The 55,743-nt window shown below is 59.2% G+C and carries 64 protein-coding genes and 4 tRNA genes (1 of these 68 only partly in view); 2 read left to right on the top strand and 66 right to left on the bottom strand.

The window, feature by feature from the left end:
* The 13 genes from fdhE to AC25ND_RS19495 all read right to left on the bottom strand — a co-directional run.
* A protein-coding gene (gene fdhE, locus AC25ND_RS19555) for a formate dehydrogenase accessory protein FdhE (protein WP_028690255.1) crosses the window boundary here: on the bottom strand, positions 1-906 show its 5' portion. 15 nt of this gene lie to the left of the window's left edge; the window shows 906 of its 921 coding nt (coding positions 1-906); the start codon lies at positions 904-906; its stop codon lies beyond the left edge, outside the window.
* A 4-nt stretch (positions 907-910) separates the two neighbouring features.
* Positions 911-1,567, bottom strand: a complete 657-nt coding sequence (locus AC25ND_RS19550) for a formate dehydrogenase subunit gamma (RefSeq protein ID WP_028690254.1) — start codon at positions 1,565-1,567, stop codon at positions 911-913.
* Positions 1,564-2,514, bottom strand: coding sequence for a formate dehydrogenase subunit beta (gene fdxH / locus AC25ND_RS19545; protein ID WP_028690253.1), 951 nt, complete (start codon positions 2,512-2,514; stop codon positions 1,564-1,566). Before fdxH ends, AC25ND_RS19550 begins: the two co-directional genes overlap by 4 nt.
* Positions 2,514-5,582 carry a formate dehydrogenase-N subunit alpha gene (gene fdnG, locus AC25ND_RS19540; RefSeq protein ID WP_186596822.1) on the bottom strand — a complete coding sequence of 1,023 codons (3,069 nt, stop codon included), beginning with the start codon at positions 5,580-5,582 and terminating at the stop codon, positions 2,514-2,516. Before fdnG ends, fdxH begins: the two co-directional genes overlap by 1 nt.
* A gap of 129 nt (positions 5,583-5,711) precedes the next feature.
* Positions 5,712-5,900, bottom strand: a complete 189-nt coding sequence (locus AC25ND_RS19535) for a rubredoxin (protein WP_186596824.1) — start codon at positions 5,898-5,900, stop codon at positions 5,712-5,714.
* Positions 5,901-5,951: 51 nt separating this feature from the next.
* Positions 5,952-6,890, bottom strand: coding sequence for a LysR family transcriptional regulator (locus tag AC25ND_RS19530; RefSeq protein ID WP_186596826.1), 939 nt, complete (start codon positions 6,888-6,890; stop codon positions 5,952-5,954).
* Positions 6,891-6,993: 103 nt separating this feature from the next.
* Entirely contained in the window at positions 6,994-7,863 is an 870-nt protein-coding gene (locus tag AC25ND_RS19525; protein WP_186596828.1) for a DMT family transporter, read from the bottom strand.
* Between the two features lie 66 nt (positions 7,864-7,929).
* Positions 7,930-9,177: a cation:proton antiporter gene (locus AC25ND_RS19520; protein ID WP_186596830.1), complete on the bottom strand. Its 1,248-nt coding sequence runs from the start codon at positions 9,175-9,177 to the stop codon at positions 7,930-7,932.
* 57 nt (positions 9,178-9,234) lie between these two features.
* The gene (locus AC25ND_RS19515; protein WP_486976529.1) at positions 9,235-10,470 is read right to left on the bottom strand and encodes an ATP-grasp domain-containing protein; all 1,236 of its coding nucleotides are present in this window, start codon (positions 10,468-10,470) and stop codon (positions 9,235-9,237) included.
* Entirely contained in the window at positions 10,467-11,342 is an 876-nt protein-coding gene (locus AC25ND_RS19510) for an iron-containing redox enzyme family protein (protein WP_186596834.1), read from the bottom strand. The genes AC25ND_RS19515 and AC25ND_RS19510 overlap by 4 nt, the downstream gene beginning before the upstream one ends.
* A gap of 10 nt (positions 11,343-11,352) precedes the next feature.
* Complete coding sequence (locus AC25ND_RS19505) at positions 11,353-11,799, bottom strand: DUF3291 domain-containing protein (RefSeq protein WP_186596837.1); 447 nt, start codon at positions 11,797-11,799, stop codon at positions 11,353-11,355.
* Positions 11,796-12,254 (bottom strand): VOC family protein, encoded by a 459-nt coding sequence (locus AC25ND_RS19500; RefSeq protein WP_186596839.1) that lies wholly within the window; start codon positions 12,252-12,254, stop codon positions 11,796-11,798. The genes AC25ND_RS19505 and AC25ND_RS19500 overlap by 4 nt, the downstream gene beginning before the upstream one ends.
* 17 nt (positions 12,255-12,271) lie before the next feature.
* A complete protein-coding gene (locus AC25ND_RS19495; protein ID WP_186596841.1) occupies positions 12,272-13,021 on the bottom strand; it encodes a HalD/BesD family halogenase in 750 nt (249 codons plus the stop codon).
* 421 nt (positions 13,022-13,442) lie between these two features.
* On the opposite strand from AC25ND_RS19495, the gene AC25ND_RS19490 reads away from it, so the two are divergent.
* The gene (locus AC25ND_RS19490) at positions 13,443-13,937 is read left to right on the top strand and encodes a GlcG/HbpS family heme-binding protein (RefSeq protein WP_238341068.1); all 495 of its coding nucleotides are present in this window, start codon (positions 13,443-13,445) and stop codon (positions 13,935-13,937) included.
* 113 nt (positions 13,938-14,050) lie between these two features.
* Here AC25ND_RS19490 and AC25ND_RS19485 read toward each other — a convergent pair whose 3' ends face one another.
* Complete coding sequence (locus tag AC25ND_RS19485; RefSeq protein WP_028690243.1) at positions 14,051-14,596, bottom strand: single-stranded DNA-binding protein; 546 nt, start codon at positions 14,594-14,596, stop codon at positions 14,051-14,053.
* 9 nt (positions 14,597-14,605) lie between these two features.
* Positions 14,606-16,000 (bottom strand): MFS transporter, encoded by a 1,395-nt coding sequence (locus tag AC25ND_RS19480; protein WP_028690242.1) that lies wholly within the window; start codon positions 15,998-16,000, stop codon positions 14,606-14,608.
* Positions 16,001-16,129: 129 nt separating this feature from the next.
* Between AC25ND_RS19480 and uvrA the strand changes: the two genes are divergently transcribed.
* Positions 16,130-18,964, top strand: coding sequence for an excinuclease ABC subunit UvrA (gene uvrA / locus AC25ND_RS19475; protein WP_050703559.1), 2,835 nt, complete (start codon positions 16,130-16,132; stop codon positions 18,962-18,964).
* A 70-nt stretch (positions 18,965-19,034) separates the two neighbouring features.
* Here uvrA and bfr read toward each other — a convergent pair whose 3' ends face one another.
* From bfr to birA, 51 genes are all read right to left on the bottom strand, one after another.
* Positions 19,035-19,499, bottom strand: coding sequence for a bacterioferritin (gene bfr, locus AC25ND_RS19470; protein ID WP_028690240.1), 465 nt, complete (start codon positions 19,497-19,499; stop codon positions 19,035-19,037).
* Positions 19,500-19,662: 163 nt separating this feature from the next.
* On the bottom strand, positions 19,663-21,102 hold the full coding sequence (locus tag AC25ND_RS19465) for a catalase (protein ID WP_062361847.1): 1,440 nt from the start codon (positions 21,100-21,102) through the stop codon (positions 19,663-19,665).
* Between the two features lie 170 nt (positions 21,103-21,272).
* Positions 21,273-21,659 carry a 50S ribosomal protein L17 gene (rplQ, locus tag AC25ND_RS19460; protein ID WP_003255451.1) on the bottom strand — a complete coding sequence of 129 codons (387 nt, stop codon included), beginning with the start codon at positions 21,657-21,659 and terminating at the stop codon, positions 21,273-21,275.
* A gap of 42 nt (positions 21,660-21,701) precedes the next feature.
* The gene (locus AC25ND_RS19455) at positions 21,702-22,703 is read right to left on the bottom strand and encodes a DNA-directed RNA polymerase subunit alpha (RefSeq protein ID WP_003255452.1); all 1,002 of its coding nucleotides are present in this window, start codon (positions 22,701-22,703) and stop codon (positions 21,702-21,704) included.
* Between the two features lie 22 nt (positions 22,704-22,725).
* Positions 22,726-23,346, bottom strand: a complete 621-nt coding sequence (gene rpsD, locus AC25ND_RS19450) for a 30S ribosomal protein S4 (protein WP_023629185.1) — start codon at positions 23,344-23,346, stop codon at positions 22,726-22,728.
* Between the two features lie 15 nt (positions 23,347-23,361).
* Complete coding sequence (gene rpsK / locus AC25ND_RS19445) at positions 23,362-23,751, bottom strand: 30S ribosomal protein S11 (RefSeq protein ID WP_003255454.1); 390 nt, start codon at positions 23,749-23,751, stop codon at positions 23,362-23,364.
* A gap of 18 nt (positions 23,752-23,769) precedes the next feature.
* Positions 23,770-24,126, bottom strand: coding sequence for a 30S ribosomal protein S13 (rpsM, locus tag AC25ND_RS19440; RefSeq protein WP_003255457.1), 357 nt, complete (start codon positions 24,124-24,126; stop codon positions 23,770-23,772).
* Positions 24,127-24,257: 131 nt separating this feature from the next.
* Entirely contained in the window at positions 24,258-24,374 is a 117-nt protein-coding gene (gene rpmJ / locus AC25ND_RS19435; RefSeq protein WP_011531897.1) for a 50S ribosomal protein L36, read from the bottom strand.
* Between the two features lie 30 nt (positions 24,375-24,404).
* Positions 24,405-25,736 (bottom strand): preprotein translocase subunit SecY, encoded by a 1,332-nt coding sequence (gene secY / locus AC25ND_RS19430; RefSeq protein ID WP_003257108.1) that lies wholly within the window; start codon positions 25,734-25,736, stop codon positions 24,405-24,407.
* Positions 25,737-26,171 (bottom strand): 50S ribosomal protein L15, encoded by a 435-nt coding sequence (rplO, locus tag AC25ND_RS19425; protein WP_011531896.1) that lies wholly within the window; start codon positions 26,169-26,171, stop codon positions 25,737-25,739. It lies immediately after the preceding gene.
* 3 nt (positions 26,172-26,174) lie between these two features.
* A complete protein-coding gene (gene rpmD / locus AC25ND_RS19420) occupies positions 26,175-26,351 on the bottom strand; it encodes a 50S ribosomal protein L30 (protein WP_028690238.1) in 177 nt (58 codons plus the stop codon).
* A gap of 2 nt (positions 26,352-26,353) precedes the next feature.
* Positions 26,354-26,854, bottom strand: coding sequence for a 30S ribosomal protein S5 (gene rpsE / locus AC25ND_RS19415; protein ID WP_023629184.1), 501 nt, complete (start codon positions 26,852-26,854; stop codon positions 26,354-26,356).
* Between the two features lie 3 nt (positions 26,855-26,857).
* Positions 26,858-27,208 (bottom strand): 50S ribosomal protein L18, encoded by a 351-nt coding sequence (gene rplR / locus AC25ND_RS19410; protein ID WP_011531893.1) that lies wholly within the window; start codon positions 27,206-27,208, stop codon positions 26,858-26,860.
* Positions 27,209-27,218: 10 nt separating this feature from the next.
* Positions 27,219-27,752, bottom strand: coding sequence for a 50S ribosomal protein L6 (gene rplF / locus AC25ND_RS19405; protein WP_028690237.1), 534 nt, complete (start codon positions 27,750-27,752; stop codon positions 27,219-27,221).
* A 12-nt stretch (positions 27,753-27,764) separates the two neighbouring features.
* Entirely contained in the window at positions 27,765-28,157 is a 393-nt protein-coding gene (gene rpsH, locus AC25ND_RS19400; RefSeq protein ID WP_028690236.1) for a 30S ribosomal protein S8, read from the bottom strand.
* A gap of 209 nt (positions 28,158-28,366) precedes the next feature.
* Complete coding sequence (gene rpsN / locus AC25ND_RS19395; protein ID WP_011531890.1) at positions 28,367-28,672, bottom strand: 30S ribosomal protein S14; 306 nt, start codon at positions 28,670-28,672, stop codon at positions 28,367-28,369.
* 13 nt (positions 28,673-28,685) lie between these two features.
* The gene (rplE, locus tag AC25ND_RS19390) at positions 28,686-29,225 is read right to left on the bottom strand and encodes a 50S ribosomal protein L5 (protein ID WP_012316517.1); all 540 of its coding nucleotides are present in this window, start codon (positions 29,223-29,225) and stop codon (positions 28,686-28,688) included.
* Between the two features lie 20 nt (positions 29,226-29,245).
* Complete coding sequence (rplX, locus tag AC25ND_RS19385) at positions 29,246-29,560, bottom strand: 50S ribosomal protein L24 (protein WP_003255476.1); 315 nt, start codon at positions 29,558-29,560, stop codon at positions 29,246-29,248.
* A gap of 11 nt (positions 29,561-29,571) precedes the next feature.
* A complete protein-coding gene (rplN, locus tag AC25ND_RS19380; protein WP_008089810.1) occupies positions 29,572-29,940 on the bottom strand; it encodes a 50S ribosomal protein L14 in 369 nt (122 codons plus the stop codon).
* Positions 29,941-29,963: 23 nt separating this feature from the next.
* Positions 29,964-30,230 (bottom strand): 30S ribosomal protein S17, encoded by a 267-nt coding sequence (gene rpsQ, locus AC25ND_RS19375; protein ID WP_003255478.1) that lies wholly within the window; start codon positions 30,228-30,230, stop codon positions 29,964-29,966.
* A 2-nt stretch (positions 30,231-30,232) separates the two neighbouring features.
* A complete protein-coding gene (gene rpmC / locus AC25ND_RS19370) occupies positions 30,233-30,424 on the bottom strand; it encodes a 50S ribosomal protein L29 (protein WP_002555481.1) in 192 nt (63 codons plus the stop codon).
* Positions 30,424-30,837, bottom strand: a complete 414-nt coding sequence (gene rplP, locus AC25ND_RS19365; RefSeq protein WP_009397508.1) for a 50S ribosomal protein L16 — start codon at positions 30,835-30,837, stop codon at positions 30,424-30,426. Before rplP ends, rpmC begins: the two co-directional genes overlap by 1 nt.
* Before the next feature lie 12 nt (positions 30,838-30,849).
* On the bottom strand, positions 30,850-31,536 hold the full coding sequence (gene rpsC / locus AC25ND_RS19360; protein ID WP_011531889.1) for a 30S ribosomal protein S3: 687 nt from the start codon (positions 31,534-31,536) through the stop codon (positions 30,850-30,852).
* Positions 31,537-31,549: 13 nt separating this feature from the next.
* Positions 31,550-31,882 carry a 50S ribosomal protein L22 gene (rplV, locus tag AC25ND_RS19355; RefSeq protein ID WP_003103908.1) on the bottom strand — a complete coding sequence of 111 codons (333 nt, stop codon included), beginning with the start codon at positions 31,880-31,882 and terminating at the stop codon, positions 31,550-31,552.
* Positions 31,883-31,893: 11 nt separating this feature from the next.
* Positions 31,894-32,169, bottom strand: coding sequence for a 30S ribosomal protein S19 (rpsS, locus tag AC25ND_RS19350; RefSeq protein WP_003255482.1), 276 nt, complete (start codon positions 32,167-32,169; stop codon positions 31,894-31,896).
* A 16-nt stretch (positions 32,170-32,185) separates the two neighbouring features.
* The gene (gene rplB / locus AC25ND_RS19345) at positions 32,186-33,010 is read right to left on the bottom strand and encodes a 50S ribosomal protein L2 (protein ID WP_027915105.1); all 825 of its coding nucleotides are present in this window, start codon (positions 33,008-33,010) and stop codon (positions 32,186-32,188) included.
* A 14-nt stretch (positions 33,011-33,024) separates the two neighbouring features.
* Entirely contained in the window at positions 33,025-33,324 is a 300-nt protein-coding gene (rplW, locus tag AC25ND_RS19340; RefSeq protein ID WP_003255484.1) for a 50S ribosomal protein L23, read from the bottom strand.
* On the bottom strand, positions 33,321-33,923 hold the full coding sequence (rplD, locus tag AC25ND_RS19335) for a 50S ribosomal protein L4 (protein ID WP_008089819.1): 603 nt from the start codon (positions 33,921-33,923) through the stop codon (positions 33,321-33,323). Before rplD ends, rplW begins: the two co-directional genes overlap by 4 nt.
* Positions 33,924-33,935: 12 nt before the next feature.
* Entirely contained in the window at positions 33,936-34,571 is a 636-nt protein-coding gene (rplC, locus tag AC25ND_RS19330) for a 50S ribosomal protein L3 (RefSeq protein ID WP_011531887.1), read from the bottom strand.
* An 80-nt stretch (positions 34,572-34,651) separates the two neighbouring features.
* Entirely contained in the window at positions 34,652-34,963 is a 312-nt protein-coding gene (gene rpsJ / locus AC25ND_RS19325) for a 30S ribosomal protein S10 (RefSeq protein ID WP_003103876.1), read from the bottom strand.
* Between the two features lie 141 nt (positions 34,964-35,104).
* On the bottom strand, positions 35,105-36,298 hold the full coding sequence (gene tuf / locus AC25ND_RS19320) for an elongation factor Tu (RefSeq protein WP_486976528.1): 1,194 nt from the start codon (positions 36,296-36,298) through the stop codon (positions 35,105-35,107).
* A gap of 27 nt (positions 36,299-36,325) precedes the next feature.
* Positions 36,326-38,473 (bottom strand): elongation factor G, encoded by a 2,148-nt coding sequence (fusA, locus tag AC25ND_RS19315; protein WP_028692257.1) that lies wholly within the window; start codon positions 38,471-38,473, stop codon positions 36,326-36,328.
* 30 nt (positions 38,474-38,503) lie between these two features.
* The gene (gene rpsG, locus AC25ND_RS19310; protein ID WP_003246741.1) at positions 38,504-38,974 is read right to left on the bottom strand and encodes a 30S ribosomal protein S7; all 471 of its coding nucleotides are present in this window, start codon (positions 38,972-38,974) and stop codon (positions 38,504-38,506) included.
* Positions 38,975-39,080: 106 nt separating this feature from the next.
* Positions 39,081-39,452, bottom strand: a complete 372-nt coding sequence (rpsL, locus tag AC25ND_RS19305; protein ID WP_003255492.1) for a 30S ribosomal protein S12 — start codon at positions 39,450-39,452, stop codon at positions 39,081-39,083.
* A 211-nt stretch (positions 39,453-39,663) separates the two neighbouring features.
* Positions 39,664-43,863 carry a DNA-directed RNA polymerase subunit beta' gene (rpoC, locus tag AC25ND_RS19300; RefSeq protein ID WP_028692258.1) on the bottom strand — a complete coding sequence of 1,400 codons (4,200 nt, stop codon included), beginning with the start codon at positions 43,861-43,863 and terminating at the stop codon, positions 39,664-39,666.
* Positions 43,864-43,926: 63 nt separating this feature from the next.
* Complete coding sequence (rpoB, locus tag AC25ND_RS19295; protein WP_028692259.1) at positions 43,927-48,000, bottom strand: DNA-directed RNA polymerase subunit beta; 4,074 nt, start codon at positions 47,998-48,000, stop codon at positions 43,927-43,929.
* On the bottom strand, positions 47,981-48,169 hold the full coding sequence (locus AC25ND_RS19290) for a hypothetical protein (RefSeq protein ID WP_143496079.1): 189 nt from the start codon (positions 48,167-48,169) through the stop codon (positions 47,981-47,983). Before AC25ND_RS19290 ends, rpoB begins: the two co-directional genes overlap by 20 nt.
* A gap of 50 nt (positions 48,170-48,219) precedes the next feature.
* Positions 48,220-48,588, bottom strand: coding sequence for a 50S ribosomal protein L7/L12 (rplL, locus tag AC25ND_RS19285; protein ID WP_011531883.1), 369 nt, complete (start codon positions 48,586-48,588; stop codon positions 48,220-48,222).
* 78 nt (positions 48,589-48,666) lie between these two features.
* Positions 48,667-49,167 carry a 50S ribosomal protein L10 gene (gene rplJ / locus AC25ND_RS19280; RefSeq protein ID WP_003257082.1) on the bottom strand — a complete coding sequence of 167 codons (501 nt, stop codon included), beginning with the start codon at positions 49,165-49,167 and terminating at the stop codon, positions 48,667-48,669.
* A gap of 198 nt (positions 49,168-49,365) precedes the next feature.
* Positions 49,366-50,061 carry a 50S ribosomal protein L1 gene (rplA, locus tag AC25ND_RS19275; protein WP_028692260.1) on the bottom strand — a complete coding sequence of 232 codons (696 nt, stop codon included), beginning with the start codon at positions 50,059-50,061 and terminating at the stop codon, positions 49,366-49,368.
* The gene (gene rplK, locus AC25ND_RS19270; protein WP_028692261.1) at positions 50,061-50,492 is read right to left on the bottom strand and encodes a 50S ribosomal protein L11; all 432 of its coding nucleotides are present in this window, start codon (positions 50,490-50,492) and stop codon (positions 50,061-50,063) included. The genes rplA and rplK overlap by 1 nt, the downstream gene beginning before the upstream one ends.
* A gap of 119 nt (positions 50,493-50,611) precedes the next feature.
* Positions 50,612-51,145: a transcription termination/antitermination protein NusG gene (nusG, locus tag AC25ND_RS19265; protein WP_011531880.1), complete on the bottom strand. Its 534-nt coding sequence runs from the start codon at positions 51,143-51,145 to the stop codon at positions 50,612-50,614.
* Positions 51,146-51,154: 9 nt separating this feature from the next.
* On the bottom strand, positions 51,155-51,523 hold the full coding sequence (gene secE / locus AC25ND_RS19260) for a preprotein translocase subunit SecE (RefSeq protein ID WP_011531879.1): 369 nt from the start codon (positions 51,521-51,523) through the stop codon (positions 51,155-51,157).
* Positions 51,524-51,566: 43 nt separating this feature from the next.
* Positions 51,567-51,642 (bottom strand) — tRNA-Trp (locus AC25ND_RS19255).
* Between the two features lie 54 nt (positions 51,643-51,696).
* Positions 51,697-52,890, bottom strand: coding sequence for an elongation factor Tu (gene tuf, locus AC25ND_RS19250; RefSeq protein ID WP_182323863.1), 1,194 nt, complete (start codon positions 52,888-52,890; stop codon positions 51,697-51,699).
* A 79-nt stretch (positions 52,891-52,969) separates the two neighbouring features.
* Positions 52,970-53,045: transfer RNA gene (locus AC25ND_RS19245), tRNA-Thr, on the bottom strand.
* Between the two features lie 28 nt (positions 53,046-53,073).
* Positions 53,074-53,147, bottom strand: a tRNA-Gly gene (locus tag AC25ND_RS19240).
* A gap of 24 nt (positions 53,148-53,171) precedes the next feature.
* Positions 53,172-53,255: transfer RNA gene (locus AC25ND_RS19235), tRNA-Tyr, on the bottom strand.
* Between the two features lie 152 nt (positions 53,256-53,407).
* Entirely contained in the window at positions 53,408-53,833 is a 426-nt protein-coding gene (locus AC25ND_RS19230) for a hypothetical protein (RefSeq protein ID WP_028692319.1), read from the bottom strand.
* Positions 53,834-53,835: 2 nt separating this feature from the next.
* Positions 53,836-54,591, bottom strand: coding sequence for a pantothenate kinase (locus AC25ND_RS19225; protein WP_028692320.1), 756 nt, complete (start codon positions 54,589-54,591; stop codon positions 53,836-53,838).
* Entirely contained in the window at positions 54,581-55,540 is a 960-nt protein-coding gene (gene birA / locus AC25ND_RS19220; protein WP_186596845.1) for a bifunctional biotin--[acetyl-CoA-carboxylase] ligase/biotin operon repressor BirA, read from the bottom strand. Before birA ends, AC25ND_RS19225 begins: the two co-directional genes overlap by 11 nt.
* Between the last annotated feature and the right edge of the window lie 203 nt (positions 55,541-55,743).

Below are 55,743 nucleotides of genomic sequence, written 5' to 3'. Positions count from 1 at the left end.
CAGCAGGTTCGGCGCCAGCCGATGGAAACCCTCCTCGTCCAGGCGCATGTCCAGCGCCAGGCTCGCCAGGTCGTCGGCCAGCGGCTCGGCCGCGGCGTCGTTCTCCAGGTAGCACTGCTTGAGGTAGCTCTGGCACCCCGGGCAGCACTCGGCGCGCAGCGGCGCCTTGCCCGGCGCGTGGCGGTCATCCTCGAGGTTACTGTAGCGCAGGTCCTTGCTCGACTCGCAGTACACGCACTTGACCCGCACCACATGCCATTCGCAGGCACACAGCGAGCAGGCCAGGTAGCGCAGGCCATTATGCTTGCCACGGTTACGCACTACCCCGGCCATGGCCGGCGATCCACAGGCTGGGCACTGGGCCAGGCTGCCCGCAGGCTTGAGCTCAGGCGCAGGCAAGGCCAGCAGCCAGCTGGACCACGCCGCCTGCAACGCGGCGCCAATGAAGGGCACCAGCGCCGCCGGCACTGCATCGTACTGGCCACCGAGCAGGGCGATAGCCCAGCCCTTGCGCTGGGCATCGTCGCTGCCACGCAACGCATCCAGCGCCTCGGCCAGTGGCCCGTCGGATGCGGTCTCGAAGCGCTCGAGCAACGCCTGCAACCAGACCAACCAAGGCCCTTCACGCACCAGGCTGTCGGCCGCCAGGGGCGGCAAACCATGACTTATACACAGGCGCTGGCGCTCTTCGGCCACCGGTAATCCCGCAGGCGGGTTATCCACAAGCTGCTGCTGAATCCGGCACAGCCGGGCCATCAACCGCAGGTAATCACCCAGGGCGTTACCCTCGGCCAGTTGCTCAAGCCGTGTGGCGCGCACCTCGAAGAGGTGAGCGGCGGGCAGGTGCAGAAACGGCGGCATCACTGCCGACGCTTCGATCTGTCCAGGTTCGAGAATCGTGCTCAAACGGTCATCCTTCTTTTCCACCGTGGTTGTGTGGCGACTTGTCGCCGGTCACTTCCCGGTACCACAGTTCATGGTGCTTGCGCGCCCAGGCGCGGCTCACCCAGCCATGCAGCATGGCGCCGATCGAACCCTTGATCCAGATCCCGGCATAGATGTGCACGATGATGCTTAGGATCAGCACGAACGCCGCCAGGGCATGCAACAGCGTGGACAGGCGAATGACCTCGATGCCGAACCAATGGCTGAAGTACGCGCGCCAGATCACCACGCCGCTGACCAGCAGCACCAGCATGCAGGCCAGCAAGGTCCAGAACAGCAGCTTCTGCCCGGCGTTGTACTTGCCGACCGGCGGCACGCCCTCTTCCTTGTTGAGCATCACCCGGTCGATGCGGCGCAGCCACAGGCGGTCGTTGGCGGTGATGAAGTTGGCGCGCCAGAAGCGCAGCACCAGCCCGAGGAAGAACACGAACATTCCCACGCCGATGAACGGGTGAAGGATCCGCGTCCACGGCCCGCCGCCGAACAGGTGGCTGAGCCAGAACAGTGCCGGATGGAACAGCGCCAGCCCCGAAAGGCCGGCCAGCACGAACAGGATCGCCACGACCCAGTGGTTGCTCCGTTCGTTGGCGTTGTAGCGCAGGATAGGCTTGTTGTCATTCATGGCCGCTGCTCCCCCTGCCCGCCCGGGCGGTTCGGATCATAGACATGCACCGCCGGGTCGACCTCGTGGACCGTGTTATCCACAGGCGCCGGGTGTTCGTCCTCCTCGACCCGCTGCGGCCCCACGCGTACATAGTGGAAGAACCCGGCCAGCACCGCCGCGCCCATGGCCAGCAGCGCCAGGGGCTTGCTGAAGCCCTTCCACAGCCCCACCAACGGGCTGATCACCGGTTGGTCCGGCAGGCCGGCGTAGATCCGGGGCGTGTCGGCGTGGTGCAGCACGTACATCACATGGGTGCCGCCGACGCCATCCGGATCGTACAGCCCGGCGTTCTCGTACCCCCGCGACTTCAGGTCGACGATGCGCTCGTCGGCATGCACCTTCATCTCCTCCTTGCTGCCGAAGACGATCGCCCCGGTCGGGCAGGTCTTCACGCAGGCCGGCTCCAGGCCCACGCTCACGCGGTCGGAACACAGGGTGCACTTGTACGCCTTGTGATCCTTCTGCGAGATGCGCGGGATGTTGAACGGGCAGCCGGTGATGCAATAGCCGCAACCGATGCAGTGGTCCTGGTTGAAGTCGACGATACCGTTGGCATGCTTGATGATCGCCCCCGGGCTCGGGCAAGCCTTCAGACAACCGGGCTCGGCACAGTGCATGCAGCCGTCCTTGCGGATCAGCCACTCCAGGTTGCCGTCGTCGCGCTCGTGCTCGGTGAAGCGCATCAGGGTCCAGGTCTCGGCGCTGAGGTCCTGGGGGTTGTCGTAGGTGCCGTGGTTGTGGCCGACCTCGTCACGCAGTTCGTTCCACTCCGAGCACGCCACCTGGCAGGCCTTGCAGCCGATACACTTGGTGGTGTCGATCAGCTTGGCGACTTCCTGCTGCTGGCGTACCGAGGGCGGTACGGTGGTGGTGGCCGAGCGGGCGATGATGTCTTGGCTGGCCATCAGAGTTTCTCCACTTTGACGAGGAACGACTTGGACTCCGGCGTCTGCGTGTTGCCATCACCGAGGAACGGCACCAGGGTGTTGGTCAGGAAGCCGTGCCGCGTGCTACCGGTGAAGCCCCAGTGCAACGGGATGCCGATCTGGTGCACGGTCTGGTTGTTGACCTGCAACGGACGGATCCGCTTGGTCACCACCGCCACCGCGTCGATATAGCCGCGCTTGCTCGACACCCGCACCCGGTCGCCGGCCTTGATGCCCTTCTCGTTCGCCAGCACCTCGCCGATCTCGACGAACTGCTCGGGCTGGGCAATGGCGTTGAGCCGGCAATGCTTGCTCCAGAAGTGGAAGTGCTCGGTCAGCCGGTAGGTGGTCGCCGCATGGGGGAACTCGTCGTGCGTGCCGAGTGTGTCCCACACCGAATCGAAGATCCGCCCGGCCGGGTTGCTGGTGGCCTTCTTGTTCTGCGGATGCAGCGGGTTGATGCCGATGGGGGTCTCGAACGGCTCGTAGTGCTCGGGGAACGGCCCCTCGGCCATCTTGTCGATGGCGAAGAACCGCGCCACGCCCTCGGGGTTCATGATGAACGGATTCATCCCCGCTTCCGGCGGCGAGTCGACCTTGAAGTCCGGCACGTCGGTGCCGGTCCAGGCCTTGCCGTTCCACCACACCAGGCGCTTCTTCTCCGGGTCCCACGGCTTGCCTTGCGGGTCGCTGGAGGCACGGTTGTAGAGAATCCGCCGGTTGGCCGGCCAGGCCCAGGCCCAGTTCTGCACCTGGTGCATGCCGTACGGGTCGCTGTTGTCGCGCCGGGCCATCTGGTTGCCCTGCTCGGTCCAGCAACCGGCGAAGATCCAGCAGCCCGACGCGGTGCTGCCGTCGTCCTTCATCTGGGCGAAGCCGGCCAGTTGCTGACCGGCCTTGAGTGTGGCGCCGGTGGCGTCGGTGAGGTCGCTGACCGCCCAACCGTTCATCTCCTTGGCCAGTTCTTCGGGCGAAGGCTCTTCCGGGACCTTGTACGGCCAGCTGAGGTTGAGCAGCGGGTCGGGATAGGCGCCGCCTTCGGCCTGGTAACGCTTGCGCAGGCGCAGGAACAGCTCGCTCATGATGTGCACGTCGGTGCGGGTCTCGCCCGGACCGTCGGCGCCCTTCCAGTGCCACTGCAGCCAGCGGCTGCTGTTGACCAGCGAGCCGTCTTCCTCGGCGAAGCAAGTGGTGGGCAGGCGGATCACCTCGGTCTGGATGTTGGCGGTATCGACGTCGTTGAACGCGCCGGCGTTGCGCCAGAACTCGGAGGTCTCGGTGGCCAGCGGGTCCATGACCACCAGCCACTTGAGCTTGGCCAGGGCCGCGGTGACGCGGTTCTTGTCCGGCAGCGCGGCGATGGGGTTGAAGCCCTGGCACATGTAGCCGTTGACCTTGCCCTGGCCCATCATCTCGAACATGCGCAACACGTCGTAGGCCGGCACGTCGAGCTTGGGCAGCCAGTCGTAGCCCCAGTTGTTGGCGGCGGTGGCGTTGGCGCCGTACCAGGCCTTCATCAGGCTGACGTGGAACTTGCCGTAGTTCTGCCAGTACGACAGCTGCCCCGGCCGCAGCGGCTTGGAGGCGCGCTTGTCGATGTAGGCGGCGTAGTCCTGCTCGGCGTCGCCGGCCAGGGTGAGGTAGCCCGGCAGCGAGTTCGACAGCAGCCCCAGGTCGGTCAGGCCCTGGATGTTGGAGTGCCCACGCAAGGCGTTGACCCCGCCCCCCGGCATGCCGACGTTGCCCAGCAGCAACTGCACCATGGCCGCGCTGCGGATGATCTGCGCGCCGATGGAGTGCTGGGTCCAGCCCAAGGCATAGAGGATCGTCATGGTCTTGCCCGGTGTCGAGCAGGTGGCGATCTCTTCCCAGATCTTCATCATCTGGTCCTGGGGCATGCCGCAAGTCATGCTCGCCAGTTCCGGCGTGTAGCGGCTGTAGTGCTGCTTCATCAGCTGGTAGACGCAACGCGGGTGCTGCAGCGTCGGGTCGACCTTCGCATAGCCGTCCTCGCCCAGCTCGTAGCCCCACCCGGACTTGTCGGCGTACACGCGCTTGGCCGCGTCGTAGCCGCTGAACAGCCCGTCCTCGAAGCCATAGTTCTCTTTGACGATAAACGACACGTCGGTGTAGTTACGCACGTACTCGTGCTGGATCTTGTCGTTGCTCAGCAGGTAGTTGATCAGCCCGCCCATGAAGGCGATGTCGCTGCCGGTACGGATCGGCGCGTAGTAATCAGCCACCGAGGCGGTACGGGTGAATCGCGGGTCGACCACGATCAGCCGCGCCTTGTTGTGCGCCTTGGCTTCGGTCACCCACTTGAAGCCGCACGGGTGCGCTTCAGCGGCGTTGCCGCCCATCACCAGGACCAGGTTTGCGTTGGCGATGTCAGACCAGTGATTGGTCATCGCGCCACGGCCATACGTCGGGGCAAGACTTGCCACCGTCGGGCCGTGTCAGACACGCGCCTGGTTATCGAACCCCAGCATGCCCAGCGAACGGATCACCTTGTGCGTCAGGTAGCCCGCTTCGCTGGAAGCGGCGGACGCGGCGAGAAAGCCGGTGGTGAGCCAGCGGTTGACCGTCTGGCCCTGGGCGTTCTTCTCGATGAAGTTGGCGTCGCGGTCCTGTTTCATCAGCTCGGCGACGCGGTCGAGGGCTTCGTCCCAGTCGATGCGGGTCCACTCGTTGCTGCCCGGCTTGCGCACCTCGGGGTACTTGAGGCGGCTGGGGCTGTGGATAAAGTCCAGCAGGCCGGCGCCTTTCGGGCACAGGGTGCCGCGGTTGACCGGATGGTCCGCGTCGCCCTCGATGTGGATGATGTTCTGTTTGACGTTCTTGCCCGCGTCACCCTGGCTGTACATGATCAGGCCGCAGCCGACCGAGCAATAAGGGCAGGTGTTACGGGTTTCTTTGGTATGCGCCAGCTTGAAGTGGCGCACCTGCTCGGCGAACGCGGGTGTCGGGGCCATGCCCAACGCCGCAAGGCTCGAGCCTCCAAGGCCGACGGCGGCGACCTTGAAGAATTGCCGACGGTTGAGATCCATCGTGCACTCCTGATCAGGTTCTCGGGCGCGCGGGACTTGGCCGGCGCCTCAGGGACTTCACGGTGGCGGTGGACAGACACCGCCAACTGTTAAGCCTAGTCAAGAATCCGGGAAGTGCGATGACCCAGATCATGCATCGAGCGATTCGACACGCGGTACAAACGCTTCCTTGCCCAGCCCGCAGTCAGGGCAAAGCCAGTCATGTGGAATATCTTCGAATGCAGTCCCCGGCGCGATGCCATGCTCCGGATCACCTACCGTCGGGTCATAGGTGTACCAACAGGTCTCGCAATAGTACTCGGCAACCTGCGTAGCCATCGTATGCTCCTTTTTCCCATGGTCCGGTGCCGCACGAGGCCAGCCATTGCATCAGGTCATCTGTCCTGACCGGCGCAACGCACTCACCAGATAGTCGACCATCACCTTGACCTTCTGCGACACATGCCGGCCGGGCTGATAGAGCACCCAGGCCATCCCTTGCATCGCCCCCGCGTATCTCCACCCGGGCAACAACTCCACCAGGGCATTGGCGGAAATTGCTTCAGCCGCCAGCCCGGCCGGCAGGCAGGAAATCCCCAGGCCCGAGATCGTGGCATTGAGGACCGCCTCCGGACTGTCCGCGAAGTAGCGCCCCGAAACACTGACCTCGCACATTCCATGCGTTGAAATGAACTTCCAGTTCTGGATTTCGGTGGCCGCGGAAAATGGGATGCAACTGTGTTCCGCCAACACCGAGGGATGCTCAGGTCGCCCAAACTTTTCCAGGTAACTCTCGGCGGCACAGACAATGAAATCGACGGGGAACAACTTGCGCGCCACCAAACCCAGGGGAGGACTGTCCGTTATCTGGATTCCAATATCGATACCCTCGGCAATAAAGTCCGGTGCTCCCTCATTGGAAATGAGCTGTACATTGACGCCGGGGTAGCGGTACAAAAACTCCGGAACCAGCTGATTACACGCCGCGTACAGCGAGCGTGGCACCGCAATGCGAATAAGCCCTTGCGGTGCTTCGAGGAAGCGGTCCTTGAGGCGAAACACATTGGCCGAAGACTCCAGCAACTCTTTGCAGTGTGAGTAGATCTGGGCGCCTTCGGCATTCACTCTCAATTGCCGGGTGCTGCGCTCAAGCAAACGCAATGACAAGGCATTTTCAAGCTTTGACACTTGTTTGCTGACCGCCGAGGCAGTCAACCCCAGCCTTACCGACGCATCTACAAAACTTCCGGTCTCGACGACCACTGCAAAAGCCGCCATGCAAGGCAACATATCAACATGACTTTTCGGAAGGCAGCCTCGATATTCCATTATTATGACCACTCATATCTACAGGCCAATAAACGAAAGCCTCCGTCCATGGCCCAAGGACCCCAAAAGATTAACCGCAAACGTTTGCAACTTTGCGACAACATCATCCATAAAGATGCAAAAGCACAGCCCCCAACAACACCAGACACACACCGCCTACTTGAACGACCGACAACCGCTCGCGATAAAAGAAGTATCCGAGGATGGCCGCGATACCACCCGACAAGGTACTGATGACAGTAACGACTGAAACCGAACCGTTGAGCGCCCCCCAAGAAAAAGCCGAGAACCCTCCCAGGTTGAACAGGCTTGTGCCACACAGTGAACCCAATATCTTCAAGCGGATCGTGGCATGATCGCGCAGCAGCCTGAAGGCTTCCGGAATCAAGAAGGCCACCCCGACGGCATAACCCAGCGCCAGCATGTTAACCGGCCCCAGCGCCGGCAAGGCGAACTTGCCTTGAATCCAGAAGCTGACGCCATACAGCATGGCCGCCAGCAACGCATACCCTATCGATACAGTGCCCTTTGCCTTGCGCTCGAAATCGCCGCCATGGTCACTGCGGCTGGCCAGTAGTACACCGAAGAAGCAGACGAAGATACCGCTCACCTGCCAGGCTGACAGTGTGTCCCCGCCAAGCCAGGCCAGCAGCGTTGTAAAAACGCCATAGGAGGTGACCAACGGTGCCACGACAGCGGTCTTGCCAACCGCAAACGCTTTTGAAAGCGCCAACGCCCCGATCACGGTACATAGTGAAGCCACAATACCCAGTACCACCGCGCGTCCGGGAGCCGACAGGAACTTCTCCCACTGGCTGGCCGAAATGACAATAATAATTGTCATTAACAAAAGCCCCAGCAGTTGCCCGAAAAAGACCGCCCGCTTGACCCCTACCGCTCGTGCGTTCACACCGACCAGAAAATCCGTAGCCCCCCAGAACGCAGCGGCCAGCAACCCCATGAATACGTCCACAGCAATGTTCCTTATTTCTGGCTGATTCCTTTAATCTCCAGACAGTAATCGGGATGAACTCAAAAATCAAACACCTGTATGAGGTGAGACGCTGTAGCCAGCATCACTCTTACGGGCCCAGCGATTTAACAATGAAATTAACGGATTAGTTAAAGCCGTTGAAACAATTGCAAGCATCAAAAGAACACTATAGGAACTTTCAGACAACACTCCCACCTGCAGTCCTACACCAAGTACTACTAATTCCACGAGTCCCTTGGTATTCATCAGCACACCGAGTTCCAATGAAACCTTTGGTTTCAGCCCCGACAGCCTGGCCCCGACATAAGAACCCAGAACCTTGCCGACAATCGCCCCCACCAGAAACAACAGCAACCACAACCACAGAGTGGGATCGCTGAAAGCCCCGAGCGAAACCTGGATACCGGAACAGGCAAAGAAGATTGGTGTGAGAAACAGATGGCCGAACCTGCCGACCCAGCGGCGCCAGGCCTGCTCCATCGAGAACAGGTCGTGAAAGACATAGGCCGCCAAGACTGCACCGATTGCCTCATGGAACCCAAGCATCGCGGTCACTTGCGCCGAAAACAGGCAGTAGAGCAAGGCAAGTGCCACCCGCGACCGCTCGCCCAGGACGGTGTAGCCGGCCCGGTTTCTCAGCCAGGGTCGGACCAGCAGGAACGTCAGCGCGGCATAAACCGACAATCCGGCGACCCGGAGTAGACTATCGACCACGCCAGAGGTGCCACTGAACTGTAGCGTCAGCACCAACGCAAGTGCAAACCATGCAAACACATCGGTGTAGACCGCCGCCGACAGGGCCAGTTGTCCGGCTCGCCCATCGATACCCGCATGCTCCTGGATAATCCGCACCAACACCGGCAGGGCTGTCACGGACAAGGCTACCCCACAGAAGATCACGTAAGGCCAATAGGGTTGCATCGGTGCAAGCGATGTCTTGGACCAGGCTCCGACGATGCAACCCAGGGAAAACGACAGCACGATCCCCAGGGTAGCGATCAAGGCGGGCACTCGCTGCCCATCTCCCTTGGACCCGATGCCAGCGGCGTGCCATGGCACCTCGACCATCAGGATAATCAGCCCCAGTTCGCTCAACGACCTGACGACATGCATCGACTCAGGCACGAACAACTGAGTCGAGGCCTGCGGAAACCAGGCACCAAGCACTGTGGGCCCCAGCAGGATACCTGCGGTGACCTCCCCGATCACTCGGCTCTGGCCAATCATTGTCGCAAGCTGTCCACAGATCGCACAGGCGAGCAATATCAAACACACCAGCATTATCCAATTCATGGGCTCTCCCTTACCCGAATTCCTGCCGACGGGTGCCCATGAGCGGGCACCCACCGCTTACGCGAGCACCAGCCTCAGGCGCTCATGGACGATCTCAGCATGCCTGCGCAGAACTGCGGGATCCTGGTGGATGAGGTAGACGAACCCCCAGGTCGACAGGAAATCCCGTGTCGCCTCGATCACCTCGCCCTCGCTGACAAGAAAACCAAGCTCATGGAACGACTCGAGTCCCTCGACTTGCGCCACGCCTTCGATCCCCGTGACCGTGCCGCCCGCTTCGCAGATCAGGCAGCAAATACAGAAGTGCTTGTCGTAGTGCGGAACAGGTAGCACCTGCGGTGCATTGCCAAGGTAGATATCGATGTTCAGGTCATAGCAATTGAGCCCCCTGCACAGCTCGATCAGGGTGGGTACGTTCGCTCCCGGCAACCGGCCATTCTGCTCGATGATGAAATGTCCATCGGCGTTGATCTTGAACTCGATGTCGTTGATGCCGATGTCGGCCTCGATGGCCGAGTTGACCCGGGAGATATAGGCGAACGCCTGACGAGCCTTGTCACCTACGGGCGAAATGGATCGAATGTTGCGATAGATGCTGGGGTGGTCGCCGACGCGGATTTTTTCGTATTCGGCGAAACAGAGAATCTGCCGGCCTCGCGCCGCCCCGAGGTTCGCCGTGACGATAAAGAACTCAGGGCCTTCGACATAAGCTTCCACCAGCGCATGCTTTTCCTCCTGGGCACAGGGCTCTTCATTGCTCTCGATGGCGGCCAGCGCCTTGTACATATCGCTTCTGGACTGGCAGATCTTCACATGCCTCGCCCCCGTACCCTGGCTGGGCTTGACCACCACGGGGAAAGCAATGCCAGGGTCGTGTCCCTGCGCGAGCTCGTCCATGGACAATCGAAAGGCCGGCATGGAAGGAACGCCCTCATCCTTCAGCCGACTCTTCATTTCCAACTTGTTCATCCGGGCCAGGTGCGTTGCCACCGGATTTCCCGCCACGCCAAGATGGGCCGCCAACCGATCGGTAATGCGCAATGCCGAATCAGAACCGGGAATGACCGCCAGCACCGTCCTGCCTGCCAGTTTCACCTTGGCTTGCTCCAGCCCCTCGGCGTGCAGCACCTCATCGAAACCATCCACCCCATGCAGCTTCTGCAACCGCCCGGGGAAGCGCTCCCGGGTCACCAGCGCCAGCGCGTGATAGCCCTTGCGACGAATGTTCTCACCGTATCGCCGCCCGGAACTGATCGGATCGATGACCACTACCGTTTGCGCTCGTGTGTTCATTGCAGACTCCGCATGGCCTGATACATGTAGTGGTAATAGCGCAGCGCGACGTTGTAGCGGATCATCACGCCCAACGAGAGCTCTCGCACCACATTCTCGCCACCAGCTGCGTAATGTTGCAGGACCGTGTCGTACCAGGCGGCGCTATGCCGTGTATCAATGCTGATATGGGCCTTGTGGTAGGCAATCACGTCCCTGGGCAGGCCCAGACGCTCCATGGCCGCCGTTGTCGCGCCGAAGCGTACCGGCGCCGAACCCTCCACCAGCCCCATGGCGCCGATCAGGCGCATGTTGTACTCGCGTCGCACTGCCCACATCAGCAGGATGTTGCCATTCATGAGGCACTCGAGCGGGGGAACCTCCACACTGATGCCGGCCTCGCCCAGCAGATCGCGCATGTAGCTGGAGGACGTGCGGAACATCGTGGTATGCACGGCAGCAAAATCACCATTGCCCATTTCATCCCAGTAGTTCTCGCCTGCGACCATCTTGCAGTGGATCGGCATGCCCAATTGCGCAACCGCCATCAGGTCATCGAACGAGCCATCGACCATTTCCTCCATGCAGATGTAGTAGGCCACCTGCTCGACAGTGGCATGGTGCCGCATGAAGTCCACGAAGAAGCGGATATCCTCGTTTATCTTCTTCTCGCACATCAGGTACCAGGGCAGGAAGGCCTCCCGGGTGCTCGGTAACTCACGCAGGTCAACCAGGCGCTCCTCAGCCGTATTCCATTGATCCTCCAGACACTCCACCAGGTTGCGGGACAGCCTGACCGACTTCTGCGCATTGACGAGCTGTGCCGGATCACCCAGAAAACAACGGTAATAGTCGGCGAGTTGCTGTTGCGTATCACGTGCCAATTGAGTCATCTGTCCCTCCTCAATACAGGACGGTTGGGAGTTCACTGGAGCGCAGGTCGAACGCGTCATGTGACGGTCCGACGTCATAGAGCCGTGTGAGCCGGGTGTGCGCCTCGTGCAGATCCGGGATATGGCCTTCAGGCACCCACCACAGCACCACTCGAGGCCGCGAGATGGTTTCGAACCATTCCGATCCGCGTTTCATGAATGTTTTGTGCGGGGTGTTGTAGAGAAAGTCCTTGAGTGATTGGACGTCTCGCCAGAGCGAAAGCGTATAGAGGTAGCCTTCGCCCCACAGCCGGTCGAGCAACGGTTGGTTCTCCTGGGTTTCACGCCAGATAAAACCCGGATGCTGCTCTGCCAGCCCATTGACGTAGTCGGTCGATGCATAGAACCCTTCCATCCGGGTGTCACCCTTGGGAAATCTGGGCTTCACCAGGTCGAACTGAGCAAGTCTGCGTTTCATGCGGCCTCCCATCCTTGGACCTCGATGATGTTCCGGTCAGGGTCTCGTACGTACACAAACGTACAGACACCTACCCCCTCGACAGGCTGGCGCGCCAACTTTCCAAGCAGCCAGCCACCGGAACGAATGACCTTTTCGCAAACTTCGTCTAGGTCGGATACTTCGAATGCGATGTGCGTAAACCCACGCGAATTGGCAAATTTCTCCGACTCTCCACGAACACGACTATATTGAAAAACCTCCAGCGTCGGACCGCCCTCTGGATAACCGGGCAATTGAAGATGAACACCTTCTATTTCCGGATCGAGCAGGCCGGTTCCGTCTGCTACTGGTTGACCTGAAAGCCGGCGGACAGGGCCGACTGGAACGCAGCCAAATACATCTATGTAGAACTTGGCAATTTTCTTCCAGTCGGTGGCGATCAGGTTTGTATGTGAATACTTGACCTTGGCCATGCGTAATGCCCCGGGGATCAATCACGGAAAACGAACGTTTCATGTTCGACTTGTCGATCCTTGTCCCTTGCCCGCTCCCAGGTCGTATTCAGAATGATCCGGGTGACATCCTGCGTCAGGGGCTTGACCCGATGCAGGGTGGTATCCGCCTTGAGCAGATAGACATCGCCGGTCATGTGGAAGTAGGAGTCGATCTTGTTTTCGACCAACAGGTTTTCGACGCGCGGGTTCTGCTTGTCCCAGTGGGTATGCGGTACGCACTCCAGCAGCCCACCGGCCTCAAGCGCAGGCGCCTCGACGATCCAGATGATCGTGTAGGGGTAGTCGCCCCAGTGCCAGCCATGGGTGTCACCGGACTTATGCTGACTATTGATGATAAAGTTGTCCCACTTCCACGGTGTGGGAATGATTTCTTCCTTGACGATGTGAGAAATAAGGCTCATGAGGTAGCGTGAATTATACGCCAGCGGAATATAACGCCCGTTAACCTCGATACTCTCCTGCGGTACATTGCTCAAGTAGCGCGGGGTATTGCCCGTCGACTCAATGAGAAAATCACGACGCTTTGAAAAGTTGGCAAGCAGATACCTTACATCTTCCGAAATACGATCACGCACACCGGGGTCGATCAAGTGATTTATCTTAAGGTAGCCATCCCTGGCAAACCGGTGCTGTTCCCAGAAAAAGTCCCGCCCTGCAAAAGGATCTGAATCAAGAATATCCTGGCTTTGTTCCATGCTTACTTGAACGACAGCACCATCCGTCATGTGAGTTTTCCTTGCGGGTTAGCGTGATGAGTTATTTGCTGACACATTCAAATCCTACCCACTCCAGCAGCATGGATATACCCTATGCACAGACTTTCATTCGTTCCACAAACACGGTAATTCATAGGACATTAGCCGAGTTAATTTATTAGTATAACTAACAAGATCGGACAGTCTTGCTCATGTGATTTATTAGTTTGAATAGGCTAATGGCAAGAAAAAAACCGTGGATGCATGGGAAACCTTGAGACGAAAAGCTCCGCCACACCTGGACGCTGAAGCCAACGAAGGCGCCTGAAAGCAACCCTGCATCGTTAAATTGCCTGGTCCCACATCACAAACGGAAATGGACTACATCCCGACACATCCAGTGCCTGTTAGGTTGGCGCGCCACACATGGATGAGGCTCACAGGAATGGACATGAAATATCTCTTGGGCAATCTCTTGATCGGCATCTCGGTGCTTGTTCAACCGATGGTGGTGGCAACCGCCAATAGTGATCACAACCCACCCGCCGCTCACCCGCAGATCACCGCCGAGCGAGCACGGAGCATGGCCGATGCCGCAGAACGTGCCGCCCGAGCCCAAGGCTTTGCCATTGTCATCAGCATCGTCGACAACCACGGCAACCTGAAGTACTTCCACCGCATGGATGGCACCAGCAGCGGCAGCATCCAGGTCGCGCAGCTCAAGGCAGAGACATCCGCCCGCTTCCCTCTGTCGACCCGCTCGCTCGGCGAGCGCAGCACCGCGCTGCCGGCCAATCCCTACGCCTCGCTCCCCGGGTTCACCCTGCTGGAAGGCGGCCTGCCGATCATGGACGCGAACGGCAGGCATATTGGCGGCATCGGTATCAGCGGAGCAACGCCGGAACTGGACGCCCAATTTGCAAGAACGGCACTCGAAGAAGGCTGACGCCTTGTCAGAGCACCGGCTTCAGACAAAAAGAAACCCGCTTCAGGTATGAAGCGGGTTTCTTGTTTCAGCTCCGTTTTCGCGGGAGGCAGCCATGGCGCCTCCTGAAAGTATCAGAACGGAATATCGTCGTCGAAGCTGTCGAAGTCAGCGGCTGGCTGCGGAGCCGGCTGTTGCGGCGCCGGGCGCTGTGGCGCCTGCTGCGGACGCGGAGCCTGCTGACGAGGAGCCTGGTTGTACTGCTGCTGGCCACCTTGGTTGTAGTTGTTACCACCACCTTGGTTGTATTGGTCACCACCACCCTGCTGACCCTGCGGACGACCGCCGAGCAACTGCATGGTGCCGTTGATGTCGACGATGATCTCGGTGGTGTAGCGCTTGATGCCGTCCTTTTCCCACTCGCGGGTCTGCAGCTTGCCTTCGATGTAGCACTGCGAACCCTTGCGCAGGTACTCGCCGGCAATCTCGGCAACCTTGCCGAACAGCGACACACGGTGCCACTCGGTACGCTCGACCTTCTGGCCCGACTGCTTGTCGGTCCACTGCTCGCTGGTGGCCAGGCTCAGGTTGGTCACGGCGTTACCGTTGGGCAGGTAGCGGACTTCGGGATCCTGACCGCAGGTACCGACCAGAATGACTTTGTTAACCCCACGGGCCATAACGTTCTCCTAGGCTTCGCACGCCGCAGAGGCTGGGTTCACCAGACGCTCGAGGGTCGCACGGTCCAAAATTTTCGTATCCAGTTTGATATAGATGGCGGCTTCTTCTGCCACCACCACGGCGTCGGTCACACCCGGCACGGCCATCAGGCGCTCGGTCAGCCCGGCTTCCCGGACCGCTTCCGGCGTCAGCTGCATGCGCAGGCTGGTCACGTACGGCGGCTCGTTCATGCGCAACGCAGTGAGCAGCCACAGGACGCACAACACGGCACATCCCAGGAACACCATGCTCAAGCCACCGTGCTGGAACAACCAGCCACCGAGGATGCCTCCCAGTGCGGCGCCGAGGAACTGGCTGGTGGAGTAAACCCCCATCGCCGTCCCCTTGCCACCGGCAGGCGACACCTTGCTGACCAGCGAAGGCAAGGATGCCTCCAGCAGGTTGAATGCAGTAAAGAATACCACGGTGCCGATCACCAGTCCGCGCAAGTTGTCAGCCCACTGCCAGAAGAACACCTCCACCAGCAGCAGGACACTGACCGCGCCGAGCAACACGCGTTTCATCTTGCGCTTCTTTTCCCCGTAGATGATGAAGGGGATCATTGCAAAAAATGAAACCAGCAACGCGGTGAGGTACACCCACCAGTGCTGTTCCTTGGGCAGCCCGCCGCGCTCGACGAACGCCAGGGGCAGCGCCACGAAGCTGGCCATCAGGATCGCGTGCAGCACGAAGATGCTGATATCCAGGCGCAGAAGGTCCGGATTGCGCAGGGTCGGGCCGAGGGCCTGACGGGCGACACCGGACTCACGATGGGTCAACACATTGTGCGAACTGGGCACGACGAAGGCAATCAGGCCGATGCCGAGCAGGGCAAGTCCTGCGGTGGCAAGGAACAATCCTGACAAGCCAAAGGCGCGAGTCAACAGCGGGCCGACGACCATCGCCACGGCGAACGACAGGCCGATGCTCATGCCGATCATGGCCATGGCCTTGGTCCGGTGCTGCTCGCGGGTCAGGTCGGACAGCAACGCCATCACTGCCGCGGAAATCGCCCCCGCGCCCTGCAGGATACGCCCGGCGATCACGCCCCAGATAGAATCGGCCTGGGCCGCCAGCACGCTGCCCAGGGCGAAGATGATCAACCCCACGTAGATCACCGGGCGGCGGCCGATGCGGTCGGAAATCACTCCGAACGGAATCTGCAGCACGGCCTGGGTCAGGCCGTAGGCACCGATGGCCAGACCGATCAGCGCAGGCGTGGCGCCGGCCAGGTCCATGCCGTAGGTGGCCAGCACCGGAAGTACCATGAACATGCCCAGCATACGAAAGGCGAAGACCAGGGCCAGGCCGCTGGCAGCGCGGGTTTCGCTGCCACTCATGCGCTCGTTGTGGGTGTCGTGCATGGATTAACCTCGTGTGAACCGGCGGCGATTCTATCAGTCCGACGCCTTGGCGGCATATACGCGACGCTTTGCCGCGTAATGGCAGCGCGCCGTATACTCCTTTGTTTATGCCCGCCGAGCGAGGCCGTAGTGGACAAGATCCTGATCCGTGGGGCACGTACCCACAACCTGAAGAACATCGACCTGACCCTGCCCCGGGACAAACTGATCGTGATCACCGGCCTGTCCGGATCCGGCAAGTCCTCGCTGGCGTTCGACACCCTGTACGCCGAAGGCCAGCGCCGCTACGTCGAATCGCTGTCGGCCTATGCCCGGCAGTTCCTGTCGATGATGGAAAAGCCCGATGTCGACACCATCGAAGGCCTGTCGCCGGCGATCTCCATCGAGCAGAAGTCGACCTCGCACAACCCACGCTCGACCGTCGGCACCATCACCGAGATCTACGACTACCTGCGCCTGCTCTATGCCCGCGTCGGTACCCCTCGCTGCCCGGACCACGATATCCCGCTGGAGGCGCAAACGATCAGCCAGATGGTCGACCTGGTGCTGGAAAAGCCCGAAGGCAGCAAGCTGATGCTGCTGGCTCCGGTGATCCGCGAGCGCAAGGGCGAGCACCTGGCGGTGTTTGACGAACTGCGTGCCCAGGGCTTCGTCCGCGCCCGGGTCAACGGTAAGCTCTACGAGCTCGACGAACTGCCCAAGCTGGATAAACAGAAGAAGCACAGCATCGATGTGGTGGTCGACCGCTTCAAGGTCCGCGCCGACCTGCAGCAGCGCCTGGCCGAGTCGTTCGAGACCGCGCTCAAGCTGGCCGACGGCATCGCCTTGGTCGCGCCGATGGACGACGAAGACGGCGAGGAAGTGATCTTCTCCGCACGCTTCGCCTGCCCGGTGTGCGGCCATGCGATCAGCGAGCTGGAGCCCAAGCTGTTTTCCTTCAACAACCCGGCCGGTGCCTGCCCGACCTGTGACGGCCTGGGGGTGAAGCAGTTCTTCGACACCAAGCGCCTGGTCAACGCCGAGCTGACCCTGGCCGAAGGCGCGATACGTGGCTGGGATCGGCGTAACGTCTATTACTTCCAGATGCTCGGTTCACTCGCCGCGCACTACGGTTTCAGCCTCGAGGAACCGTTCGGCGAACTGTCGGCCGAGCACCAGAAGGTCATCCTGCAGGGCAGCGGCAAGCAGAGCGTCGATTTCAAGTACCTGAACGACCGTGGCGACATCGTCAAGCGCTCGCACCCCTTCGAGGGCATCGTGCCCAATCTTGAGCGCCGCTACCGCGAAACCGAGTCGGCCACCGTGCGTGAAGAGCTGGCCAAGTTCCTCGGGACCCAGCCCTGCCCCGACTGCCGCGGCACCCGCCTGCGTCGTGAGGCTCGCCATGTGTGGGTCGGCGAGAAGACCCTGCCGGCGGTGACCAACCTGCCGATCGGCGAAGCCAGCAACTACTTCGGCGAGCTGACCCTCACCGGGCGGCGTGGCGAGATCGCGGCAAAGATCCTCAAGGAGATCTGCGAGCGCCTGCAGTTCCTGGTCAACGTTGGTCTCGACTACCTGACGCTGGACCGAAGCGCCGATACCCTGTCCGGCGGCGAAGCCCAGCGTATCCGCCTGGCCAGCCAGATCGGCGCCGGCCTGGTCGGGGTGATGTACATCCTCGATGAACCGTCCATCGGTCTTCATCAACGGGACAACGACCGCCTGCTGGCCACCCTCAACCACCTGCGCGACCTGGGCAACACGGTGATCGTGGTCGAGCACGACGAGGACGCCATCCGCCTGGCCGACTACGTGGTGGATATCGGCCCGGGCGCTGGCGTGCATGGCGGCCAGATCGTCGCCGAGGGCTCGCCCGAAGAGGTCATGGCGCACCCCGACTCGCTGACCGGCAAGTACCTGTCCGGGCGCAAGAAGATCGTCGTCCCGGCCAAGCGCACCCCACGCAACAAGAAGCTGTCGCTCAAGCTCAAGGGCGCGCGCGGCAACAACCTGCAGAACGTCGACCTGGAAGTGCCAATCGGCCTGCTGACCTGCGTGACCGGCGTGTCCGGCTCGGGCAAGTCGACGCTGATCAACAACACCCTGTTCCCGCTCGCCGCCACCGCGCTCAACGGCGCGAGCAGCCTGGAGGCCGCGCCGCACGCCAGCGTCGATGGCCTGCAGCACCTGGACAAGGTGGTGGATATCGACCAGAGCCCGATCGGCCGCACGCCTCGTTCCAACCCGGCGACCTACACCGGTATCTTCACGCCGATCCGCGAGCTGTTCGCTGGCGTGCCGGAGTCACGTTCCCGTGGCTACGGCCCGGGGCGCTTCTCGTTCAATGTCAAGGGCGGGCGCTGCGAGGCCTGCCAGGGTGACGGCCTGATCAAGGTGGAAATGCACTTCCTGCCGGACATCTACGTGCCCTGCGATGTGTGCAAGAGCAAGCGCTACAACCGCGAAACACTGGAGATCAAGTACAAGGGCAAGAACATCCACGAGGTACTGGAAATGACCATCGAGGATGCCCGCGAATTCTTCGATGCGGTCCCGGCCCTGGCGCGCAAGCTGCAAACGCTGATGGATGTCGGCCTGTCGTACATCAAGCTGGGGCAATCGGCGACCACCCTGTCGGGTGGCGAGGCGCAGCGGGTCAAGCTGTCACGCGAGCTGTCCAAGCGGGACACCGGCAAGACCCTGTACATCCTCGACGAACCGACCACAGGTCTTCATTTCGCCGATATCCAGCAGTTGCTGGACGTGTTGCACCGCCTGCGTGACCACGGCAATACCGTGGTGGTGATCGAGCACAACCTGGATGTGATCAAGACCGCCGACTGGCTGGTCGACCTGGGGCCGGAGGGTGGCTCCAAGGGTGGGCAGATCATTGCCTGCGGTACGCCGGAAGAGCTGGCCGAGAAGAAACAGTCCTATACCGGGCATTACCTCAAGCCGCTGCTGGAACGCGATCGGGCCTGATTTCAGGCCCGAAAAAAACCCTGTGGGAGCGGGTTTGCCCGCTCCCACAGGGGCATCTGCAATACAGAAATTACATCTGCGACTGCAAGTAGTTCTCCAGGCCAATGGCCTTGATCAGCCCCTGCTGCTTCTCCAGCCAGTAGGTGTGATCTTCTTCGGTATCGGCCAACTGCGCGCGCAGGATGTCGCGGCTGATGTAGTCCTTGTGCAGCTCGCACAGCTCGATACCCTTGCACAGCGCGGCGCGAACCTTGTACTCGAGCTTGAGATCAGCCTCGATCATTTCCGGCACGGTGCTGCCCACTTCCAGGTCATCGGCGCGCATGTCTGGGGTGCCTTCGAGCATGAGGATACGGCGCATCAGGGCGTCGGCGTGCTGCGTCTCTTCTTCCATCTCGTGGTTGATACGTTCGTAGAGCTTGGTCAGGCCCCAGTCTTCGTACATCCGCGAGTGAATGAAGTACTGATCGCGTGCTGCCAGTTCGCCCTTCAGCAACGTGACGAGGTAGTTGATTACGTCCGGGTGACCTTGCATCGCCCTGCTTCTCCCTGTGAATACGGCTATGGGACATAGTGTGAACCAGGTTTTGCTCGCGGTCACTGAAAAATGCGCAATTAGAAGCAAATAATCGGCTAAACAGTAGTGATATTCATTGAAAAACCGCCCTAATGAGGGCGGTTCTTCTTATCACTTCCAGTTAGCCAAGATTCATCCCCAGGGCCTTAGCAATCCCTTCTCCATAAGCCGGGTCGGCCTTGAAGAAGTACTGCAACTGACGCTGGATAACGTCCTCGCTGACCCCCGCCATGGTGCCGGCGATGTTGCCGATCAACAGCGCCTTCTGTTCATCATTCATCAGGCGGAACAGCGCGCCGGCGTGGCTGTAGTAGTCGTTGTCTTCGCGGTGGTCGTAGCGGTGCGCCGAACCGTTCAGGGCCAATGCCGGCTCTGCATGGCGCGGCGACTGTTTCGGTGCATCCGTGTAGCTGTTGGGCTCGTAGTTCGGAGCACTGCCGTAGGCGCCGGTGGCCATGGAACCATCGCGCTGGTAGCTGTGCACCGGGCAACGTGGCGCATTGACCGGCAAGTGCTGGTGATTGGTGCCTACGCGGTAGCGATGAGCATCGGCATAGGCGAACACGCGGCCCTGCAGCATGCGGTCCGGCGACAGGCCGACCCCGGGCACCATGTTGCTGGGACCGAACGCCGCCTGCTCGACTTCGGCGAAGTAGTTGAGCGGGTTACGGTTGAGTTCCAGCACGCCGACCTCGATCAACGGGTAGTCCTTCTGCGACCAGGTCTTGGTCACGTCGAAGGGGTTCTCGTCACGGCTGGCGGCCTCGGCTTCGCTCATCACCTGGATGCACACGGTCCAACGCGGGAAGTCACCGCGCTCGATGGCCTGGAACAGGTCGCGCTGGGCGTAGTCCGGGTCGCTGCCCGCAAGGCGAGCGGCCTCGGCCGGCGCCAGGTTCTTGATCCCCTGCTGGGTCTTGAAGTGCCACTTGACCCAAGTGCGCTCACCCTTGGCGTTGATCAGGCTGTAGGTGTGGCTGCCGAATCCGTGCATATGGCGGTAGCCGTCCGGGATGCCGCGATCGGAGAACAGGATGGTGACCTGGTGCAACGCCTCGGGCGAGTGCGACCAGAAGTCCCACATCATCTGCGCGTTCTTCAGATTGGTCTGCGGGTGGCGCTTCTGGGTGTGGATGAAGTCGGGGAACTTCAGCGGATCACGGATGAAGAACACCGGCGTATTGTTGCCAACAATGTCCCAGTTGCCTTCCTCGGTGTAGAACTTCACCGCAAAACCACGCGGGTCGCGCTCGGTGTCCGCCGAGCCGCGTTCACCGCCCACGGTGGAGAAGCGCAAGAACGTTTCGGTCTGCTTGCCGATGCTGTCGAACAGTTTGGCACTGGTGAGTTCGGTAATATCGCGGGTGACGGTGAAGGTGCCGTAGGCGCCGGAGCCCTTGGCGTGCACGCGACGCTCGGGGATGTTCTCGCGGTTGAAGTGGGCGAGCTTCTCGATCAGGTGGAAATCGTCGAGCAGCAGCGGGCCGCGAGGGCCTGCGGAACGGGAATTCTGGTTGTCGGCTACGGGCGCGCCGCTTGCGGTGGTGAGAATCTTGCTCATGGGCTCTCCTGATCGGTCTTGAACGGCCGGCTAATCGGCTTGGAGAGAGTATTGTCGACCCATGTTACAAGAACAAATTCATTACCTGACTTACATCAATAGAAAATAACAATTCATGAGACAACAAAAAACCGGGCCTAGGCCCGGTTCTTTGCAGCAGACAGAACGTCTTACTCGGCAGCTTCTACAGCACCACCGACCGGACGATCAACCAGCTCGACGTACGCCATAGGCGCGTTGTCGCCAGCGCGGAAACCGCACTTCAGGATGCGCAGGTAGCCGCCCTGACGGGTGGCGTAACGCTTGCCCAGGTCGTTGAACAGTTTGCCAACGGCGGACTTCGAACGGGTACGGTCGAAGGCCAGACGACGGTTGGCGACGCTGTCTTCCTTGGCCAGGGTGATCAGCGGCTCGGCAACGCGGCGCAGTTCCTTGGCTTTCGGCAGGGTGGTTTTGATCAGCTCGTGCTCGATCAGCGACACTGCCATGTTCTGGAACATAGCCTTGCGGTGAGAGCTGGTACGGCTCAGGTGACGTCCACTTTTACGATGACGCATGATTCATTCCTTACCAAACACTACGTTCGGTGATTACGACGATCAGGCAGTCGCCTTGTCGTCTTTCTTAAGACTTGCAGGCGGCCAGTTGTCGAGGCGCATGCCGAGGGAAAGACCACGGGAGGCCAGGACGTCCTTGATTTCAGTCAGGGACTTCTTGCCCAGGTTAGGAGTCTTCAACAGCTCTACTTCGGTACGCTGAATCAGGTCGCCGATGTAGTAGATGTTCTCCGCCTTGAGGCAGTTGGCCGAACGTACGGTCAGTTCCAGGTCGTCAACCGGGCGCAGCAGGATCGGATCGATCTCGTCTTCCTGCTCGACCACAACCGGCTCGCTGTCACCTTTGAGGTCGACGAACGCGGCCAGCTGCTGTTGCAGGATGGTCGCGGCACGACGGATAGCCTCTTCAGGATCCAGAGTACCGTTGGTTTCCAGATCGATGACCAGCTTGTCCAGGTTGGTACGCTGTTCAACACGGGCGTTCTCGACCACGTAGGCGATACGACGCACCGGGCTGAACGAAGCGTCCAGCTGGAGACGGCCAATGCTGCGGCTTTCGTCTTCGTCGGTCTGACGGGAGTCGGCCGGCTCGTAACCGCGACCACGAGCTACGGTGAGCTTCATGTTCAGGGCGCCGTTGGACGCCAGGTTCGCGATTACGTGATCGGGGTTGACGATCTCGACATCGTGATCCAGCTGAATATCGGCAGCGGTAACCACCCCCGAACCCTTTTTCGACAAGGTCAGCGTAACTTCGTCACGACCGTGCAGTTTGATAGCCAGGCCTTTCAGGTTCAACAGGATTTCAATGACGTCTTCCTGAACACCTTCGATCGCGGAGTACTCATGGAGTACGCCGTCGATCTCGGCCTCGACTACTGCACAGCCAGGCATGGAGGACAACAGGATGCGGCGCAGCGCGTTGCCCAGGGTATGGCCGAAGCCACGCTCGAGAGGCTCGAGCGTGATCTTGGCGCGGGTTGGACTGACAACCTGCACGTCGATGTGACGGGGTGTCAGAAACTCATTTACCGAAATCTGCATGGATGCACCTATTTTCTAGCCCTTACTTGGAGTAGAGCTCGACAATCAGGTTTTCGTTGATGTCGGCGGACAGGTCGCTGCGAGCAGGAACGTTCTTGAAAACGCCCGACTTTTTAGCAGCATCCACATCAACCCACTCAACGCGGCCACGCTGGGCGCACAGTTCAAGGGCTTGAACAATGCGCAGCTGGTTCAGCGACTTCTCGCGAACCGAGACCACGTCACCCGGACGAACTTGGTAGGATGGAATGTTCACAGTCTTACCGTTGACGCTGATCGCTTTGTGCGAAACCAGCTGGCGGGACTCGGAACGAGTCGAGCCGAAGCCCATACGGTAGACGACGTTATCCAGACGGCACTCGAGCAGTTGCAGCAGGTTCTCACCGGTTGCGCCTTTTTTCGAGGCAGCAGCTTGGTAATAACCGCGGAACTGACGCTCCAGAACACCGTAGATACGACGGACTTTTTGTTTCTCGCGCAGCTGGGTACCGTAGTCGGACTGACGGCCACGGCGCTGGCCGTGGATACCTGGGGCTGCTTCGATGTTGCACTTCGATTCCAGAGCGCGAACGCCGCTCTTCAGGAACAGGTCAGTGCCTTCACGGCGAGACAGTTTGCATTTTGGACCAATGTAACGTGCCATTTATCTGTCTCCTGATTACACGCGACGCTTCTTCGGCGGACGGCACCCGTTGTGCGGGATTGGCGTCACGTCGGTGATGCTGGCGATCTTGTAGCCGCAGCTGTTCAGTGCACGAACGGCGGATTCACGACCTGGACCTGGACCCTTGACGTTGACGTCGAGGTTCTTCAGACCATATTCCAGCGCAGCTTGACCAGCACGCTCAGCAGCGATCTGGGCTGCGAACGGGGTGGATTTGCGCGAACCACGGAAACCCGAACCACCGGAAGTAGCCCAGGACAGTGCGTTGCCCTGACGGTCGGTGATGGTCACGATGGTGTTGTTGAAAGACGCATGGATGTGGGCGATGCCATCAACCACTGTCTTTTTGACTTTTTTACGAGGACGAGCAGCAGGTTTTGCCATGTCTATATTCCTGGGCGATTACTTGCGGATCGGCTTACGCGGGCCCTTACGGGTGCGTGCGTTGGTCTTGGTGCGCTGACCGCGAACCGGCAGACCTTTACGATGACGCAGGCCGCGGTAGCAACCCAGGTCCATCAAGCGCTTGATCTTCATGTTGATGTCACGGCGCAGGTCACCTTCGGTGGTGAACTTCGCGACTTCGCCACGCAGGGTTTCGATTTGCTCGTCGCTCAGATCCTTGATCTTAGCGGCTGGGTTTACACCAGCGTCCGCACAGATTTTCTGCGCGGTAGTGCGACCGACACCATAGATGTAGGTCAGCGAGATAACAGTATGCTTGTTATCTGGAATGTTGACGCCTGCAATACGGGCCATTCAGTGGGACTCCAATTGACAGCTACCTACGCCCCGGAAGCCAAGAAATAGGGCGCGAGATAATATCGCTGTAGAAACGAATAATCAACCCAGCAGCACACTAGCTGCTGGGTTTGAAGCGCGGATCACACTCAGCCTTGGCGCTGCTTGTGACGCGGTTCCGCGCTGCAGATCACGCGCACGATACCTTCGCGACGAATGATCTTGCAGTTGCGGCACAGCTTTTTCACCGATGCACGAACTTTCATTACCGACTCCTCGAACCTTAAGGGGCTAAATCAGCGCAGCAGACCGCTGCCGCCGTAGCCTTTCAGGTTGGCTTTCTTCATCAGGGATTCGTACTGGTGCGAAACGAGGTGCGATTGTACTTGGGACATGAAGTCCATCACAACCACTACCACAATCAGCAACGAGGTCCCGCCAAGGTAGAACGGCACGTTTGCTGCCACCACCAGGAACTGGGGCAGAAGGCACACGGCCATCATGTAAAGAGCACCGAACATGGTCAGACGGGTCAGGACGCCATCAATGTAGCGCGCCGACTGCTCACCAGGACGGATACCCGGAATAAAGGCACCGGACTTCTTCAGGTTTTCCGCTACGTCTTTCGGGTTGAACATCAACGCTGTGTAGAAGAAGCAGAAGAAGATGATCCCTGCACTAAACAGCAGAATGTTCAACGGCTGACCAGGAGCGATCGACTGCGAGATGTCCTGCAGCCAGCCCATACCTTCGGACTGACCGAACCAGGCACCCAGCGAAGCCGGGAACAGCAAGATGCTGCTCGCGAAAATGGCCGGGATTACGCCCGCCATGTTCACCTTCAGCGGCAGGTGGCTGGTCTGCGCAGCGAAGACCTTGCGGCCCTGCTGACGCTTGGCGTAGTGAACGGCGATACGACGCTGACCACGCTCAATGAACACCACGAAGCCGATAATCGCTACTGCCAGCAAACCGATAGCGACCAGGGCGAAAATGTTGATATCGCCTGTACGCGCAGACTCGAAAGACTGCCCGATTGCTCTCGGAAGACCGGCAACGATACCCGCGAAGATCAACATCGAGATACCGTTGCCCACACCGCGCTCGGTAATCTGCTCGCCGAGCCACATCATGAACATCGCGCCCGCCACGAAGGTGGAGACGGCGACGACATGGAAGCCCAGGCCCACAGAAAACGCCACGCCCTGGTTGGCCAGGCCAATGGACATGCCAATGGCTTGGACCAGCGCCAGGATAACGGTGCCGTAGCGGGTGTACTGGCTGATCTTGCGACGGCCAGCTTCACCTTCCTTCTTCAACTGCTCCAGTTGCGGGCTGACAGCGGTCATGAGCTGCATGATGATCGATGCCGAGATGTACGGCATGATCCCCAGTGCAAAGATGCTCATGCGCTCCAGCGCGCCACCGGAAAACATGTTGAACAAGCTAAGAATGGTCCCCTCATTCTGCCGGAACAGATCCGCGAGACGGTCCGGGTTAATGCCTGGCACTGGGATGTGCGCGCCAATCCGATAGACGATGATCGCCATGAACAGAAAGCGCAGACGAGCCCAGAGTTCCGACATCCCGCCCTTACCGAGCGAAGAGAGAGCACCTTGCTTAGCCATTTATTCCTCGAACTTGCCGCCAGCTGCTTCGATAGCCGCACGTGCACCTTTGGTGACGGCGATACCCTTGAGGGTGACTGCGCGAGTGACTTCGCCCGACAGCATGATTTTCACGCGCTGTACGTGCTGGCCGATCACGTTGGCGTCCTTGAGGGACTGAACGGTGATCAGATCGCCTTCCACCTTGGCCAGCTCGGACAGACGCACTTCTGCGCGGTCCATGGCTTTCAGGGAAACGAAGCCGAACTTCGGCAGGCGACGGTGCAGCGGCTGTTGACCGCCTTCGAAGCCTGGAGCGATGGAACCACCGGAACGGGAGGTCTGACCTTTGTGACCACGGCCACCGGTCTTGCCCAGACCGCTACCGATACCACGGCCCGGACGGTGCTTCTCGCGACGGGAACCCGGCGCTGGACTCAGATCATTGAGTTTCATCGATTAACCCTCGACCTTCAGCATGTAGTAAGCCTTGTTGATCATCCCGCGATTCTCGGGAGTATCCTGGACTTCTACAGTGTGACCGATGCGACGCAGACCCAGACCTTTAACGCACAGTTTGTGGTTAGGCAGGCGGCCGGCGGTGCTCTTGATCAGCGTTACTTTTACGGTTGCCATGATCAGATGATCTCCTCAACAGTCTTGCCGCGCTTGGCAGCAATGGACTCAGGGGATTGCATGGCTTTCAGACCCTTGAAGGTGGCGTGAACCACGTTCACCGGGTTGGTCGAGCCGTAGCACTTGGCCAGGACGTTCTGAACACCAGCAACTTCCAGGACGGCACGCATTGCGCCACCGGCGATGATACCGGTACCTTCCGAGGCAGGCTGCATGTAGACCTTCGAGGCGCCGTGGGCGGCCTTGGTGGCGTACTGCAGGGTGGTGCCCTTCAGGTCAACCTGAATCATGTTGCGACGAGCAGCTTCCATGGCTTTCTGGATCGCGGCAGGTACTTCGCGCGATTTGCCACGGCCAAAGCCAACACGACCCTTGCCATCACCCACCACGGTCAGCGCGGTGAAGGTGAAGATACGGCCGCCTTTTACGGTTTTGGCTACGCGGTTAACTTGAACCAGCTTCTCGATGTAGCCTTCGTCGCGCTTTTGATCGTTATTTGCCATAACTTAGAACTCCAGCCCGCCTTCACGAGCAGCATCAGCCAGCGCCTTGACGCGGCCGTGGTACTTGAAGCCGGAACGGTCAAAGGCAACTTGAGATACACCGGCGGCTTTCGCACGCTCAGCTACCAGCTTGCCAACCTTAGTGGCCGCGTCGATGTTGCCGGTGGCGCCATCACGCAGTTCTTTGTCCAAGGTCGAGGCGCTTGCCAGAACCTTGCTGCCGTCGGCCGAGATGACCTGGGCGTAGATGTGCTGCGAGGAGCGGAACACGCACAGACGCACGGCTTCGAGCTCGTGCATTTTCAGGCGTGCTTTGCGAGCGCGACGCAGTCGAGTAACTTTTTTGTCGGTCATTTGCTAGGCCCTACTTCTTCTTGGCTTCTTTACGACGGACTACTTCGTCCGCGTAACGCACACCCTTGCCCTTGTAAGGCTCTGGCGGACGGAAACCGCGGACTTCAGCGGCCACCTGACCCACCAGCTGCTTGTCGATACCCTTGATCAGGATGTCGGTCTGGCTTGGGGTTTCAGCGGTGATACCGGCTGGCAGTTCGTAATCCACTGGGTGCGAGAAGCCCAGGGCCAGGTTCAGGACGGTGCCCTTGGCCTGTGCCTTGTAACCAACACCGACCAGCTGGAGCTTGCGCTCGAAGCCTTGGCTTACGCCTTGGACCATGTTGTTGACCAGGGCGCGGGTGGTACCGGCCATGGCGCGAGCTTGCTGATCACCGTTGCGAGGTGCGAAACGCAGCTCACCAGCTTCTTCGGTAACTTCAACAGACGAGTGAACGTTCAGTTCGAGAGTGCCCTTGGCACCCTTCACCGAAAGCTGCTGGCCGGCGAATTTGACTTCGACGCCTGCTGGCAGCTTAACGGGGTTCTTAGCGACGCGAGACATGCCTATCTCCCCTTAGAACACTGTGCACAGAACTTCGCCGCCGACACCGGCAGCGCGCGCAGCGCGGTCAGTCATCACACCTTTGTTGGTGGAGACGATAGACACGCCCAGGCCGCCACGTACTTTCGGCAGCTCGGTAACGGCCTTGTACTGGCGCAGACCAGGACGGCTGGTACGCTTCAGCTCTTCGATGACCGGACGGCCTTCGAAGTACTTCAGCTCGATCGACAGGGAAGGCTTGGCTTCGCCGGTCACTTCGTAGCTGGCGATGTAGCCTTCGTCTTTCAGTACTTTGGCAACCGCGACCTTCAGGGTGGAAGAAGGCATGCTTACGACAGACTTTTCAGCCATCTGGGCATTACGGATGCGAGTTAGCATGTCCGCTAACGGGTCCTGCATACTCATGGGCTAGATGCTCCTGATACAAGAATTATTAGCCTTGCGGCTATCACAACCACCCGAGCAGGCAGGGCAAAAAACCCAGGCTCAGGTGAGCCGGTCATTCTAGACACAAGGCAGAAACGAAACAAGCCCCATATAGGGGCTTGTTTCGTTGCGAGGTCACCGGCGGTCGGAAGATTGCTCCCCTCACGCCGGCGTCACGCCAACCGGGATTACCAGCTGGCCTTGACCAGACCTGGCACGTCACCGCGCATGGCGGCTTCGCGCAGCTTGTTACGGCCCAGACCGAACTTACGGTATACACCGTGCGGACGACCGGTCAGGCGGCAACGGTTACGCAGGCGCGAGGCGCTGGCGTCACGTGGTTGCTTCTGCAGGGCGACAACGGCAGCGAAACGCTCTTCAGGAGAGGCGTTCAGGTTGACGATGGTCGCTTTCAGCTCAGCACGCTTCTTAGCGAACTTGGCTACCGTGAGCTGACGCTTCAGCTCGCGGTTCTTCATGCTCTTCTTGGCCATTTTCCTACTCCAATCAGTTGCGGAACGGGAACTTGAAAGCACGCAGCAGAGCGCGGCCTTCGTCGTCCGAACGAGCAGTGGTGGTCAGGGTGATGTCCAAACCGCGCAGAGCATCGATCTTGTCGTAATCGATTTCCGGGAAGATGATCTGCTCTTTCACGCCCATGCTGTAGTTGCCACGACCGTCGAAGGACTTGGCATTCAGGCCGCGGAAGTCGCGAACCCGTGGCAGGGAGATCGCCAGCAGGCGGTCCAGGAACTCGTACATCTTTTCGCGACGCAGGGTCACCTTGACACCGATCGGCCAGCCTTCACGGACTTTGAAGCCCGCGATGGATTTACGAGCGAAAGTCACGACCGGCTTTTGACCGGTGATCTTTTCCAGGTCGGCAACAGCGTGCTCGATGACTTTCTTGTCGCCGATCGCTTCGCCCAGACCCATGTTCAGGGTGATTTTGGTAACGCGCGGAACTTCCATCACGTTCGACAGCTTAAGTTCTTCCTTAAGCTTAGGAGCGATTTCGTTCCGGTAAATCTCTTTCAGTCGTGCCATGGTCTTCTACCTAGCAGTGTTCAAGCATCAACCGCTTTTTGGGTCGACTTGAAGACACGAATTTTTTTACCGTCTTCTACTTTGAAACCAACGCGGTCAGCCTTGTTGGTTTCGCCGTTGAAGATGGCAACGTTGGAAGCGTGCAGAGGCGCTTCTTTCTCGACGATACCGCCCTGGACGCCCGCCATCGGGTTAGGCTTGGTGTGGCGCTTGACCAGGTTGACACCACCGATGACCAGACGGTCGTCAGCGAGAACCTTCAGCACCTTACCGCGCTTACCTTTGTCTTTGCCGGCGATCACGATGATCTCGTCGTCACGACGAATCTTTTGCATGTCGGATCTCCTTAGAGCACTTCAGGGGCGAGCGAGACGATCTTCATGAACTTCTCGGTACGAAGTTCACGGGTCACTGGCCCGAAGATGCGAGTACCGATCGGCTCTTGCTTGGTGTTCAGCAGAACAGCAGCGTTGCCGTCGAAACGAATGATGGAACCGTCAGCGCGACGTACACCGTGACGGGTACGGACGACAACAGCGGTCATCACCTGGCCTTTCTTGACCTTACCGCGAGGAATTGCTTCCTTGACGGTAACTTTGATGATGTCACCGATACCGGCGTAACGACGGTGGGAACCGCCGAGCACCTTGATGCACATGACGCGACGAGCGCCGCTGTTATCGGCCACATCGAGCATGGATTGAGTCTGAATCATAAAATTTCTCCGACCCTTAGCCCTTAGACTTCAACAGCGCGTTCGAGGACTTCAACCAGTGCCCAGGACTTGGTCTTGGCCAGCGGACGGGTTTCACGGATGGAAACCTTGTCGCCGATCTTGCACTGGTTGGCTTCGTCGTGCGCGTGCAGCTTAGTCGAACGCTTAACGTATTTACCGTAGATCGGGTGCTTTACGCGACGCTCGATCAGAACGGTGATGGTCTTGTCCATTTTGTCGCTGACGACACGGCCAGTCAGCGTACGGACGGTTTTTTCAGCTTCAGCCATGATCACTTACCTGCCTGCTGGTTGAGCACAGTTTTCACGCGAGCGATGTCACGCTTAACTTGCGAGAGCAGGTGCGACTGCCCCAACTGGCCAGTTGCTTTCTGCATGCGCAGATTGAACTGGTCGCGCAGCAAGCCGAGCAGTTGCTCATTCAGTTGCTGTGCGGATTTTTCACGAAGTTCATTCGCTTTCATCACATCACCGTCCGCTTAACAAAGGAGGTGGCGAGAGGCAGCTTTGCAGCGGCCAGAGCGAAAGCTTCGCGCGCCAGCTCTTCAGAAACACCCTCGATCTCGTACAGGACTTTGCCTGGCTGAATCTGGGCAACCCAGTATTCCACGGAACCTTTACCTTTACCCATACGAACCTCGAGAGGCTTCTTGGTAACCGGCTTGTCCGGGAAGACACGGATCCAGATCTTACCGCCACGTTTTACGTGACGGGTCAGGGCACGACGTGCCGACTCGATCTGGCGAGCGGTGAGACGACCGCGGGCGACAGCTTTCAGAGCGAACTCGCCGAAGCTGACCTTGCTACCGCGCAGTGCCAGACCACGGTTGTGGCCGGTCATCTGCTTGCGGAATTTTGTACGCTTTGGTTGCAACATTTGGCGTACCCCTTACTTAGCAGCTTTTTTACGAGGCGCTGGTGCTTGAGGCTTCAGCTCTTCCTGGCGACCACCAATTACTTCGCCTTTGAAGATCCAAACCTTCACACCGATCACACCGTAGGTGGTGTGAGCTTCGTAGGTGTTGTAGTCGATATCGGCACGCAGGGTGTGCAGAGGCACACGACCTTCGCGATACCACTCGGTACGTGCGATCTCGGCACCGCCGAGACGACCGCTCACCTGGATCTTGATGCCCTTGGCACCAATACGCATGGCGTTCTGTACGGCGCGCTTCATGGCGCGACGGAACATAACGCGGCGCTCCAGCTGCTGGGCAACGCTCTGAGCAACCAGCATAGCGTCGAGTTCCGGCTTGCGGATCTCTTCGATGTTGATGTGCACAGGCACACCCATCTGCTTGGTCAGGTCCTGACGCAGCTTCTCAACATCTTCACCTTTCTTGCCGATAACGATACCGGGACGAGCGGTGTGGATGGTGATGCGTGCAGTTTGAGCCGGACGATGAATATCGATACGGCTTACGGACGCGCTTTTTAGTTTGTCCTGGAGGTACTCGCGAGTTTGCAGATCCTTCAGCAGGTAATCTGCGTAAGTCGCGCCGTCTGCGTACCAGACGGAGGTGTGCTCCTTGACGATTCCCAGGCGAATGCCAGTGGGATGTACTTTCTGACCCATCTGATCGACTCCGTTACTTGTCCGCAACCTTGACAGTGATATGGCAAGACCGCTTGACGATGCGATCAGCACGGCCTTTGGCACGTGGCATGATGCGCTTCAGCGAACGCCCTTCGTTGACGAAGACGGTGGAGACCTTCAGGTCATCAACGTCTGCGCCTTCGTTGTGTTCGGCGTTGGCAACGGCCGACTCGAGGACTTTCTTCATGATTTCAGCGGCTTTTTTGCTGCTGAAGGCCAACAGGTTGAGCGCTTCGCCCACCTTCTTCCCGCGGATCTGGTCGGCGACCAAGCGGGCTTTCTGGGCGGAGATGCGAGCGCCCGACAACTTAGCGGCTACTTCCATTTCCTTACCCCTTAACGCTTGGCTTTCTTGTCAGCCACGTGCCCGCGGTAGGTGCGGGTACCGGCGAACTCGCCCAGTTTGTGGCCGACCATGTCTTCGTTCACGAGAACTGGGACGTGTTGGCGACCGTTGTGTACCGCGATGGTCAGACCGACCATTTGTGGCAGGATCATCGAACGGCGCGACCAGGTTTTAACTGGCTTGCGATCGTTCTTCTCCACCGCCACTTCGACCTTCTTCAACAGGTGAAGATCGATAAAAGGACCTTTTTTCAGAGAACGTGGCACTGTCGTATCCCTCTAGTTACTTGCGACGACGGACGATCATGTTGTCGGTACGCTTATTACCACGGGTTTTAGCACCCTTGGTTGGGAAGCCCCATGGCGATACCGGATGACGACCACCGGAGGTACGACCTTCACCACCACCATGCGGGTGGTCAACCGGGTTCATGGCAACACCACGAACGGTTGGGCGAACGCCGCGCCAGCGTTTGGCACCAGCTTTACCCAGCGAACGCAGGCTGTGCTCGGAGTTCGAGACTTCGCCCAGGGTCGCACGGCACTCAGCCAGGACTTTACGCATTTCACCAGAGCGCAGACGCAGGGTCACGTAGACACCTTCACGAGCGATCAACTGAGCCGAAGCACCAGCGGAACGAGCGATCTGAGCACCTTTACCCGGCTTCAGTTCGATGCCGTGAATGGTGCTACCTACTGGGATGTTGCGCAGTTGCAGGGAGTTACCGGCCTTGATTGGGGCCAGAGCACCTGCGATCAGCTGGTCGCCAGCGCTCACGCCTTTAGGGGCGATGATGTAGCGACGCTCGCCGTCTGCGTAGCACAGCAGGGCGATGTGAGCAGTACGGTTCGGGTCGTATTCGATACGCTCGACAGTGGCTGGGATGCCATCTTTGTCGTTGCGACGGAAGTCAACCAGACGGTAATGCTGCTTATGACCACCACCAACGTGACGAGTGGTGATGCGGCCATTGTTGTTACGACCACCAGACTTCGATTTCTTCTCGAGCAGCGGTGCGTGAGGAGCGCCTTTGTGCAGCTCCTTGTTGACCACCTTGACCACGAAACGGCGGCCAGGGGAAGTCGGTTTGCATTTAACGATTGCCATGATGCACCCCTTCCTTACTCAGCACTGCTGCTGAAATCGAGATCTTGGCCTGGCTGAAGGGAGACGATCGCCTTCTTCCAGTCATTACGCTTGCCCAGACCACGTGCGGTACGCTTGGTTTTACCCAGAACGTTGACAGTCGACACGTTTTCAACTTTTACGTTGAACAGGCCTTCGACAGCTTTCTTGATTTCCAGCTTGGTTGCATCGGTAGCAACCTTGAATACGAACTGGCCTTTTTTCTCAGCCAGAACGGTAGCCTTCTCGGAAACGTGCGGGCCAAGGAGGACTTTGAATACGCGTTCCTGGTTCATCCCAGCAGCTCCTCGAATTTCTTCACGGCCGAGACAGTGATCAACACTTTCTCGTATGCGATCAGACTGACCGGGTCGGAACCTTGAACGTCACGTACGTCGACGTGCGGCAGGTTGCGAGCAGCCAGGTACAGGTTCTGATCAACAGCGTCGGAAACGATCAGAACGTCGTTCAGACCCATGCCGTTCAGCTTGTTCAGCAGATCCTTGGTTTTCGGCGCTTCAACAGCGAAGTCCTGAACCACGACCAGACGGTCGCTACGCACCAGCTCAGCGAGGATGGAGCGCAGGGCTGCGCGGTACATCTTCTTGTTGAGCTTCTGCGAGTGATCTTGAGGACGAGCTGCGAAGGTTACACCACCGCCACGCCAGATCGGACCACGGGTAGTACCGGCACGAGCACGGCCAGTACCTTTCTGACGCCATGGGCGCTTACCGCCACCGGCCACGTCAGAACGGGTCTTCTGCTGCTTGGTGCCCTGACGGCCGCCGGCCATGTAGGCCACGACTGCTTGGTGTACCAGCGTCTCGTTGAATTCGCCACCGAAGGTCAGTTCGGAAACTTCGATCGCCTGAGCGTCATTTACATTAAGTTGCATGTCAGTTTCCCCTTAACCGCGAGCCTTGACAGCCGGACGCACGACCACGTCGCCGCCAGTAGCGCCTGGGACGGCACCCTTGATCAGCAGCAGGTTGCGTTCAGCGTCTACGCGTACTACTTCCAGGGACTGAACAGTCACGCGCTCGGCGCCCATGTGACCGGACATTTTCTTGCCCTTGAATACACGACCAGGAGTCTGGCACTGGCCGATGGAGCCAGGGACACGGTGCGATACGGAGTTACCGTGGGTGTTGTCCTGACCACGGAAGTTCCAACGCTTGATGGTACCGGCGAAGCCTTTACCTTTGGACTGACCGGTTACGTCTACCAGCTGGCCTGCAGTGAAGAGTTCAGCTTTGATCAGATCGCCAGCCTGGAAATCGCCTTCTTCAAGACGGAACTCCCAGACACCGCGACCAGCGGCAACGTTAGCCTTGGCGAAGTGGCCTGCCTGAGCGGCAGTCACACGCGAAGCACGACGCTCGCCGACAGTGACTTGCACTGCACGGTAGCCATCGGTTTCTTCAGTTTTGAACTGGGTGACGCGATTCGGCTCGATCTCGATGACCGTGACCGGAATGGAGACACCTTCTTCGGTGAAAATACGGGTCATGCCCGCTTTTCGACCGACTACACCAATAGTCATGTTGTAAACCTCATGAGTGTACGGGGCTTTCACCCGCTATGGCCGCCCATTTCAGAGCGTTACACGACCAGACCGAAGTCTTAGCCGAGGCTGATCTGCACTTCCACGCCTGCCGCGAGATCAAGCTTCATCAGCGCATCAACGGTTTTATCCGTTGGCTGGACGATGTCCAGAACGCGCTTATGAGTGCGAATCTCGTACTGATCACGCGCGTCTTTGTTGACGTGCGGGGAGATCAGAACGGTGAAACGCTCTTTGCGGGTTGGCAGTGGAATTGGACCACGCACTTGTGCACCAGTACGTTTCGCGGTTTCCACGATTTCCTGGGTGGATTGGTCGATCAGGCGATGGTCGAAAGCCTTCAACCTGATACGGATTTGCTGATTTTGCATTGGATTTCAGACTCCAGGCTGTTCCCATCGGGCGCACTACGCCCGTTAAAAGGAGGCGTGATTCTATAGACGCCCCAAATTAGTGTCAACCCAATAAAAAAAACCCCCGCTGAGCGGGGGTTTTTTCAACCGATCGAGTGATTACTCGATGATTTTGGCCACGACGCCGGCGCCGACGGTACGACCGCCTTCACGGATGGCGAAGCGCAGACCGTCTTCCATTGCGATGGTCTTGATCAGGGTGACAGTCATCTGGATGTTGTCACCTGGCATTACCATCTCAACGCCTTCCGGCAGTTCGCAGTTACCGGTCACGTCAGTGGTACGGAAGTAGAACTGAGGACGGTAGCCTTTGAAGAACGGAGTGTGACGGCCGCCTTCTTCCTTCGACAGGACGTAGACTTCTGCGGTGAACTTGGTGTGCGGCTTGACCGAACCTGGCTTGACCAGAACCTGGCCACGCTCAACGTCGTCACGCTTGGTACCACGCAGCAGAACGCCGCAGTTCTCGCCAGCACGAGCTTCGTCCAGCAGCTTGCGGAACATCTCAACACCGGTGCAGGTGGTGGTGGTGGTGTCACGCAGACCAACGATTTCCAGCGGATCTTGAACGCGGACGATACCACGCTCGATACGGCCGGTAACAACGGTACCACGACCCGAGATCGAGAATACGTCTTCGATCGGCATCAGGAACGGCTGGTCGATGGCACGAACTGGCTCAGGGATGTAGGCATCCAGAGTTTCAACCAGCTTCTTGACAGCGCTGGTACCCATTTCGTTGTCGTCTTTGCCTTCCAGCGCCATACGAGCCGAACCGATGATGATCGGGGTGTCGTCGCCTGGGAAGTCGTAGGTGGACAGCAGGTCGCGAACTTCCATCTCGACCAGTTCCAGCAGCTCAGCGTCGTCTACCAGGTCAGCCTTGTTCAGGAAGACCACGATGTACGGAACGCCAACCTGACGGGACAGCAGGATGTGCTCACGGGTTTGTGGCATCGGACCATCGGCGGCCGAGCAAACCAGGATCGCGCCGTCCATCTGGGCAGCACCGGTGATCATGTTCTTCACGTAGTCAGCGTGACCTGGGCAGTCAACGTGAGCGTAGTGACGAATGTTCGAGTTGTACTCGACGTGAGCGGTGTTGATGGTGATACCGCGCGCTTTTTCTTCCGGAGCCGAGTCGATCTTGTCGAACTCAACAACGGCCGAACCGAAAACTTCGGAGCAGACGCGGGTCAGCGCTGCGGTCAGAGTGGTCTTACCGTGGTCAACGTGGCCGATGGTGCCGACGTTAACGTGAGGAAGGGAACGATCAAATTTTTCTTTAGCCACGACAGTGAACCTCTTGCCTAAAGGGGATTAGCCTTGTTTTTTAACGAGTGCTTCGACGATGTTCGACGGAGCTTCGGCGTATTTGGAGAATTCCATGGAGTAGCTTGCGCGACCCTGAGACATGGAACGAACGTCGGTTGCGTAACCGAACATCTCTCCGAGCGGTACCTCAGCAGTGATTACCTTGCCGGACACCGAGTCTTCATTACCCTGGATCATCCCGCGACGACGGCTCAGGTCACCCATCACGTCACCCAGGTAGTCTTCCGGGGTTACAACTTCGACCTTCATGATCGGCTCAAGGACCACGCCACCGCCCTTCTGGGCCAGTTGCTTGGTCGCCATCGAAGCGGCGATCTTGAACGCCATTTCGTTGGAGTCGACATCGTGGTACGAACCGTCGAATACGGTAGCCTTCAGGCCAAGCAGCGGATAGCCGGCAACAACGCCGTTTTTCATCTGCTCTTCGATACCCTTCTGGATCGGGGCGATGAATTCCTTAGGAATCACACCACCAACGACTTCGCTGGTGAACACCAGACCTTCGGTGATGTTGCCCTTCTCGTCGACGTCCGGCTCCGAGAAACGGATCCAGCAGTGACCGAACTGACCACGACCACCCGACTGACGAACGAACTTGCCTTCGATCTCGACGTTGGACTTGGTGATCTTCTCGCGGTAGGAAACCTGCGGCTTGCCGACGTTGCACTCGACGTTGAACTCGCGCTTCATGCGGTCAACGAGGATGTCCAGGTGCAGCTCACCCATACCGGAGATGATGGTCTGGCCGGTTTCTTCGTCGGTCTTGACGCGGAACGACGGGTCTTCCTGAGCCAGCTTGCCCAGTGCGATACCCATCTTCTCCTGGTCAGCCTTGGTTTTCGGCTCTACGGAGAGCGAAATTACCGGCTCAGGGAAGTCCATACGCTCGAGGATGATCGGCTTGTCGGCGTTGCACAGGGTGTCACCGGTGGTGACGTCCTTCATGCCGATCAGAGCAGCGATGTCGCCAGCGCGTACTTCTTTGATCTCTTCACGCTGGTTGGCGTGCATCTGCACCATACGACCAACGCGCTCTTTCTTGCCCTTGACCGAGTTGATGACGGAGTCACCGGAGGTCAGGAAGCCCGAGTAGACGCGAACGAAGGTCAGAGTACCCACGAACGGGTCGGTGGCAATCTTGAACGCCAGGGCCGAGAACGGCTCGTTGTCGTCAGCAGGACGCTCATCGTACTGCTCTGGAGTGACTTCATCCTTCGGCACGTCGATCAGGTCAGGGTGGATACCCTTGATCGCCGGGATTTCGGTCGGAGCGGGCAGGAAGTCGATAACGGCGTCGAGAACCAGGGGAACGCCCTTGTTCTTGAACGAGGAACCGCAGACAGCAGGAACGATCTCGCTCGCCAGGGTACGGGCGCGCAGACCAGCCTTGATGTCTTCGACGGACAGGTCACCTTCTTCAAGGTACTTGTTCATCAGCTCTTCGTTGGCCTCGGCAGCAGCTTCGACCATGTTGTTGCGCCATTCGTTGGCCAGGTCCACCAGCTCGGCAGGAATCTCTTCCTCACGGTAGGTAGTACCTTTGTCATCGTCGTTCCAGTAGATGGCTTTCATCTTGATCAGGTCAACCTGACCCTGGAAGTCGTCTTCTGCACCGATAGCCAGCTGGACCGGGACCGGGGTGTGACCCAGGCGGTTCTTGATCTGGCCGACAACGCGCAGGAAGTTGGCACCAGCACGGTCCATCTTGTTCACGTAGACAACACGTGGAACGCCGTACTTGTTGGCTTGACGCCATACGGTTTCGGACTGCGGCTCAACGCCGGAGGTACCGCAGAACACAACGACCGCGCCGTCGAGCACACGCAGCGAACGCTCTACTTCAATGGTGAAGTCAACGTGGCCGGGGGTATCGATGACGTTTACGCGGTAGTTGTCGTACTGACCACGGGAACCTTTCCAGAAGGTGGTAACGGCAGCGGAGGTAATGGTGATACCGCGCTCCTGCTCCTGCACCATCCAGTCGGTGGTCGCGGCGCCGTCATGCACCTCGCCCATCTTGTGGCTCAGACCTGTGTAGAACAGGATCCGCTCGGTAGTGGTAGTCTTGCCCGCGTCAACGTGCGCGCAGATACCGATGTTACGGTAGCGGTTAATTGCTGTAGTACGAGCCATAAAGCCCTCGCAAAATGATTGATGCTTGAATTAGAAGCGGTAGTGCGAGAACGCTTTGTTGGCTTCAGCCATACGGTGAACGTCTTCACGCTTCTTGACTGCAGCACCCTTGCCTTCAGCAGCATCCAGCAGCTCGCCAGCCAGGCGCAGAGCCATCGACTTCTCGCCGCGCTTGCGGGCGTAGTCTACGAGCCAGCGCATTGCCAGAGCGTTACGACGGGACGGACGAACTTCAACCGGAACCTGGTAAGTGGCACCGCCGACACGGCGGGACTTTACTTCGACCAGCGGAGCGATGGCGTCGAGAGCTTTCTCGAAGATTTCCAGGGGGTCGCTGTTCTTGCGTGCTTTGACGGTATCCAGGGCACCGTAAACGATGCGCTCGGCTACGGCCTTCTTGCCGCTTTCCATCACGTGGTTCATGAACTTGGCGAGGATCTGGGATCCGTACTTCGGATCGTCCAGGATCTCACGTTTTGCTGCTACACGACGTCTTGGCATGATAAGCCCTCAAACGGTCTTCAGGTTAGCCCGGGACGTGGGTCTTCGACCCCTGCCCGACCTTACTCTTATCGACTCAAAAAAATGGATGTCTGCAAACGACCGATTACTTCGGACGCTTGGTACCGTACTTCGAACGACCCTGGTTACGGCCTTTGACGCCCGAAGTATCCAGAGAGCCGCGAACGGTGTGGTAACGAACACCTGGCAAGTCTTTTACACGGCCGCCACGGATCAGGACGACGCTGTGCTCTTGCAGGTTGTGGCCTTCACCGCCGATGTACGAGGAAACCTCGAAACCGTTGGTCAGACGCACACGGCATACTTTACGCAGTGCCGAGTTAGGTTTTTTCGGCGTGGTGGTGTACACACGGGTGCACACGCCACGACGCTGCGGGCAGTTCTGCAGCGCAGGAACGTCGGACTTCTCGACCGAACGCTTACGCGGCTGACGTACCAGCTGGTTGATAGTTGCCATCTACTAGCTCCACTGATTGTCTTGCGACTCTATTGTCTTGCAAGAAAGCCAAAAATTGGCGAGACGGAGCCTCACCAAATTTAAGGGTACAAAAGTCTAAAGAGGATCTTGCACCCAGTCAAGACGAGGCCCCGGCCCTCCTCGCCCGATCATCGGCAACAATTCATGTCGCCGATGATCGCTAGAGGCTTGCCGGGGCCCTGCCCTGCACTTAGTTACCGCTGGAGTTCAGCGCTTCGGTCAGTGCGGCTTCCACCTCACTGGCGCTCACACGCAGCGGCTTGTCGGCATCACGGCGACGCTTGCGCTCGCTGTGGTAGGCCAGACCAGTACCGGCCGGGATCAGGCGACCCACGACCACGTTCTCTTTCAGGCCGCGCAGGTAGTCGCGCTTGCCGGTTACCGCCGCTTCGGTCAGTACGCGGGTGGTTTCCTGGAAGGAAGCCGCCGAGATGAACGATTCGGTGGACAGCGAGGCCTTGGTGATACCCAGCAGCACACGGGTGAACTTGGAGATGAACTTGTCTTCGCTGGCGAGACGCTCGTTCTCTACCAGTACCTGAGTCAGTTCCATCTGGTCGCCCTTGATGAAGCTGGAATCGCCCGACTCGGAGATCTCGACCTTGCGCAGCATCTGACGCAGGATGGTCTCGATGTGCTTGTCGTTGATCTTCACGCCTTGCAGACGGTAAACGTCCTGGATCTCGTTGACGATGTACTTCGCCAGCGCGCTCACACCCAGCAGACGCAGGATGTCGTGCGGATCGCTCGGGCCGTCGGAGATGACTTCGCCGCGGTTTACCTGTTCGCCTTCGAAGACGTTCAGGTGGCGCCACTTCGGAATCAGCTCTTCGTACGGATCGCTACCGTCGGTCGGAGTGATGACCAGACGACGCTTGCCCTTGGTCTCTTTACCGAACGCGATGGTGCCGCTGACTTCAGCCAGGATCGAGGCTTCTTTCGGACGACGCGCTTCGAACAGGTCGGCAACGCGTGGCAGACCACCGGTGATGTCACGGGTCTTCGACGTTTCTTGCGGGATACGCGCGATAACGTCACCGACGCCGATCTGGGCACCGTCAGCCACGCCGACAAGGGCGTTGGCCGGCAGGAAGTACTGGGCAGGCACGTCGGTGCCTGGCAGGTACAGGTCCTTGCCGTTGGCGTCGACCATCTTGATCGCCGGACGGATTTCCTTGCCGGCGGCAGGGCGATCCTTGACGTCCATCACTTCAATGTTGGTCAGGCCGGTCAGTTCGTCGGTCTGGCGCTTGATGGTGATGTTTTCTTCCATGCCCACGAAGGTCACGGTACCTTTGAGCTCGGTAACGATCGGGTGGGTGTGCGGGTCCCACTTGGCGACGATGGCGCCAGCTTCGACCTTCTCACCTTCCTTGACCGAAATCACCGCACCGTAAGGCAGCTTGTAACGCTCACGCTCACGACCGAATTCATCGGCAATGGCCAGCTCGCCGGAACGCGATACGGCAACCAGGTTGCCGTCGGCACGCTCGACCTGCTTCAGGTTGTGCAGACGCACCATACCGCCGTTCTTCACCTGGACGCTGTCGGCAGCCGAGGTACGGCTTGCAGCACCACCGATGTGGAACGTACGCATGGTCAGCTGGGTACCCGGCTCACCGATCGACTGTGCAGCGATAACGCCGACAGCTTCACCGATGTTCACCTGGTGACCGCGAGCCAGGTCGCGACCGTAGCACTTGGCGCAGATGCCGTAGCGGGTTTCGCAGTTGATCGGCGAACGCACGACCACTTCATCGATGCTGTTCAGCTCGATGAACTCGACCCACTGCTCATCCACCAGGGTACCGGCCGGAACGATGACGTCCTCGGTGCCTGGCTTGAACACGTCACGGGCGATGACACGACCCAGTACACGCTCACCCAGCGGCTCGACAACGTCACCGCCCTCGATGTGCGGGGTCATCAGCAGGCCCTGGTCGGTGCCGCAGTCGATCTCGGTAACCACCAGATCCTGCGCCACGTCTACCAGACGACGAGTCAGGTAACCGGAGTTAGCAGTCTTCAGTGCGGTATCCGCCAGACCCTTACGAGCACCGTGGGTCGAGATGAAGTACTGCAGTACGCTCAGACCTTCACGGAAGTTCGCGGTGATCGGCGTCTCGATGATCGAGCCGTCCGGCTTGGCCATCAGGCCACGCATACCGGCCAGCTGACGAATCTGGGCAGCGGAACCACGCGCACCGGAGTCGGCCATCATGTACATCGAGTTGAAGGACTCTTGCTCGACTTCCTTGCCCTCGCGGTCGACGACCTTCTCTTTCGAGAGGTTGGCCATCATCGCCTTGGACACTTCGTCGTTCGCCTTGGACCACAAGTCGATGACCTTGTTGTACTTCTCGCCCTGGGTAACCAGGCCGGAGGCGTACTGGCTCTCGATTTCCTTCACTTCGTCGGTGGCGGTACCGATGATGCGGGCTTTCTCGTCCGGGATCACGAAGTCGTTGACACCGATCGAAACGCCGGAAATGGTCGAATAAGCAAAACCGGTGTACATCAGCTGGTCGGCGAAGATCACGGTCTCTTTCAGACCAACCACGCGGTAGCACTGGTTGATCAGCTTGGAGATCGCCTTTTTCTTCATCGACTGGTTGACCACGTCGAACGGCAGGCCGGCAGGCACAACCTGGAACAGCAGCGCACGGCCGACAGTGGTGTCGACAATACGGGTGTTCTTGACGATGGAGCCGTCGCGCTCTTTCACGGTCTCGTTGATACGGACCTTGATTTTCGCGTGCAGGGCCGCTTCGCCGGCGCGGAATACGCGGTCGACTTCCTGCAGGTCGGCGAACACGCGACCTTCGCCCTTGGCATTGATGGCTTCACGGGTCATGTAGTACAGACCCAGTACAACGTCCTGCGACGGAACGATGATTGGCTCACCGTTGGCTGGCGACAGGATGTTGTTGGTCGACATCATCAGCGCGCGCGCTTCGAGCTGGGCTTCCAGGGTCAGCGGCACGTGAACGGCCATCTGGTCACCGTCGAAGTCGGCGTTGTACGCGGCGCAGACCAGCGGGTGCAGCTGAATAGCCTTGCCTTCGATCAGAACCGGTTCAAAGGCCTGGATACCCAGACGGTGCAGGGTCGGTGCACGGTTGAGCAGTACGGGGTGTTCGCGAATCACTTCGGCAAGGACGTCCCACACCTCTGGCAGCTCGCGCTCGACCATCTTCTTGGCGGCCTTGATGGTGGTCGCCAGACCACGCATTTCCAGCTTGCCGAAAATGAACGGCTTGAACAGCTCGAGGGCCATCTTCTTCGGCAGACCGCACTGGTGCAGACGCAGGGTCGGACCAACGGTAATTACCGAACGGCCGGAGTAGTCCACGCGCTTACCGAGCAGGTTCTGACGGAAGCGACCTTGCTTACCTTTGATCATGTCGGCCAGGGACTTCAGCGGACGCTTGTTCGAGCCGGTGATGGCGCGACCGCGACGGCCGTTGTCCAGCAGGGCGTCGACCGCTTCCTGCAGCATGCGCTTTTCGTTGCGCACGATGATGTCCGGCGCCGACAGATCGAGCAGGCGCTTCAGACGGTTGTTACGGTTGATCACCCGACGATACAGATCGTTCAGGTCGGAGGTCGCGAAGCGGCCGCCATCCAGCGGTACCAGCGGACGCAGGTCCGGCGGCAGTACTGGCAGGACGGTCAGGACCATCCACTCAGGCAGGTTGCCCGAGCCCTGGAAAGCTTCCATCAGCTTCAGGCGCTTGGACAGCTTCTTGATCTTGGTTTCCGAGTTGGTCTGCGGAATCTCTTCGCGCAGGCGGCCGATCTCGTGCTCCAGGTCGATAGCGTGCAGCAGCTCGCGGACAGCCTCGGCACCCATGCGGGCGTCGAAGTCGTCACCGAACTCTTCCAGCGCTTCGAAGTACTGTTCGTCGTTGAGCAGCTGACCCTTCTCGAGGGTGGTCATGCCCGGATCGATAACGACATAGCTCTCGAAATAGAGCACGCGCTCGATATCACGCAGGGTCATGTCCATCAGCAGGCCGATACGGGACGGCAGCGACTTCAGGAACCAGATGTGGGCAACCGGCGAAGCCAGTTCGATGTGCGCCATGCGCTCACGACGAACCTTGGCCAGGGCGACTTCAACGCCGCACTTCTCGCAGATCACGCCACGGTGCTTCAGGCGCTTGTACTTACCGCACAGGCACTCGTAGTCCTTGACTGGGCCAAAGATCTTGGCGCAGAACAGGCCGTCACGCTCAGGCTTGAACGTACGGTAGTTGATGGTTTCCGGCTTCTTAACTTCACCGAACGACCACGAACGGATCATTTCAGGCGACGCCAGACCGATGCGGATGGCGTCGAACTCTTCGACTTGACCCTGGTTTTTCAGCAAATTCAGTAGGTCTTTCAAGGCCTTTCCTCCTGGCGGAGCAGGGAGCGGGCATTACCTGCCCACTCCCCTTCGCGTCACGTGTTATTCGGTTTCCAGATCGATATCGATACCGAGCGAACGGATCTCTTTGATCAACACGTTGAAGGACTCGGGCATGCCCGGCTCCATACGGTGATCGCCATCCACGATGTTCTTGTACATCTTGGTACGGCCGTTCACGTCGTCCGACTTCACTGTGAGCATTTCTTGCAGGGTGTATGCCGCGCCGTATGCTTCCAGCGCCCACACTTCCATCTCCCCGAAACGCTGACCACCGAACTGCGCCTTACCACCCAGCGGCTGCTGGGTAACCAGGCTGTAGGAACCAGTGGAACGCGCGTGCATCTTGTCGTCCACCAAGTGGTTCAGCTTGAGCATGTACATGTAACCCACGGTCACAGGACGCTCGAACTTATTGCCGGTACGGCCATCGAACAGCACCATCTGGCCGCTTTCCGGCAGGTCTGCCAGTTTCAGCATGGCCTTGATCTCCCGCTCCTTGGCACCGTCGAAGACCGGAGTAGCCATAGGCACGCCTTTCTTCAGGTTGTTCGCCAGGGCGAGGATCTCTTCGTCGGTGAACTCTTCCAGGTTCTCCTGACGCCCACCGATTTCGTTGTAGATCTCGGTGAGGAAGGTACGCAGTTCAGCGGCTTTACGCTGCTCTTCGATCATGCGGTCGATCTTCTCGCCCAGGCCCTTGGCCGCGAGGCCCAGGTGGGTTTCGAGAATCTGACCGACGTTCATACGCGAAGGTACGCCCAGCGGGTTCAGTACGACGTCGACCGGAGTACCGTTGGCGTCGTGCGGCATGTCTTCGACCGGCATGATTACCGAGACGACACCCTTGTTACCGTGACGACCGGCCATCTTGTCACCCGGCTGGATGCGACGGCGGATTGCCAGGTAGACCTTGACGATCTTCAGTACGCCTGGAGCCAGGTCATCGCCCTGCTGCAGCTTGCGCTTCTTGTCTTCGAACTTGTCGTCCAGCAGGCGACGGCGATCGACGATGTACTGCTGAGCCTTTTCCAGCTGCTCGTTCAGTGCATCTTCGGCCATGCGCAGTTTGAACCACTGGCCGTGCTCCAGACCGTTCAGGACGTCATCGGTGATCACGGTGCCTTTCTTCAGGCCCGCGCCACCGTCGACCACCTGGCCGTTCAGGGCAGAACGCAGACGCTCGAAGGTCGCGCCTTCGACGATGCGGAACTCTTCGTTGAGGTCCTTGCGGATCTCGTCCAGCTGCATCTTCTCGATGGCCAGGGCGCGGCTGTCGCGCTCGACGCCATCACGGGTGAAGACCTGGACGTCGATGACGGTGCCCTTGGTGCCGGTCGGCACGCGCAGGGAGGTGTCTTTGACGTCGCTGGCCTTCTCACCGAAGATTGCGCGCAGCAGTTTTTCTTCCGGCGTCAGCTGGGTTTCGCCTTTTGGCGTTACCTTGCCGACCAGGATATCGCCAGCGCCGACTTCGGCACCCACGTAGACGATACCGGCTTCGTCCAGCTTGTTCAGCGCAGCCTCACCCACGTTCGGGATGTCCGCGGTGATTTCCTCTGGGCCAAGCTTGGTGTCACGCGCCACACAGGTCAGTTCCTGGATGTGGATCGTGGTGAAGCGGTCTTCCTGGACCACACGCTCGGACAGGCAGATGGAGTCTTCGAAGTTGAAGCCGTTCCACGCCATGAACGCGATGCGCATGTTCTGACCCAGTGCCAGTTCACCCATGTCGGTGGACGGGCCGTCGGCCATGATGTCGCCACGCTGAACCTTGTCACCCTTGCTCACCAGCGGACGCTGGTTGATGCAGGTGTTCTGGTTCGAACGGGTGTACTTGGTCAGGTTGTAGATATCCACACCTGCTTCGCCGGTTTCCACTTCGTCGTCGGCAACGCGGACAACGATACGGCTGGCGTCGACCGAGTCGATCACACCACCGCGGCGAGCAACCACGCAAACACCGGAGTCACGGGCGACGTTGCGCTCCATGCCGGTACCTACCAACGGCTTGTCGGCACGCAGGGTCGGTACAGCCTGACGCTGCATGTTCGAACCCATCAACGCACGGTTGGCGTCGTCGTGCTCGAGGAACGGAATCAGCGACGCTGCGACCGAGACTACCTGCTTCGGCGAAACGTCCATCAGGGTGACGTCTTCCGGCGCCTTGACGGTGAATTCGTTCAGATGACGAACGGCTACCAGCTCATCGACCAGCTGCTTCTTCTCGTTCATCGCGGCCGAAGCCTGGGCGATGACGTGATCGGCTTCTTCGATGGCCGACAGGAACACGATGTCGTCGCTGACAACGCCTTCCTTCACCACGCGGTACGGGCTTTCCAGGAAGCCGTACTGGTTGGTGCGGGCATAGGCCGCCAGGGAGTTGATCAGACCGATGTTCGGACCTTCAGGGGTCTCGATCGGGCACACGCGGCCGTAGTGGGTCGGGTGTACGTCACGGACTTCGAAGCCGGCGCGCTCACGGGTCAGACCACCCGGGCCGAGTGCGGAGACGCGGCGCTTGTGGGTGATCTCGGAGAGCGGGTTGTTCTGGTCCATGAACTGCGAGAGCTGGCTCGAACCGAAGAACTCCTTCACCGCCGCCGCTACCGGCTTGGCGTTGATCAGGTCCTGCGGCATCAGGCCTTCGCTTTCAGCCATCGACAGGCGCTCTTTGACCGCACGCTCTACGCGCACCAGGCCAACGCGGAACTGGTTCTCGGCCATCTCGCCGACACAACGGACGCGACGGTTACCGAGGTGGTCGATGTCGTCGACGATGCCCTTGCCGTTACGGATATCGACCAGGGTCTTGAGGACCTCGACGATGTCTTCCTTGCTCAGCACGCCCGAACCTTCGATCTCGGTGCGACCGATACGACGGTTGAACTTCATGCGACCAACGGCCGACAGGTCGTAACGCTCGGCGCTGAAGAACAGGTTGTTGAACAGGGTCTCGGCGGCATCCTTGGTTGGCGGCTCGCCTGGACGCATCATGCGGTAGATCTCGACCAGCGCTTCCAGTTGGTTGCTGGTGGTGTCGATCTTCAGGGTATCCGAGATGAACGGACCGCAGTCGATGTCGTTGGTGTACAGGGTCTCGACGCGGACAACCTGGGCCTTGGCGATCTTCACCAGCAGGTCGGTGGTCAGCTCGGTGTTGCACTCGGCGATGATCTCGCCGGTGGCAGGGTGCACGATCGCCTTGGCGGTGGTGCGACCCAGCACGTACTCCAGCGGTACGTCCAGCTCTTTCACGCCAGCCTTTTCCAGCTGGTTGATGTGGCGCGCGGTGATACGGCGGCCTTGCTCGACGATGACCTTGCCGCTGCCGTCATGGATGTCCATGACCGCAACTTCACCACGCAGACGCTGAGGCACCAGTTCCAGGCTCAGTTTTTCGCCGGACAGGTGGAACACGTTGGTGGTGTAGAAGGTGTTGAGTACTTCTTCGGTGCTGTAGCCCAGCGCGCGCAGCAGTACCGAGGCCGGCAGTTTGCGGCGACGGTCGATACGCACGAACACGCAGTCCTTCGGGTCGAACTCGAAGTCCAGCCAGGAACCGCGGTAAGGGATGATGCGCGCGGAGTACAGCAGCTTGCCCGAGCTGTGGGTCTTGCCACGGTCGTGGTCGAAGAACACACCCGGCGAGCGGTGCAGCTGAGATACGATCACACGCTCGGTACCGTTGATTACGAAGGTACCGTTCTCAGTCATCAGGGGGATTTCACCCATGTAGACTTCTTGCTCTTTGATGTCCTTGATCGCTTTGTTCGACGATTCCTTGTCGAAGATGATCAGGCGCACCTTCACCCGCAGCGGGACCGCGAAGGTCACACCACGCAGGACACATTCCTTCACATCGAACGCCGGCTCGCCCAGGCGATAGCCGACGTACTCCAGGGCAGCATTGCCGGAGTAGCTGATGATCGGGAATACCGATTTGAAGGCCGCATGCAGGCCGACGTCGCGGAACTGATCCTTGGATGCTCCCGCCTGCAGGAATTCGCGATACGAATCCAGCTGGATGGCCAGGAGGTAAGGCACATCCATGACGTCCGGCAACTTGCTAAAGTCCTTGCGGATACGTTTTTTCTCAGTGTATGAGTAAGCCATCAGCATTCCCCAGCTTGGTCACCTGCTTGTTTGGCATCTCCCGGCGGGAGCAGCCGAAAATCGTGCAAACCTCTTGGTTTGCGCCACCCTCATGGGTGTCTTGCAGCTCGTTATCGGGGCCGACCTGATCGGCCACCAATAACGGAAAAAGGCCGGTGGCATAAGCCACCAGCCATCAGTCCTTCGCTTAACGCTCGGACTGGAGTCGCAAAGTCGAAATTACTTCAGCTCGACTTTAGCGCCAGCTTCTTCCAGCTTCTTCTTCGCGTCTTCAGCGGCTTCTTTCGAAACGCCTTCAGCGATGACCTGAGGAGCGCCGTCGACTTTCTCTTTGGCTTCTTTCAGGCCCAGACCGGTCAGTTCACGAACTGCCTTGATCACGTTGACCTTCTTGTCGCCAGCTTCGGTCAGAACGACGTTGAACTCGGTCTGCTCTTCAGCAGCGGCAGCAGCAACAGCTGGGCCAGCGGCAACAGCGGCAGCAGCGGTAACGCCGAAGGTTTCTTCCATCGCTTTGATCAGCTCAACAATTTCCAGAACGGTTTTCTGGCCGATTGCTTCGATGATTTGCTCGTTAGTCAGAGACATGACTTAAATCCTGTATTGGGGTGACAGCCTACGCAGCCATCAAATTAAACGTATGATTTTGAAAGTGTTGCGCGTGCCTTAGGCAGCAGCAGCTTCTTTCTGGTCGCGCAGAGCTGCCAGGGTACGAGCCAGCTTGCTGGTTGCACCTTGGATTACGCTCATCAGCTGTGCGATAGCCTCATCGCGAGTTGGCAGGGTTGCCAGCACGTCGATCTGGTTAGCGGCAAGGAACTTGCCGTCAAACGCAGCTGCCTTGATCTCGAACTTGTCCTGACCCTTGGCGAACTCTTTGAACAGGCGGGCAGCAGCGCCCGGGTGTTCGTTGGAGAAAGCAATCAGGGTCGGGCCTTTGAACGCGTCGTTGAGGATCGAGAATTCGGTGCCTTCAACAGCGCGCTTGAGCAGGGTGTTACGTACGACACGTACGTAAACGCCAGCTTCGCGGGCCTCTTTACGGAGTCCGGTCATTGCGCCTACAGTCACACCACGGGCATCAGCCACGACAGCGGACAGAGCGACTTTGGCAGCCTCGTTGACTTCAGCGACGATGGCCTTCTTGTCTTCGAGTTTAATTGCCACGGGTTTACTCCTGGTTTCTACCGTTTCATCTGGCCGAAGCCGGATGTCGTTTTGGTGTCTGATTCGCGAACGAATCGGGAGCACCATCTGCGTAGGCTCGAGGTTTAAGGCTTGCGCCGCCTACGGTCTTGGATAGCCCCCGCCAGGCAGGGACCCCAATTTAGTAGCCGGTGCGACCAAGATCGCACCGACCGAGCATTACACGTTCAGCGAGCTCTGATCGATGATCAGACCTGGGCCCATGGTGGTGCTCAGGGTAACGCGCTTGACGTAGATACCTTTCGAGGAAGCCGGCTTGATACGCTTCAGATCAGCGATCAGGGCTTCAACGTTTTCCTTCAGCTTGCCGGCTTCGAAGCCGATCTTGCCAACGGAGGTATGGATGATACCGTTCTTGTCGGTACGGTAGCGAACCTGACCAGCCTTGGCGTTTTTCACGGCAGTGGCTACGTCTGGGGTCACGGTACCGACTTTCGGGTTAGGCATCAGGCCGCGAGGACCCAGAACCTGACCCAGCTGACCTACAACGCGCATTGCATCAGGCGATGCGATGACGACGTCATAGTTCAGGTCGCCGCCTTTCATTTCGGCAGCCAGGTCGTCCATACCTACACGGTCAGCGCCGGCAGCCAGAGCGGCCTCAGCAGCTGGGCCCTGGGTGAAGACGGCAACACGTACGGTCTTGCCAGTGCCGTGTGGCAGCACGGTAGCGCTACGAACGACCTGGTCGGATTTACGTGGGTCAACACCGAGGTTGACGGCGATGTCGTACGACTCGACGAACTTGGCAGCCGGCAGCGAAGCCAGCAGGGTTGCGGCTTCTTCGAAGTTGTAGGCCTTGCCTGCTTCGATTTTCTCGGCGATAGCCTTTTGGCGCTTGGTCAGCTTAGCCATTACACACCCTCCACGTTCAGGCCCATGCTACGGGCGGAGCCGGCGATGGTGCGTACAGCAGCGTCCATGTCAGCAGCGGTCAGATCGGCCTGCTTGGCCTTGGCGATCTCTTCCAGCTGAGCACGGGTGACGGTACCGACCTTGACGGTGTTCGGGCGAGCCGAACCGCTGGTCAGGCCAGCAGCTTTCTTCAGCAGAACCGAGGCAGGGGTGCTCTTGGTCTCGAAGGTGAAGCTACGGTCACTGTAGACAGTGATGATCACTGGAGTCGGCAGACCTGGCTCTTGACCCTGGGTACGGGCGTTGAAGGCCTTGCAGAATTCCATGATGTTCACACCGTGTTGACCCAGTGCTGGACCAACGGGTGGGCTTGGGTTGGCCTGGCCGGCCTTTACTTGCAGCTTGATGTAAGCCTGAATCTTCTTAGCCATGAGCTACTCCAAATTCGGGTACGAACGCCTGATGGCTCCCCGTTTGACTTGCGTTTTATCCCAGTGACGACAAAACCCCGCAGCACATAGGGCTGCGGGGTATGGGATGCTGCGTTCTGCTAGACCTTTTCGACCTGGCTGAACTCGAGCTCCACCGGGGTGGAGCGACCGAAAATGAGCACTGCAACCTGCAGACGGCTCTTTTCGTAGTTAACCTCTTCGACACTGCCATTGAAGTCGGCGAACGGACCATCAATGACGCGAACCACTTCACCCGGCTCGAACAGCGTCTTCGGCTTCGGCTTGTCACTCCCGTCGGCAACGCGACGCAGGATGGCCTCTGCCTCTTTATCGGTGATCGGCGCAGGCTTGTCTGCGGTACCACCAATGAAACCCATGACCCGAGGGGTATCCTTGACAAGGTGCCAAGTCCCTTCGTTCATTTCCATCTGGACCAGCACATAGCCAGGGAAGAACTTACGCTCGCTCTTGCGCTTCTGGCCGTTGCGCATTTCGACGACTTCTTCGGTCGGGACCAGGATCTCGCCGAATTCGTCTTCCATGCCAGCCAGCTTGACGCGCTCGATCAGGGAGCGCATTACATGCTTCTCGTAACCCGAGTAAGCATGCACAACATACCAACGCTTAGCCACGAGACACCCTTAGCCAACGATCAAGGAGACCAACCAGCCGAGCAGGGAATCTAGACCCCACAACAGCAGCGCCATGACCAGAACTACAGCCACGACAATCAGCGTGGTCTGAGTGGTTTCTTGGCGGGTCGGCCACACGACTTTACGGATCTCGGTACGAGCTTCCTTCGCCAGCGCAAAGAACGACTTACCTTTGGCGGTCTGCAGGGCAACGAAGCCAGCGACAGCAGCCAGGGCAAGCAGGACAAGCACGCGATACAGGATCGGCGAAGCGGAGTAATACTGATTACCCACGACACCGACGACTACCAATGCGACAACAGCGAGCCACTTGAACAGATCAAAACGCGATTCTTGGGCTTCAGTTTTGGGAGTCATCGAGGAGGATCCTGTGAGAAGAAAGCCATCACACCGAGGTGAATGGCAGGTCAGGAGGGAATCGAACCCCCAACCTACGGTTTTGGAGACCGTCGCTCTGCCAATTGAGCTACTGACCTATAACGCTGTATCAGGCCGGCCATTATACCGGCCTGATCAAGTAAATCAACTACTTATTCAATAATTTTCGCTACGACGCCGGCGCCGACGGTACGACCGCCTTCACGGATGGCGAAGCGCAGACCGTCTTCCATTGCGATGGTCTTGATCAGGGTGACAGTCATCTGGATGTTGTCACCTGGCATTACCATCTCAACGCCTTCCGGCAGTTCGCAGTTACCGGTCACGTCAGTGGTACGGAAGTAGAACTGAGGACGGTAGCCTTTGAAGAACGGAGTGTGACGGCCGCCTTCTTCCTTCGACAGGACGTAGACTTCTGCGGTGAACTTGGTGTGCGGCTTGACCGAACCTGGCTTGACCAGAACCTGGCCACGCTCAACGTCGTCACGCTTGGTACCACGCAGCAGAACGCCGCAGTTCTCGCCAGCACGACCTTCGTCCAGCAGCTTGCGGAACATCTCAACACCGGTGCAGGTGGTGGTGGTGGTGTCACGCAGACCAACGATTTCCAGCGGATCTTGAACGCGGACGATACCACGCTCGATACGGCCGGTAACAACGGTACCACGACCCGAGATCGAGAATACGTCTTCGATCGGCATCAGGAACGGCTGGTCGATGGCACGAACTGGCTCAGGGATGTAGGCATCCAGAGTTTCAACCAGCTTCTTGACAGCGCTGGTACCCATTTCGTTGTCGTCTTTGCCTTCCAGCGCCATACGAGCCGAACCGATGATGATCGGGGTGTCGTCGCCTGGGAAGTCGTAGGTGGACAGCAGGTCGCGAACTTCCATCTCGACCAGTTCCAGCAGCTCAGCGTCGTCTACCAGGTCAGCCTTGTTCAGGAAGACCACGATGTACGGAACGCCAACCTGACGGGACAGCAGGATGTGCTCACGGGTTTGTGGCATCGGACCATCGGCGGCCGAGCAAACCAGGATCGCGCCGTCCATCTGGGCAGCACCGGTGATCATGTTCTTCACGTAGTCAGCGTGACCTGGGCAGTCAACGTGAGCGTAGTGACGAATGTTCGAGTTGTACTCGACGTGAGCGGTGTTGATGGTGATACCGCGCGCTTTTTCTTCCGGAGCCGAGTCGATCTTGTCGAACTCAACGACGGCCGAACCGAAAACTTCGGAGCAGACGCGAGTCAGCGCTGCAGTCAGAGTAGTCTTACCGTGGTCAACGTGGCCGATAGTGCCGACGTTAACGTGAGGTAGCGAACGATCAAACTTTTCCTTAGCCATCGATACAGTCCTCCGCAGAAGAAATTGTCATACAGCCTATAAAACAAAGGCAGATATTTTCATATCTGCCTTGTTTATATGGAGCTCTTGAGCGGACTTGAACCGCTGACCTCACCCTTACCAAGGGTGTGCTCTACCAACTGAGCTACAAGAGCGAAACACTTTGTGCAACAACAGCAAACTTGGAGCGGGTAGCGGGAATCGAACCCGCATCATCAGCTTGGAAGGCTGAGGTTCTACCACTAAACTATACCCGCGGAGCTTGCAGCTCTCGCTAAAACTGGTGGAGGGAGAAGGATTCGAACCTTCGAAGCTCTCGCAACGGATTTACAGTCCGTCCCCTTTGACCGCTCGGGAATCCCTCCAGATGTGGCCGGCATTCTATTTGTCTGCCGCCCTAGTGTCAAGCGTTTTTTCAAATTTTTTCAATCAAATCTGAAACTTAGCTGCTTTGACACCGCTTCGGGCTCTACCACCTCAGTGGTGTTCCCTGTGAAGCGGGCGCCATTCTATCAAGCTATTCAGCAGTTGCAATACCCTCGCACAAAATAATTTTGTGTTTTAAGTCTTTGAAATCCTTGGAAAGAGTCGAGAGCACCGCAGGGTCCAGCAAACGCTCGCTTTCAGGGGCTATCTTGAGCCAGAAGCCCTCGGCGCCCGGCAACTGCCCAACCACCGGCAGGGCGACGATATCCAGGCTGACCAGGCGCTGACGCAGGGCATCGAGCTGCTCGCGAACCGCCAGACCACCCACTACCAAGCATTCGTCGCGCCGCCTGGCAGGTGCCGCGGCCCCGGTCTCGCGCAAAAGGCGTATTTCCTGCTGGGAGCCTTTGTACAACGACAACGGGGCGACTTCCTTGACCTTAAGCGGAGCTTCCTGCTGGTGCCACACGTAATAAACGACGTTGAGCACTACCAACAGCAGAAATAACCAGCGCATAGTCACCTCGACTCAATTGGGCAGGCCATGGCCAGGCCGACAAAGACCAGATCCGGCACGATCCGCGCCTGAGGTGCAGCGTCTTGCACCAACGGCGCATCACCCCCGGTCAGGAAGACCGTGAAATCCTCATCCCAAAGCGCCCTCGCCTGCTCGATCTGGGTACGGGCAAAGCCCTGGAGCATCAACACGCAACCACGCTCGACCGCTTCGACGGTGGAGCGCCCCGGTGCCAGGCTGCCCAGGGCACGCTCGGCCGAGGCATCGTCATAGCGGATTCGCCGGGTGTGGGTGCGCAACTGGCTACGCATCAGCGGCATGCCCGGACAGATATACCCACCGAGGTGCTCACCGTCGGCCGCGACATAGTCGGCCTTGGCCGCAGTACCGAAATCGATGACCAGGCAGGCGCGACCCGCCAGGTGATAGGCGCCCAACGCGCCGAGCCAGCGATCCATCCCCAGGCGCTGGTAGTCCTCGTAGCCATTGCGAACGCCGGCCATTTCCTTCACCGGCTGGGCCACACTCACTTCGACCCCGAACGAAGCCAGGATCAACGCACACAGCGCCGAAGTCTCTTCTTCACTGCGTACGCTGACCATCCGGCAGCCGATCAGGCGCAGCGATGAAAGCGCCGCGACAGCCGCCACCAGCGCCTGGTCGGAGTCGACGATACCGCCCCCATTGATGGTGGCGTCAGCCGCATGGATGACGCGCCACTTGATAAAACTGTTTCCGCAATCGAGCTCAAGAATCATCACGCAACCTCAAACTGAGCTCGCCACCGCTGAAGCTCTTTTCCACACCACCCACCTCGAGACGCAAGCCGCCCTGCCCATCCACGCCCAACGCCACCCCATCGATGCGAGTGGTGCCGGCGACCAGCGAAACTTTCCGCCCCTGCCACAGGTGCGCCTGCTCCCATTCTTCCTGGAACGCGGCGAAACCATAGCGGCGATGACGGGCCAGCTCATGCTGCAGTTGCTGACTTAGCTCCGCCACCAAGCGGTTGCGATCCACCAACTGTCCGGTCTCGCCGCGCATGGAGGTCCAGGGTTGGTCGATCCGCTCCCCGCCCTGCATGTTCACGTTGATACCGATACCCAGCACCACATGGCAGACGTCTGCCGGATCGCCGACCAGCTCCAGGAGGATGCCGGTGATCTTGCGCCCGCTAGCCAGGACATCATTGGGCCATTTCAGCCCGACATCCTTCAGGCCGAACGTCTTCAGCGTGCGCATGACCGCCAGGCCAACCACCAGGCTCAATCCCTCGAGCTGGCGCATGCCGCCATCGATACGCAGCACCAGGCTGTAATAGAGGTTTTCAGCGAACGGACTGACCCATTGGCGGCCACGACGTCCGCGCCCAGCGCTCTGGCGTTCGGCCAGCACCAGGAACGGCGCCGCCTGCCCTTGGGCGGCAAGCCTCAGGCCCTCGGCATTGGTGGAGTCGATGGTGTCATGAATGAAAGCCGGCCACGGCTCGCCCCCCGAAAACCCGGCGATCGCCTGAGATTCAAGCAGGTTCAGTGGCGCTGCCAACTGATAGCCACGGCCGCGGACCTTGTGAATGGTCAGGTTCAGTTCGCTCTCAAGGTGCTGCAGCTGCTTCCAGACGGCGCTGCGGCTTACCCCGAGGGCGGCCCCCAAGGCTTCTCCGGAATGGAACCGGCCATCCTTGAGGAGATTCAACAACTTCAGCATGCCAGTCTCGACTTGGAATAAGGCTGGCATGATAGCCACGCCCCGAGGGCTTGCATAGGAAAAGGGCTACCGCCAGCCCCACAGCCGACGCGATCCCTGTAGGAGCGCCGGTATGGCGTTGATGTTGGAACGCGGAAAAGACAAAACCCCTACCTGCTCGCGCAGATAGGGGTTTTGCGAAATGAATCTTGACGATGACCTAC

This window comes from Pseudomonas sp. P110(2024), from assembly GCF_057480795.1.
This window is presented reverse-complemented; position numbering and strand designations above follow the sequence as displayed.

Excerpts from the sequence above, each read along its gene's own strand:
- rpoB (WP_028692259.1), bottom strand. The coding sequence starts at position 48,000 with ATGGCTTACTCATACACTGAGAAAAAACGTATCCGCAAGGACTTTAGC.
- rplV (WP_003103908.1), bottom strand. The coding sequence starts at position 31,882 with ATGGAAGTAGCCGCTAAGTTGTCGGGCGCTCGCATCTCCGCCCAGAAA.
- AC25ND_RS19520 (WP_186596830.1), bottom strand. The coding sequence starts at position 9,177 with ATGAATTGGATAATGCTGGTGTGTTTGATATTGCTCGCCTGTGCGATC.
- AC25ND_RS19550 (WP_028690254.1), bottom strand. The coding sequence starts at position 1,567 with ATGAATGACAACAAGCCTATCCTGCGCTACAACGCCAACGAACGGAGC.
- rplE (WP_012316517.1), bottom strand. The coding sequence starts at position 29,225 with ATGGCACGACTGAAAGAGATTTACCGGAACGAAATCGCTCCTAAGCTT.
- rplR (WP_011531893.1), bottom strand. The coding sequence starts at position 27,208 with ATGACCGACAAAAAAGTTACTCGACTGCGTCGCGCTCGCAAAGCACGC.
- AC25ND_RS19455 (WP_003255452.1), bottom strand. The coding sequence starts at position 22,703 with ATGCAGATTTCGGTAAATGAGTTTCTGACACCCCGTCACATCGACGTG.
- rplB (WP_027915105.1), bottom strand. The coding sequence starts at position 33,010 with ATGGCAATCGTTAAATGCAAACCGACTTCCCCTGGCCGCCGTTTCGTG.
- AC25ND_RS19480 (WP_028690242.1), bottom strand. The coding sequence starts at position 16,000 with ATGCACGACACCCACAACGAGCGCATGAGTGGCAGCGAAACCCGCGCT.
- secY (WP_003257108.1), bottom strand. The coding sequence starts at position 25,736 with ATGGCTAAGCAAGGTGCTCTCTCTTCGCTCGGTAAGGGCGGGATGTCG.
- secE (WP_011531879.1), bottom strand. The coding sequence starts at position 51,523 with ATGACTCCCAAAACTGAAGCCCAAGAATCGCGTTTTGATCTGTTCAAG.
- rpsC (WP_011531889.1), bottom strand. The coding sequence starts at position 31,536 with ATGGGTCAGAAAGTACATCCCACTGGCATTCGCCTGGGAATCGTCAAG.
- AC25ND_RS19505 (WP_186596837.1), bottom strand. The coding sequence starts at position 11,799 with ATGAAACGCAGACTTGCTCAGTTCGACCTGGTGAAGCCCAGATTTCCC.
- rplX (WP_003255476.1), bottom strand. The coding sequence starts at position 29,560 with ATGCAAAAGATTCGTCGTGACGACGAGATCATCGTGATCGCCGGCAAA.
- rpmD (WP_028690238.1), bottom strand. The coding sequence starts at position 26,351 with ATGGCAACCGTAAAAGTAACGCTGATCAAGAGCACCGCCGGCCGCCTG.
- rplL (WP_011531883.1), bottom strand. The coding sequence starts at position 48,588 with ATGTCTCTGACTAACGAGCAAATCATCGAAGCAATCGGCCAGAAAACC.
- tuf (WP_182323863.1), bottom strand. The coding sequence starts at position 52,890 with ATGGCTAAGGAAAAGTTTGATCGTTCGCTACCTCACGTTAACGTCGGC.
- AC25ND_RS19500 (WP_186596839.1), bottom strand. The coding sequence starts at position 12,254 with ATGGCCAAGGTCAAGTATTCACATACAAACCTGATCGCCACCGACTGG.
- rpsN (WP_011531890.1), bottom strand. The coding sequence starts at position 28,672 with ATGGCCAAGAAGAGCATGAAGAACCGCGAGCTGAAGCGTCAGCTCACG.
- rpmC (WP_002555481.1), bottom strand. The coding sequence starts at position 30,424 with ATGAAAGCGAATGAACTTCGTGAAAAATCCGCACAGCAACTGAATGAG.
- rplO (WP_011531896.1), bottom strand. The coding sequence starts at position 26,171 with ATGAAACTCAATGATCTGAGTCCAGCGCCGGGTTCCCGTCGCGAGAAG.
- birA (WP_186596845.1), bottom strand. The coding sequence starts at position 55,540 with ATGCTGAAGTTGTTGAATCTCCTCAAGGATGGCCGGTTCCATTCCGGA.
- rpmJ (WP_011531897.1), bottom strand. The coding sequence starts at position 24,374 with ATGAAAGTTCGTGCATCGGTGAAAAAGCTGTGCCGCAACTGCAAGATC.
- rpsE (WP_023629184.1), bottom strand. The coding sequence starts at position 26,854 with ATGGCAAATAACGATCAAAAGCGCGACGAAGGCTACATCGAGAAGCTG.
- rpsQ (WP_003255478.1), bottom strand. The coding sequence starts at position 30,230 with ATGGCTGAAGCTGAAAAAACCGTCCGTACGCTGACTGGCCGTGTCGTC.
- rplF (WP_028690237.1), bottom strand. The coding sequence starts at position 27,752 with ATGTCTCGCGTCGCTAAGAACCCCGTTAAGCTGCCAGCAGGCGTCGAA.
- fdxH (WP_028690253.1), bottom strand. The coding sequence starts at position 2,514 with ATGGCCAGCCAAGACATCATCGCCCGCTCGGCCACCACCACCGTACCG.
- AC25ND_RS19465 (WP_062361847.1), bottom strand. The coding sequence starts at position 21,102 with ATGAGCAAGATTCTCACCACCGCAAGCGGCGCGCCCGTAGCCGACAAC.
- AC25ND_RS19490 (WP_238341068.1), top strand. The coding sequence starts at position 13,443 with ATGAAATATCTCTTGGGCAATCTCTTGATCGGCATCTCGGTGCTTGTT.
- AC25ND_RS19535 (WP_186596824.1), bottom strand. The coding sequence starts at position 5,900 with ATGGCTACGCAGGTTGCCGAGTACTATTGCGAGACCTGTTGGTACACC.
- AC25ND_RS19530 (WP_186596826.1), bottom strand. The coding sequence starts at position 6,890 with ATGGAATATCGAGGCTGCCTTCCGAAAAGTCATGTTGATATGTTGCCT.
- rplW (WP_003255484.1), bottom strand. The coding sequence starts at position 33,324 with ATGAACCAGGAACGCGTATTCAAAGTCCTCCTTGGCCCGCACGTTTCC.
- AC25ND_RS19225 (WP_028692320.1), bottom strand. The coding sequence starts at position 54,591 with ATGATTCTTGAGCTCGATTGCGGAAACAGTTTTATCAAGTGGCGCGTC.
- rpsL (WP_003255492.1), bottom strand. The coding sequence starts at position 39,452 with ATGGCAACTATCAACCAGCTGGTACGTCAGCCGCGTAAGCGTTCGGTC.
- AC25ND_RS19515 (WP_486976529.1), bottom strand. The coding sequence starts at position 10,470 with ATGAACACACGAGCGCAAACGGTAGTGGTCATCGATCCGATCAGTTCC.
- rpsH (WP_028690236.1), bottom strand. The coding sequence starts at position 28,157 with ATGAGTATGCAGGACCCGTTAGCGGACATGCTAACTCGCATCCGTAAT.
- rplK (WP_028692261.1), bottom strand. The coding sequence starts at position 50,492 with ATGGCTAAGAAGATTCAGGCTTACATCAAGCTGCAAGTAAAGGCCGGC.
- rpsK (WP_003255454.1), bottom strand. The coding sequence starts at position 23,751 with ATGGCAAAACCTGCTGCTCGTCCTCGTAAAAAAGTCAAAAAGACAGTG.
- AC25ND_RS19495 (WP_186596841.1), bottom strand. The coding sequence starts at position 13,021 with ATGACGGATGGTGCTGTCGTTCAAGTAAGCATGGAACAAAGCCAGGAT.
- AC25ND_RS19485 (WP_028690243.1), bottom strand. The coding sequence starts at position 14,596 with ATGGCCCGTGGGGTTAACAAAGTCATTCTGGTCGGTACCTGCGGTCAG.
- rpsD (WP_023629185.1), bottom strand. The coding sequence starts at position 23,346 with ATGGCACGTTACATTGGTCCAAAATGCAAACTGTCTCGCCGTGAAGGC.
- rplA (WP_028692260.1), bottom strand. The coding sequence starts at position 50,061 with ATGGCTAAGCTGACCAAGCGCCAAAAGGCTATCGCCGAGAAAATCGAA.
- AC25ND_RS19230 (WP_028692319.1), bottom strand. The coding sequence starts at position 53,833 with ATGCGCTGGTTATTTCTGCTGTTGGTAGTGCTCAACGTCGTTTATTAC.
- rplD (WP_008089819.1), bottom strand. The coding sequence starts at position 33,923 with ATGCAACTTAATGTAAATGACGCTCAGGCGATCGAAGTTTCCGAACTG.
- fusA (WP_028692257.1), bottom strand. The coding sequence starts at position 38,473 with ATGGCTCGTACTACAGCAATTAACCGCTACCGTAACATCGGTATCTGC.
- rplQ (WP_003255451.1), bottom strand. The coding sequence starts at position 21,659 with ATGCGTCATCGTAAAAGTGGACGTCACCTGAGCCGTACCAGCTCTCAC.
- AC25ND_RS19510 (WP_186596834.1), bottom strand. The coding sequence starts at position 11,342 with ATGACTCAATTGGCACGTGATACGCAACAGCAACTCGCCGACTATTAC.
- rplC (WP_011531887.1), bottom strand. The coding sequence starts at position 34,571 with ATGACTATTGGTGTAGTCGGTCGAAAAGCGGGCATGACCCGTATTTTC.
- rpsM (WP_003255457.1), bottom strand. The coding sequence starts at position 24,126 with ATGGCCCGTATTGCAGGCGTCAACATTCCAGATAACAAGCATACTGTT.
- bfr (WP_028690240.1), bottom strand. The coding sequence starts at position 19,499 with ATGCAAGGTCACCCGGACGTAATCAACTACCTCGTCACGTTGCTGAAG.
- rpsJ (WP_003103876.1), bottom strand. The coding sequence starts at position 34,963 with ATGCAAAATCAGCAAATCCGTATCAGGTTGAAGGCTTTCGACCATCGC.
- rpsG (WP_003246741.1), bottom strand. The coding sequence starts at position 38,974 with ATGCCAAGACGTCGTGTAGCAGCAAAACGTGAGATCCTGGACGATCCG.
- rplN (WP_008089810.1), bottom strand. The coding sequence starts at position 29,940 with ATGATTCAGACTCAATCCATGCTCGATGTGGCCGATAACAGCGGCGCT.
- rplP (WP_009397508.1), bottom strand. The coding sequence starts at position 30,837 with ATGTTGCAACCAAAGCGTACAAAATTCCGCAAGCAGATGACCGGCCAC.